This window comes from Labrenzia sp. 011, assembly GCF_003075075.1.
Classification (GTDB): Bacteria; Pseudomonadota; Alphaproteobacteria; order Rhizobiales; family Stappiaceae; genus Roseibium.
Genome location: NZ_QCYM01000025.1, coordinates 1 through 56,387, shown reverse-complemented (window position 1 = coordinate 56,387; position 56,387 = coordinate 1). Strand labels below are relative to the sequence as shown.

Sequence of the window (56,387 nt, the reverse complement as noted above, 5' to 3'; positions counted from 1 at the left end):
GTCACCAATGCAAGGGGCAACGTCCTCGGCATGATGCCGCATCCGGAAAACCTGGTCGAACCGCTCCATGGCGGCCTGGACGGCAGAACCCTGTTTGAAAGCCTGTTGAAGGCAGCCTGATCCGGCGCGAGCGAAGGACGGACGGCCATGAGCGAGCTGAAACTCGAAACGGACGCGCGGTCCCGCCTCGCCTCACAGATCCAGCGTTTTCTGGACGATGAGCTGGACGTGGAAATCGGCAATATGGATGCCGACCGGCTGATCGACTTCCTGACGACCTCACTCGGTACGCGCTTCTACAATCTCGGCCTGAAGGATGCCCAGGCACTCTTCGCCCGCAAGGCGGACGACATCAACGACGAGATCTACGCGCTGGAGCAGATGGTCGACGACCGGGGATAACGGCCGCTGGCGGACCGGTGCGTCCCCGCGTCAGGCCGCCTGGCTGCGTCTTTGCTTGGGCGGATAGCCGAAGCGGCGGGAAAAGGCCCGCGAAAACGCCGCCGGACTTGTGAAACCGCACAGCGCCGCGACGGACTTGACCTGAAGTCCGGCCTCAAGTTCGGCCCGGGCAATATCCAGCCGCCAGTTGGAAAGATACACCATGGGCGTCGTTCCCACGCGCTCCTTGAAGGTGACGGCGAATTGGGTGCGGGACATCCCGGCCGTCTCCGCCAGCTTTTCAAGCGTCCAGGTATCGCCCGGCGCCTCGTGTATTGCGACAAGCGCGGCAGCGATGCGCGGATGTGACAGGCCGCTCAAAAGCCCCGTGTCGGTCTTGCCGGACTCCATCGCGTGGCGCAGCAGCCGGATGACCACCACCTCGCACAACCGCTGAAACGCCGCCTGGCCGCCGCATCTGGGCAGGGTAACTTCCTCGATCAGGGGCATGACCACCGCGGTCAGATAGGGGTCGTCGGCCAGCGGCACCGAGATGCAATCCGGCAGCGCATTCACCAGCTGCCCGCCGACACCGGAAATCGTGATACGCGCGGCAACCAGGGCCGTTTCCTGCGCCGTTGCCGCGCTGTCCGGGTGCTCCGCAGCCTCGCCGTTCTTCAGCGGACTGTAGACCAGCCGAAGCGCCTGGCCTTCAGTCACGTAAATCCTGAAATTGGCGGCCTCCTCTTCCGGGCCGTCGGTCCGGGTATTGGAAACATGCACCCTGAGACGGTCGATGAGAGACGACAGCCGATCCAGTTTTCCGTTGAAGGATGTCCGATAAGGGACCAGCATTTCCGTACTCCAGATCATCTTTTCAGGATGTTTCATCGGCATTAGTTCGCTATCTTAAGCCTACCCACAGGGTAATGTGAAGCCCTGCTCTCAAGCAGAATGAGGAAACAGATGCTTGTTCCACGCCAGCCGGTTCCCGGCCTGACGCTCGACACCCTTTCCGGTGCTCCCTTCGACCTGTCCAAGGACGGTCCCGATTTCGCGACGCTCGTCGTCTTCTATCGCGGTCTGCACTGCCCGATCTGCGCCACCTATCTGAAGGAACTGGGTCGCCTGACCCCGGATTTCGCCGAGAAGGGCGTCAAGACGATCGCAATTTCGTCCGACGACAAGGACCGCGCCCAGCAGATGGCCGACAAGGTCGGTTATCCCGATCTGCGTTTCGGTTACGGTTTGCCGCTCACAGTTGCCAAGGACTGGGGTCTGTTCATCTCCACCAGCCGCGGCACCACATCCATCGGCATCGAGGAGCCGGCGCTCTTTTCCGAGCCCGGCGTCTTCCTGGTCAAGGCGGACGGGACCCTGTATTTCTCCGCTATCCAGACCATGCCTTTCGTACGCCCGCATTTCCAGGAAATGGTTGGCGCACTCGATTTCGTGCAGAAGAACGACTACCCGGCACGCGGCGAATACACCGGCGCGGTCTGAGTCTCTTCCTGCGAGAAACGCGACGACTTCAAGAAAAATGCCGGGCACGGGTTCCAACGTGTCCGGCATCTTGCTGCGTGTCCGGGCAAATGGCAGCCCCGGTTCCGATGCACCTCGCCCTTCGGGCGCGCGCATTCCCTATCGGCCCCCTGACCAGCGTCCACCATGACTGTCCCAGAAAGGCCTTGCGGCTTCCCGGCGCGCGGCTTCAGCGGTCAGGCCCAGATCCTCCAGCGCCGCATCGGACAGATCCCGCAGTTGCCTGCGCGTGCGGGCCGCCTGCATCCAGGACGATGTCCTCTTCCGCAAAAAAACCAGCAGTGGCCGGACGACGGGAACCCGGGAGATCCTCCGCCCTCCGATTGTGTCAATTGAACTCATTTCAGCACCTCACAAGGGTTACAATCAGAACAATAACGGGTATTGTATCGTTGCAATCTTATGAATTGACTCCTTTTAGGATGCAATATACAAAATTGTCACCATGACAAATTGGCTCCCAGAGATTCCCGAAGGCCGTGGCCCGCTGTACATCCGTCTGGCGGACCGGATCGCCGAAGACATTGCCAGCGGCGCACTGGCTGCGGGCACCAAACTCCCGCCGCAGCGCGATCTCGCCTATGACCTGGGCGTCACAGTCGGCACCATCGGCAGGGCCTACGCCATGATCCGGCAACAGGGGCTCGTCAGTGGCGAAGTCGGACGCGGCACATTCGTTCTCGGAAGCACGGATGCCGCCCCTCTTCGGGAATACGGCAAACCCGATCTCGGCCAGGACGTCCAGACGGCAGGAAACGGCCGCGCCCCGGAAAGCGAAGCGCCCTCCTGGGTGCGCGAGGCCAGAAGCATTCCGAAGGATGCCGCGTTCGCCGGCACGCGGATTTCCGTTCCCGCCCCCGGCGCCATCCGCTTCGACAGCACCTCGGCACCCGAAATCGGTCAGTCGGAGATCATCGGCCGCATTACGTCGGACATCACCCGCGACCATCCGCACGAAATCGCCAGCTACACACGCGATGTGCCGGAAAGCTGGCGCAGGGCGGGCCGCAAATGGCTGACGCGCAGCGGCTGGGAGCCGGAGGAAGGCAGCATCGTGCCGGCAACCGGCGCCCAGGCGGCGATCATGGCGATCCTCGCGGCAACCACCGCCCCCGGCGACCAGATCGCCTTCGAGGACCTCACCTACAGTTCGATCTCCCGCGGCGGCGCCCTGACGGGCCGGCGACCGGTCGAGGTCGCGCGGGATGACGAGGGGCCGATTCCCGAGGATCTGGCCCGCGTCTGCGCGCAGAAGCATCCCAAGGTGCTCTTCGTGATGCCGACCATGCACAATCCGACACTGGGGCTGATGGGCGAAGCCCGGCGCAGGGATATCGTGGCAATCGCTCGGCAGAACAATCTCTGGATCATCGAGGACGAGGTCTATGGCTCCCTGCGCCAGACAACCCTGCCCCCGCTGGCCGCTCTGGCGCCGGAGCGGACCTTTCATGTCGGCTCCCTGTCCAAATCGGTGACCGCCGGTGTGCGCGGCGGCTGGGTCTCCAGTCCCCGCTCCCATGCGCAGCGGATCTACACCGCCCACAAGATGCTGACCGGCGGCATATCCTTCCTGCTGTCGGAACTGTCCGCCCGCCTGGTCCTGTCCGGAGCCGCCGACACCTTCCGCGAAAGGATCCTGACGGAGATCGCCGCCCGCCATGCCCTCGTCCGGCAGCATCTCGGCAGCTTCGAGCTTGAGACCGCCCCCGATGCCCCCTTCCTGTGGCTGAAGGTGCCCGAACCCTGGCTCTCCGGCACCTTCAAGGCCGCCGCCGCGAGCGCCAATGTGCTGGTCGATGACGAGGACGAGTTCAAGACCGGCCGCTCGGGCAAGGTCTACCACCGGGTCCGGATCGGCATCACCAACCCGCTCACCCGCGAGGAGACTTCAGAGGGCCTGCGGATTGTCCGCAACATCATGGAAGACAGCAGCGCGTGTTACGACAGTTTCGAATGACAAGCCGCCACATCGTCCGCCGGGACATTTCGTCCGGGAAACCGGACAATCGAATGTGAATAGCCTCTCCCATTCCGCGATTCGATCTGCTAAACCGGCGGCAAACAGGCACAGGCGCCCGCGCCGCAGATTCCCGGACCGACATGATCCCGAACGATATCAAGATCACGCCCGAGCTCATCGCTTCCCACGGCCTCAAGCCGGACGAATATGAGCGCATTCTGGAACTGATCGGCCGGGAGCCGACCTTCACCGAGCTCGGCATCTTCTCAGCCATGTGGAACGAGCACTGTTCCTACAAATCCTCCAAGAAATGGCTGAAGACCCTGCCGACCGAAGGTCCGCGGGTGCTGCAGGGTCCGGGCGAGAACGCCGGCGTGGTCGACATCGGCGACGGACAGGCGGTAGTCTTCAAGATGGAGAGCCACAACCACCCCTCCTATATCGAGCCCTATCAGGGCGCCGCGACCGGCGTCGGCGGCATTCTGCGCGACGTCTTCACCATGGGCGCGCGTCCGGTTGCCGCCATGAACGCACTGCGCTTCGGCGCACCCGAGCATCCGCGCACGAAACATCTCGTCTCCGGTGTCGTCGCCGGTGTCGGCGGCTACGGCAATTGCTTCGGCGTGCCGACCGTCGGCGGCGAAGTCGAATTCCATCCCCGTTACAACGGCAACTGCCTGGTCAACGCCTTTGCCGCCGGTCTGGCCCGCTCGGATGCCATCTTCCTGGCCAAGGCGGAAGGCGTCGGCCTGCCGGTCGTCTATCTGGGCGCCAAGACCGGCCGTGACGGCGTGGGCGGTGCGACCATGGCCTCCGCCGAATTCGACGATACCATCGAGGAAAAGCGCCCCACGGTTCAGGTCGGCGATCCCTTCACCGAGAAATGCCTGCTGGAAGCCTGTCTGGAACTGATGGAATCCGGCGCGGTCATCGCCATCCAGGACATGGGCGCCGCAGGTCTCACCTGTTCGGCCGTCGAGATGGGCGCCAGCGGCGGTCTCGGCATCGAGCTCGATCTTGACAAGGTTCCCGTGCGCGAGGAGCGCATGAGCGCCTATGAAATGATGCTGTCGGAAAGCCAGGAGCGCATGCTCATGGTTCTCAGACCCGAGAAGGAAAAGGAAGCCGAGGCCATTTTCCGCAAATGGGGCCTCGACTTCGCGATTGTCGGCGTCACCACCGACACGCTGCGTTTCATTGTCCGCCACCAGGGCGATGTCGTCGCCGACCTGCCGATCAGGGAACTGGGCGACGAAGCGCCGGAATACGACCGCCCGTGGATCGAACCGAAGAAACTGCCCGTGCTTTCCGCCGCAGATGTCCCCGAGCCGGACGACTATGCGGCCGCTCTGACGGCCCTTGTCGGCAGCGCCAACGGGTCTTCCCGCCGCTGGGTCTACGAACAGTATGACACGCTGATCCAGGGCAACACCGCGGCCACACCCGGCGGCGATGCCGGTGTCATCCGCGTGGAGGGCTCGCGCAAGGGCCTGGCCTTTTCCGTCGACGTGACCCCGCGCTATTGCGAGGCCGACCCTTTCGAGGGCGGCAAGCAGGCGGTCGCCGAAGTCTGGCGCAATCTCACCGCCGTCGGCTCCGAACCGCTGGCCGCCACGGACAACCTCAATTTCGGCAACCCGGAAAAGCCGGAGATCATGGGGCAGTTCGTCTACTGCATCAAAGGCATTGGCGAAGCCTGCCGCGAACTCGATTTCCCGATCGTTTCCGGCAATGTGTCGCTCTACAACGAAACCCATGGCGAAGGCATCCTGCCGACTCCGGCCATCGGCGGCGTTGGCCTGCTGCCCGATGTCGGTGTGCGTGCCGGTGCCGCCTTCACACAGGAAGGTGACGCCATTCTCGTCATCGGCGGCTACGGAACCCATTTGGGCGCCTCGCAATATCTGTCTGAGCTGTTCGGTCGCGAGGAAGGCGCTCCTCCCCCGGTGGATCTTGCTGCAGAAAAGCGCCGCGGCACGCTGGTGCGCCAGCTGATCGGCGCCGCACGCCTGACCGGCGTTCACGACATCTCCTCCGGCGGTCTCGGCGTCGCCCTGGCGGAAATGGCCATGGCCGGCGGCATCGGCGCCACGGTCAAGGTGGAAGGCCCGGCCCATGCGGCCCTCTTCGGCGAGGACCAGGGTCGATACGTCATCACCGCCGCGCCGGACAAGGTGGAAGCGGTGCTGGAAGACATCATCGATGCCGGCATCGACGTACGGCAGATCGGCACCACAGGCGGCGCGGATTTGACTGTTGAGGGCATCCTCACCATATCCGTTGCAAACTTGAAAAAAGCACATGAAGATTGGTTCCCGAACTTCATGGCGACAGCCTGAACGGCCAGACCCTTCAGGAAATTCTTAAAAAGGACGGACGCACGATGCCGATGAACGCGAATGAGATCGAAACCCTGATCAAGACGGCCCTGCCCGATGCTCAGGTCGAGATCCGTGATCTGGCTGGAGACGGCGACCACTATGCGGCCAATGTTGTTTCCGAGGCTTTCCGGGGCAAGAGCCGCGTCCAGCAGCATCAGCTGGTCTATGAGGCCCTGCAAGGCAACATGGGTGGCGCCTTGCACGCACTCGCCCTTCAGACAAAAGCCCCCGACTGATCCACACGGGAACCGGACATGACCGGGCTCGCCGCGACACTTGCGCCCTTGTGGCCATGGAATGTCGCATAGGGGGAGCCGCCCGGATCTGCTATATTACGCCGGACGCAGGATCGTTGCGGCGGCGAAACACAAGGACATACGCTCATGAGCATTCAGGACTGGATCAAGAACGAAGTCGACAGCAACGACGTCGTGCTCTTCATGAAGGGCACCCCGAATTTTCCGCAGTGCGGATTTTCCGGTCAGGTCGTGCAGATCCTCGACTATGTCGGCAGCCCGTACAAGGGCATCAACGTGCTTGAGGACGATGCTCTGCGCCAGGGCATCAAGGAATTCTCCAACTGGCCGACCATTCCGCAGCTCTATATTAAGGGCGAATTCGTCGGCGGTTGCGACATCATCCGCGAAATGTTCCAGAATCAGGAACTCCAGGGCCTGTTCACCGAAAAGGGTGTCGAGACCAGCGAGAAGACCGCCTGAGGCGTTTTGCTTTTCGACTTCCGGCGACAAGGGACGGTATGCCGTCGCCTGCCGCCGGGTCGCTAGCAGCCCGGATCAACGGAACCGTGTTGCGAATCTGCCCAATGGCTTCCTCCGGGACGCCATTGCGGACCGATGACGCGGAACCTGAGGTGATGCGGCCCGACGATCCGTTTCTCCCTGCAACCGTGACAGGTTGACCGGGGCCTCCTCAACGTCCCCCCCGATCCGCCGGTTCCCGGCTGCTTGCGCGGCTCAGGTCTGCCCTTGATCCTGCGTAGCCGGAATCGAATCCGGCGGAATTTGGGCATTCTCTCGGCAAATTCGGCCGAATCATCTAAACTGAACGCAAGGTGAATGCGGATTTCAGGGTGAGTACAGGGGCGTTCCGCCATTCTCTGTCCATATCGCAAGGCCCTTCAGACACTAACGGGCCGGGGAATGGGACCGGGGACGATGAACAAGAAAACGATTGCAGCCACCTCCACCTTCGCACTGATCCTTGCCGGGGTCGGATTTTCCGTATCCGGAAGCTTTGAGGCCGAACGGGAGCTGCGGCGCGTCGACTGCCGCACCATCACCATGTTCACACCGGCCCATAACAAGCCTGCCGAGGACCTGTGCGCCAATTACGGCGGCGTCGCCCAGAAGGACGCCGAACCCAGCAACGAAGCCCTTGTCATCCTCGTGCGCAACCAGCCGATGGGCGGTTTCGAAGGGGACAAGGCGCTTCACTGACGTCCTGCTCACCTCACCCGGTGATTGCCTTCAGCTCCAGGAAATCCCCCAGACCGAATTCGCCGTATTCGCGGCCGTTGCCGGACTGCTTGTAGCCGCCGAAAGGAACGTCCCAGTCGGGGCTGGCACCGTTGATATAGACGCTGCCGGCGCGCAGTTTGCGTGAGACACGCTTCGCCCGCTCCGGATCGCCGGTCTGAAGATAGGCAGCCAGGCCGTAGGGCGTGTCATTGGCAATCCGGATGGCCTCCTCCTCCGTGTCGAAGGGGATCATCACCAGAACCGGCCCGAAGATCTCGTTGCGGGCAATCGCCATGTCGTTGCGCACATCGGCAAAGACCGTCGGTTTCACGTAATAACCGGTTTCGAAGCCCTCCGGCTTGCCCGGTCCTCCGGCAATCAGCCGGGCCCCTTCGGCGATGCCGATCTCGATATGACCCTGGATCTTCGAGAACTGCAGGTCGCTGATCACCGGACCGAGATGATCGCCCTCGACCGCCGGATCGCCGACCCTGACGCCTTCCGCGATCTTTGCCGCAAGATCGACCGCCTCGGCATAGACAGAGCGTTCCACGAGCAGCCGGGTCGGCGCATCGCAGGACTGGCCGCTGTTGGAAAAACAGCTCTCGAGGGAAAACCGCACCGCCGTCTCAAGATCCGCATCGGCAAACAGCAGGTTCGGCGACTTGCCGCCCAGTTCCAGTGCCACGCGCTTGACGCTCAGGGCCGCGTTCTGCGTCACCGAAATGCCTGCCTGCGTCGAACCGGTAAACGACATCATGTCGATCCCCGGATGAGCGGACATGGCCGTGCCCACGCCGGCGCCATTGCCGTTGACGAGATTGAACACCCCCGCCGGACAGCCCGCTTCCTCAAGGATTTCTGCGAACAGAAGTGCCGACAGGGGTGCGATTTCGCTCGGTTTCAGGATCATGGTGCAGCCGGCGGCCAGCGCCGGTGCAACCTTGGCGGCGATCTGGTTGATGGGCCAGTTCCATGGCGTGATCAGCCCGCAGACACCGATCGGCTCGTGCCGGAGCAGACTGCCTCCGCGCGGACTCGGCCACTCGAACCTGTGCTCCCGCAAGGCCTCGAGGGTTGCCTGCACATGACCGGTCCCGGCCGGCGTCTGCTGTTCGCGGACAAATTTTATCGGCGCGCCCATCTCGAGCCGGATCGCCTCGTCCATCTCGGCGGACCGGCGCTCGTAAATGGCGATGATCCGTTCCAGCAAGGCGGCACGCGTCTCGACGCTGGTCTCGCCCCAGGTTTCGAAGGCGGACCGGGCCGCTGCCACCGCCCGGTCGACATCCGCCGCTGTTCCCAGCGAAATGACCGCTACAGCCTGTTCCGTTGCCGGGTTGATGACCTTCAGATCGTTCGGCTCGACCGGTTCGACCCAGTCGCCGCCGATATAGAATTGCCGTTTCTCCAACATCAGCCCACCGCTTTTCCAGTTTCGCCAAACGCCCTCTCGCCGCCTTTCGGCACCACTTCATATCCGGCTTCTTCAGGCTCGTCGTCAACCATTTCCGCCGGAAATCCGGGTGCCAGCACCTCAAGACCCGTCGCCTCTTCCAGCCGCTTTATGATGTTGGGCGAGAGTTCACGCGGTCCGAAGCGCTCTATCGCGTCGGCAAAGATATTGTTGAGCAGCGGCGAAAGTTCCAGAGGTACCTCATGAGCCTCGGCAATTTTCTGAAACAGGCCGATGTCCTTGGCGACCAGATCCATGGTGAAGGAAATATCCCGTGAACCGTTGAGAATCACCTGGCTTTCCGTTTCGTGGACGAAGGAATTGCCCGAAGAGATCCGGATCGCCTCATAGGCGGTGCCCATATCCATGCCCGCCGCCTTGCAGGTCACCAGGGCTTCGGCTACGGAGACCAGATTGGCGGTCGCCAGATAGTTGGTCACCACCTTCAGCACGGAAGCCGAGCCGATCTCGCCCGTGTGCAGCACGCGGCGGCCCAGAACGGTCAGGAACGGCAGGGCCTTTTCGAAGGTTTCCCGCGTGCAGCCGGCGAAAATTGCGATATTGCCGGTAGCCGCCCGGTGGCAGCCGCCCGATACCGGGCATTCGATAGCCTCCGCGCCTGTCGCGATGACCTGCTCCGCGAGCCGCTTGATCTCGCCGGCATCCGTGGTCGACATCTCCGCCCAGATCCGGCCTGGCCCGATTCCTTCCAGAATCCCCTCAGGCCCCTCGACAACGGCGGCACAGGCAGCCGGGCTCGGCAGGCAGGTGATGATCACGTCGCAGGTTTCGGCGAGCTGCTTCGGGCTTTCCCCGCGCGCGGCGCCTCTGGCAACAAACGTTTCGACAAGTTCCGGATCGAGATCGTGAACACTGAGCTCGAAACCGTTGCGCAGGATACTCCCGGCCAGTTTTCCGCCGACATTTCCAAGACCGATAAACCCGACACGCATGGACAGCGCCTTTCCTGAATGAAGATAAGAGAGCATCAGTCTGGCCCTCGCCACAGGCAAAGAGAAACGATATAATCACGGGTGATTACGGGGTATTTTTTATGAATGGATCGCGATGAGGTCGCTTCCCAATCTTCTCTGGCTGCGGAGCTTCGAAGCGGCAAGCCGGCTGGGCAGTTTCACGGCGGCGGGCGGTGAACTCGGGCTCACCCAGGCCGCCGTCAGCACGCACATCAGCGCTCTTGAAACCCAGCTCGGTCATCAGCTTCTCGAACGCACGACCCGCAAGGTCGGACTGACGGCCGCCGGCAGTGCCTATCTGCCGTCCGTGCGCAAGGCCCTTCAGGATCTGGCGCTGTCGACGGAGGGGCTGTTCGGCAAGCGCACGGCGGGAACGGTGACGATCCGCGCGCCGATCTCCGAAGCGGCTCTGATCATCGCCCCCGCCCTGGCGGCGTTTCAGCAGGAGCACCCGGAACTGCGCATCCGCCTGCTCTCGGCCATATGGGCGGATACGATCCTGGAAAGCGGCATCGACATCGAAATCCGGCTGGGCACCGGCTCCTGGCCCGGTACCCATGCGGAACCGCTGGGCACGGAAGTCATCGTCCCGGTCTGTGCCCCGGACCTGGCGGCAACGATCCGCCACCCGCGACAGCTTCTCGATCATCCGCGCATTCACGTGCTCGGCTTCGACGATCACTGGCCGCGGTTCCTGGAAACAATCGGCCAGCCACCCGAGACCAGACAGCCCGGGGTCACGGTCGATACCTCTCTGGCCGCGGTCGAACTCGCCGCCGCTCGCGGCGGCACCACGCTCCTGCTCGGCAAGATCGCCTCAAGACTGACGGAAAACGGTCGGCTCGCCATTCCCTACGATCTCGAGATCCCCTCCCTGCAGACACATTTTCTCCTCACGCGGGACAATGCCGCCGCGCCGAAGGCGGCAACCGGAATGGTGGAGGCCTGGCTCAGGGAGCTGTTTGCGTGAGTGGCCTGCGTTGCGGAGGTCACATGAGAATTGCGTTATCGCCGTCCCGGCCTTGAACCGGGCCCCGCATGCAATCCCCAAAAAGGTCCCGGCTCAAGGCCGGGACGACGCGGCGTGTGGAAAAAGGATTACTCCGCCGCAAACAGCTTTGCGGTCATGGCAAGGCTTGCTCCGCAGGGCTCTTCCGCTTCCCCGCTGCCGGGAGCCTCTTCCCCGGCCGCCGGGCGCAGGTTGACGAAGTCGTAGAGCGACCGGTCGAGCAGATGGGACGGACGTGAGTTGCCCAGCGCACGGGCCATGATGCCGAGGCGTCCCGGCGTTTCCTTTTCCCAGGACTGCAGCAGACGTTTGACTTCCTCACGCTGCAGCCCGTCCTGGGAGCCGCACAGATTGCAGGGAATGATCGGAAACCGCATGCCGGCGGCGAAGCGGGCGATGTCACTTTCCGCCGCATAGGCAAGCGGCCGCAGCACCAGAAGGTCCCCCTCGTCATTGACCAGCTTCGGCGGCATGGAGGCAAGGCGCCCGCCATGAAAGAGATTCATGAAGAAGGTTTCCAGAATATCTTCCCGGTGATGGCCGAGCACGATGGCCTCGCAGCCCTGTTCCCGCGCCACCCTGTAGAGGATGCCCCGGCGCAGGCGCGAGCACAGCGAGCAATAGGTCCGGTTGGCCGGGATCTTGTCGGTGACGATCGAGTAGGTATCCTGACGCACGATAACGTGCCGGATGCCGTTTGCCTCGAAGAACTCCGGCAGGACATGGGCAGGGAAGCCCGGCTGCGCCTGATCCAGATTGCACGCGATCAGCTCCACCGGCAGCAGCCCGCGCCATTGCAGCTCGATCAGCACCGCCAGCAGCGTGTAGCTGTCCTTGCCGCCGGACAGGCAGACCAGCCATTTCGGCCGGGTCGCCGGAACGGCCCCCTCCGCCAGCATGCCGAAATCGCCGATCGCTTCGCGCACCTGCCGCAAAAGCCGCTTGCGCAGCTTCTTGAACTCCACGCTGGTCGGCGCGTTTTTCAGAAGTGCAGGGACTTCGACGTCCGGACTGTCGGCGGCAATATCGTTCATGGACCGGGCCTTGGGGCTTGCGGGGGACTAGGGTGTGAACTCGTAAATGAAGACGAACTGGCATAGCCGATCTCCCCGGCAAGGCCAAGGGAAAAGCCTGTGTTTCAGCCGCGCTCTGTCTCCCGGGCACGGCGGATTTCGCCATTTCTCTGCACGCTGCGCCAGCGACGTCCGGAAGTTGCTTCGGCTTGTTTCCCGCTCCGGAAAATTGCGATATTATCTCCCCACCTGGAGGGCACCAGACACATATTTTTCAGCTCGAAAGGATTTTGTTTTGACCATTACACTCGACATTCAGCAACCGCAGCCGTTCGACCTTGTCGGCTCCCGCATATTGATCGCCGGAAATGCCACCGCCTTCGAAGGCACGCTCAGCATCCGTGTTTCGGAAGGACATGACGAATATGCCGCCTTTGCCAGCGTAGGCGCGCTGGGGCTCAGGCAGTTCCAGGCCGCCATCGACATTCCGGCCTCCAACAGTTTCCAGCTCGACCGCCTGTTCCTGACCCTCGCCGACGACAGCGGCAACGAAAACGGCCCCTCCGTCGTCATCCCGATTCTGTTCGGCCCGAAAATCCTGCCCGGTTACGGCGGCTGGCAACCCTATACGGTGAAAGCCGGCGATACGCTCACCAGAATCGCGCAGGAGCAATATGGCAGCTCGAATTTTCAGCCGATCTTCCAGGCCAATCAGCACATACTCAACGACCCGAACCTGATATTCCCGGGCCAGGTGCTCCGGATCCCCAGGAACGATATCTGAGCCGGACACCTGCAAAGCCGCGCCGGATTGTGGAGAAAGCAGGAATGCCGCCGGAAAACTCAACATAGTCGCATCGGCCGAGGCTCAGATCACGCAGGTTTTCGATCCGCATTTCGTCGGCGCGGTGAACGGATCCCATGTGAACGTGGCAAAATTCGGCGATGTTTTCGACTGGCATGCCCATCAGGAGGAAGACGATTTCATGGTCGTTCACGAATTGAAACGTCTCAGGCCCGTATGAGCGAAAACAAAAAAGGCCCGCCGGTTTGGCGGGCCTTCTCGTGATCCGTATTCGGCGGCTGATTACCGCGAATAGAATTCGACCACCAGATTCGGTTCCATCTGCACCGGATACGGCACATCGGAGAAGCCCGGAATACGAGTGTAGGTCGCGGTCATCTTCGCATGGTCCACATCGATGTAGTCGGGAACATCGCGTTCGGCCGACTGGACGGCTTCCAGAACCAGAGCAAGCTGGCGGGACTTTTCGCGAACTTCGATGAGATCACCCGGACGCACCTGGTAACTCGCGATGTTGACGCGCTTGCCGTTGACCTTGATGTGGCCGTGGTTGATGAACTGACGGGCAGCAAACACGGTCGGAACGAACTTGGCGCGATAAACGATCGCATCCAGACGGCGCTCCAGCAGGCCGATCAGGTTTTCGGACGTATCGCCCTTCTGACGGGACGCTTCGGCGTAAACCTTGCGGAACTGCTTTTCGGAAATGTTGCCGTAGTAGCCCTTGAGCTTCTGCTTGGCACGAAGCTGGACACCGAAGTCGGACAGTTTGCCCTTGCGGCGCTGGCCGTGCTGACCCGGACCGTATTCACGCTTGTTGGCCGGGCTCTTCGGACGACCCCAGATGTTTTCGCCCATCCGGCGGTCGATTTTGTACTTAACGCTGTGGCGCTTTGACATCGCGGTTTCCTTTGAATTCGCGTTGTTGTTCTATCAAGGAAACGCGCCCTCCTTTATCCTGCGGCCCGTGTTGAACGGATCGGAAGGATCGACAGGGACCCGGCTAGACGGCGCCGGCCGGATACCCACGGGTGCGTAGATCCGGCAAGACAAAAGCCTGCCGGACCGCGCGGAGATACAAGCCACTCCCTCAAATGTCAATGCAGGGGGTGGCTGCCGCGCCGGAAAAACCGGCCTTTTGGATCGGATTTCCCGATATTTGCGCGCCAGATGGCCGCCGGAAGCCTGTACGGCAAAAAACAATGCATAAATTTAGATTTTTTTAATTGCGGTTTTTCACTATGCAATCGACGTTACAACTATAGCTAATTATAACAATTTAACTGCCTGCTCAAAATGCCCATTGCCCGACGGAAGTCTCAACCTGCAGACCTTCTTGATTAAGGATCGATATGTCAGCTCATCGGACTACAGCCCCGGAGACTGGTCTCTTCAGCCCGGCGTCTCCGGGTGTTTCAATGAGCACCATGCTGGAGAAGCTGGAATACGCGCTGCAGCCTGTCGCCGACATCGGAACGGGCGTGGTCTACGGATATGAAGCCCGGATCCGCAACTGCGAACAGTTCGGTGCCGCCTGTCCCGGGGAGCTCTTCGATCATGCCAATGCGGAAGGGTTCCTGCCGCAATTGGAGTTCTCGCTTCTGCGCAAGGCACTGGAACAGTTCAGCGACCTGAACATCGCTCATGATTCCAAGCTCTACTTCAAACTGGATTCGCGCAAGCTCGGCGAGGAGAACGATCCACGCATGCAACTGGCCGCCATGGTCCGTGATGCCGGCCTCGATCCGAACCACATCTGCCTGGAATTTTCAGAGCGCCACCGGCAGACCTTCAGCGATGTCACCCATCATGCCATCAGCGCCCTCAGGCAACTCGGCTTTCTGATCGTGCTTGACGATTTCGGACGCGGATCGTCCGAGCTGCGGCTCCTGCATGACCTCTCGCCCGACTTCGTCAAGATCGACCGCTTTTTCCTGAACGGCATCGACAGCGACCCGCAACGGAAACTGTTCGTCACCACCGTCACGAACCTCGCACGGGTCCTGGGAGCACGGGTGATTGCCGAAGGCGTGGAAACCGAACGCGAATTCAAGGCCTGCCGGGACGCGGGCTGCGATCTCATCCAGGGCGAGTTCGTTGCCGATCCCTTCCAGGATCCTGCCCGGGCCCGGCTCTTTTACGACCATATCCGGCCGGCCGGCGCGGACCACGAGCGGCAGGAGGATCAGGAGCGCATCCGCGCCGAACTCCTGCCCCTGCCGACCATCCGGTACGATGCCTCCATGAACGAGCTTCTCGACATGGCCGTGCACAACCAGGACGCCAGTGTCATTCCGGTGCTCGATCCCAACAGGGAGCCCCGCGGCCTTATCCACGAGCGGGATCTGAAGGCCTATCTTTATGCGGGCGCTCCCGGGGACGAGGATAGCCGCGCGGCACTGGATTTCCCGCTTCGCTCCTTTGTCCGGGCATGCCCGGTTGCCGATATCGATTCCAATGCGGACATGCTTCTGGTGACATTTGCCTCCTCGATCAATTCGGACGGCATCATCATCACCGAGAACTTTCGCTACAGCGGCTTTCTGTCCGCAACCTCCCTGCTGAAAATCATCCACGAAAAGCGCCTGCAGGAGGCCCAGGACCAGAATCCCCTCACCCGTCTGCCGGGAAACGGCGCCATCATGCGCTTCATCTCCCGGACGGCGGGAAAGGGCACCAAGGTCCGGCACCTGTGCTATCTGGATTTCGACAATTTCAAGCCTTTCAACGATACCTACGGCTACCGACAGGGCGACAGGGCCATCATCCTGTTCAGCGAGTTGCTGCAGCGTCATATTTCCGGCAGCGGCACCTTCGTGGGGCATCTTGGCGGTGACGACTTTTTCGTCGGCTTCCACAACACGGATCTGACGGATGTCGCCTCGAAGCTTCTGAGCCTCCAGCGCGCCTTCCGCGTGGACGTGGAAAGCTTCTATGAGCCGGAGCACCGGGCCCAGGGCTACATCGAGGCCCAGGACCGGTTCGGCACCACCCGGCAGTTCCCGCTGCTCCAGTGCTCCATCTCGATATTGACCCTGCCGAGAAACACGACCCTGCACCCGGACCGGCTCAACGACGAGATCTGGGAACTGAAACGGGCCGCCAAGCGGTCCGATGACGGCCTGGCGGTCAAGTCTCTTGCGGCCTGACGCCATGTTCATTGGCCAGAACCAGCCCGAAACCGGCCAGAAGCCGGCGCAGCGCCGGGTCCTGCGGGCCTGAGGTGAAGATGGCGCAGTCCGGCGTCTGCGCCGGTATCTCCGCCGCGTTGGGGCCAAGAACCCGCACCAGTTGCCGCGCGATGGCTTCCGCCGGATCCAGCCAGTCGACCGGCCAGGGCGCGATCCTGCGGAAACGGTTGGCCAGCAGCGGATAATGGGTGCAGGCCAGCACGACGATGTCGGTGCGCTGCCCGTCCCGCTCCACAAAGCAGTCCGAGATTTCCGCCAGAAGCACCTCGTCCGCAACGCCTCCGCCGCGCATGTGCCGTTCCGCCAGCTCCGCCAGCGTGTCGGATCCCACCAGACGCACATGGCACCGGCCGGCGAAACTGTCGATCAGGCCCCTCGTATAGGCCCTGCGCACCGTGCCCGGCGTCGCCAGCACCGAGATCAGACCGGAAGAGGTGCGCTCCGCCGCCGGCTTGATTGCCGGAACCGTGCCGACAAAGGGGACCCTGGGATGCGCCTCGCGCAAGGCCTCACCGGCAAGGGTGAACGCCGTGTTGCAGGCAATGACCACCGCTTTCGGGCGATGCGTGGCGATCAGCTCCGCGAAAAGCGCCAGAATTCGCGCCTTGAGATCGGCTTCTGGCCAGCGCCCGATCGGAAACGCAGCATCGTCGGCCACATAAATCAGGTGTTCATAGGGCAGCAGATAGCGTGCTTCGCGCAGCACCGTCAGCCCGCCGATTCCGGAATCGAAGAAGAGAACCGGTCCGGGCCGGGTCACGGGGAGGCCTCATTGCTCACCGCTGTTGCCGCCGCGTTTCTTGCGAGGCCGCGTTTCCCGCTTTTCCAGCGCGGCGATCACACCGCGCAACGAACGAACCTCCTGATCGGTCAGTTCCGCCTTCTGGAAGATGTTGCGCAGGGTGCGGACCATATGCGGACGGCGTTCGGGCGGCCGGAAGAATGTCGCCGCGTCCAACGCCCCTTCCAGATGTTCGAAGAAGCGCACGATATCGTCCTTCTTCGCCGGCGGGTGCACCTCTTCCGACAACAGGAAGGGCAACGCGCCGGTCGTGGCGGTGCGGCGCCATTCATAGGCACACACCAGCACCGCCTGGGCAATGTTCAGGGAGGCGAAATCCGGATCCACGGGCAAGGTGACGATTTCATCGGTCAGCGCGATTTCCTCATTGTTGAGGCCCCAGCGTTCCCGGCCGAACAGATAGCCGGTCGCGCTGCCTTTCTCGCCGAGTTCGACGGATTTGGCCGCGGCCTCGTCCGGCCCGCGAACGGGTTTGGACACCTCCCGCGAGCGGGCCGTCGTCGCGAACACGAATTGCAGGTCGGCGACAGCCGCCTCGACACTGTCGAAGACCTGCACCCTGTCGATGACATGATCCGCACCGCTGGCGGCAGCACGGGCCTTTTCGCTCGGCCAGCCGTCCCGCGGGTTGACGATTCTCAAGTCCGACAGCCCGAAATTCGCCATCGCCCGCGCCGCCGTGCCGATGTTCTCGCCAAGCTGCGGTTCGCACAAAATCACTGCCGGCGGCCTGGCCGTCACCGCACGTGCCTCTTCCCTGATATTCGCGTTCTTGCTCATGAGGCCCGGATTTAGCCGGTTCTTGAAAAAATGGGAAGCTGCTTCGACCGGATTTTCCCGTGCGTCCAACGCGCTCGCCGCCACGACCACGCCCGGACACAACAACCGAAGGACAACCCCAAATTGTTGATTCTTTTGAGAAAAATCATGACGCCGTCGCATGATGCGGGTAATAATAGGTAGAAATAACGATGGGAATCACGCATCTGCCATGCCCATGCCGCAAACCTATTTCCACGCGTCCCTGGATTTCGACGCCTTTCTTCTGGATGTCCGCGATATCTGCATGCTGCAGTCTCATCATCAGGCCTATCACACCTTGCGCGCCGTCCTTCACACCTTCCGTTCCCACCTGACCGTGCAACAGGCCCTCGAATTTTCAAACGTCCTGCCCGCCGTGACCCGCGCGATCTTCGTCGAGGACTGGGCCGAGGACTTGCAGCCAGGAGAGCTGCCCCCTCCCTTTCCGGACCGGGCCGCACTGAGCCGGCAGGTCCAATCCCTGCGGCGGGACCACAACACCGCTCCGGACACCGCAATCGAGGATGTGGCCACGGCCCTGCGGCGGTCTTCCATCGATGAACGGCAACTGGACCGGATTCTGGCAAAAATGCCGGAATCCGCGGCTGATTTCTGGAAGCCCCGCAGCTGACCAGGCGTGCTCCCTGGCCCCAGCTTGCGATTGCCTTTTCGTGAGCCTTTGCTAGGGTGTGACCTCATGATTAAAGATGAAATGGTTTGAAGCGGCCAGGCCTTCATCAGGGAGCGAAAGCGCAGGAAATGTGGTTCATTTTCAAGCCCTTCGCGACGCAGAGGAGGACCAGTTCGGTCAAATCCGAAGGACATGGAAATGGCATCACTGCGTGTCGTCAACCGTGCTTGACCGGGCGGGAAGCCCGCTCCGCGCACGCTTCCTGACGGGACTCGCCATTTCCCACGCCATTTCGTCTTCAGTTATGAGGTCACGCCCTGGAACTTTCCGGGACGGGCCGCCTCCGACTTCCGGAGGGCTGGCAATTGATTGCGTACAATTGTATACGCATCTCGAAATGCCATCCGGAGCGTCCGATAACCGCTCCACAGAACAATGCATCCAACGCGAGGAAATGGGAGAGTCATGGCCGACATCATCTACACCAGGGTCGACGAGGCACCGGAACTGGCAAGCGCCTCGTTCCTGCCGATCATCCGTTCCTTCACCAAGGCAGCCGGCCTGACCATCGGCACGAAGGATATTTCCCTTGCCGGCCGCATCCTGGCGAATTTCCCCGAGTATCTGACCCCCGAGCAGAAACAGGCGGACGATCTGGCCGAACTCGGTGCGCTGGTCAAGAAGCCCGAGGCGAATGTCATCAAGCTGCCGAACATTTCCGCATCCCAGCCGCAGCTGAACGCGGCGATCAAGGAACTGCAGGCCCAGGGCTACAAGCTGCCGGACTACCCTTCCGAGCCGCAAACGGACGAGGAAAAGACCGTCAAGGCGAAATACGACGCCATCAAGGGATCCGCCGTGAACCCGGTTCTGCGGGAAGGCAATTCCGACCGTCGCGCACCGAAAGCCGTCAAGGAATACGCCCGCAAGAACCCGCACCGCATGGGCGCGTGGCTGCCGACCTCCAAGACACATGTCGCCACCATGGAAGCGGACGATTTCCGCGCCAACGAGAAATCCGTCACCGTTCCGGCCGCTTCCGCCGGAACCGCCCGGATCGAATTTGTTGCCGCCGGCACGGATCCGGTCATCCTGAAGAAGGATTTCGAGCTTGAGGAAGGCGACGTCGTCGACGGAACCTTCATGAGCGCGAAAGCCGTTTCCGCTTTCCTGGAAAAGGAAATCCGTGACGCCAGGGATCAGGGCGTGCTGTTTTCCCTGCATCTGAAGGCCACCATGATGAAGGTGTCCGACCCGATTATCTTCGGCCTTTGCGTCAGGGTGTTCCTGAAGGACGTCTTCGACAAATATGCGGACAAATTCGCCGAACTCGGCGTCAATCCGGATCTCGGCATCGGCGATCTGGAAGCCAAGGTCGCGACCCTTCCCGACGCAGAGGCGAAGCCCATCCTGGCCGACATCAAGGCGGCTCTCGACAACGGCCCGGCCCTCTACATGGTGAACTCCGACAAGGGGCTTACCAATCTGCACGTCTCCTCCGACGTCATCATCGACGCCTCCATGCCCGCCCTGATCCGCGCCGGCGGCAAGGGCTGGGGTCCGGACGGCAAGGAAGCCGACGCGAAATGCGTCATCCCGGACAGCTCCTACGCGGGCGTTTATGCCGCCGTGATCGATTTCTGCCGCGAAAACGGCGCCCTCGACCCGGCCAAGATGGGCACCGTGCCGAATGTCGGCCTGATGGCCCAGAAGGCCGAGGAATACGGATCCCATCCGCAGACCTTCAAGGCACCGGCGGACGGCACCATCCGCATCGTCGATCAGGCCGGCAACACCCTGATCGAACACACGGTCGAGGAAGGCGATATCTGGCGCGCCTGCCGCACCAAGGACGCCCCGGTCCGCGACTGGGTCAAGCTCGGCGTCACTCGTGCGCGCCTTTCGGGCATGCCGGGTATTTTCTGGCTGGACAAGAACCGCGCCCACGACGCGGAACTGATCAAGAAGGTCGAAGCCTATCTGCCCGAACATGACACGAGCGGTCTCGACCTGAAGATCATGGCACCGGAAGACGCCGCCCGGTTCACCACCGAGCGGATCGCCCGCGGCGAGGACACGATTTCCATCACCGGTAACGTGCTGCGCGACTACCTGACGGATCTCTATCCGATCCTGGAAGTCGGCACCTCCGCAAAGATGCTCTCCATCGTTCCGCTGATGAACGGCGGCGGCCTGTTCGAAACCGGGGCCGGCGGCTCCGCTCCCAAGCACGTCCAGCAGCTCATCGAGGAAAACTATCTGCGCTGGGACTCCCTTGGCGAATTCTGCGCCCTCGGAGCCTCCCTGGAACATCTCGCCAACACCCGGGGCAACACCAAGGCGGCAATCCTGGCCGAAACCCTGGACGGGGCGGTTGAAAAGCTGCTCGACAACGACAAGTCCCCGTCCCGCAAGGTCGGAGGCCTCGACAACCGCGGCAGCCATTTCTACGTCGCTCTCTACTGGGCCGAGGCCCTGGCCGCCCAGGACAAGGACGCGGAGCTGAAAGCCTATTTCGCTCCGATCGCCGAGGCGCTTCGCAGCAACGAGCAGACCATCGTCGGCGAACTGAACAGCGTTCAGGGATCACCCGCCGATCTCGGGGGCTATTACCACGCTCCGCAGCAAAAGGTCGCCGCCGCCATGCGTCCGAGTGCGACGCTGAACGGCATCATCGGCTGATCCGTCAGAAAAGCCAAAACGGCAAAAGGGCGGCTCCGGGCCGCCCTTTTTTGTTTTCACCAGAAGGCCTCAGCCCCGGATGAAGGCCAGAACGTCTTTGTTGAACTCTTCCGCCTGAAGCTGCGCCAGGCCGTGGCTGCCATCCGGATAGATCTTCAGGGTCGCGTCGGAGACGATCTCGGCCGCCCGGTGGGCGGAGGCCTTGATAGGAACGATCTGATCGTCCCCCCCGTGGACGATCAGAGTCGGCCGGGCAATCGCCTTGAGGTCGGCCGTATAGTCCACTTCGGAGAATTCGTGGATCGAGTCGTACTGACCCTTGATCCCGCCCGCCATGCCCTGCAGCCAGAAGCTCTCGCGCAGCCCCTCGTTGGTTTCCACGCCCTCGCGGTTGAAGCCATAGAAGGGGATTGTCAGATCCTTGAAGAACTGCGAACGGTTATAGGCCGTCCCCTGGCGAATGCCATTGAAGACCTCCAGCGGCGTTCCATCCGGATTGTCCGCTGTCTTCAGCATCAGGGGAGGAACTGCCCCAACCAGAACAACCTTCGCCACCCGGTCATTGCCATGTCGCCCCACATAGTGGGCAACCTCACCGCCACCGGTCGAATGGCCGATCAGGATGACGTCGCGCAGGTCGAGACGCTCGATCAGTTCGGCCAGGTCATCGGCATAACGGTCCATGTTGTTGTTGTCCCAGGGCTGGCTGGAGCGGCCGTGTCCGCGCCGGTCATGAGCGACGACCCGGAAGCCGTTCTGTCCGAAAAACAGCATCTGCGCGTCCCAGGCGTCGGCCGAGAGCGGCCAGCCGTGCGAGAAGACGATCGGCTGTCCCTGGCCCCAGTCCTTGTAGAAGATCTCTGTGCCGTCCGAAGTCGTGAAGGTCGTCATTTTCAAGTTCTCCTGTTTTGAAAGATCCGTCGACACCCCGAAAGCCGGGGTCATCATCATTCCGAGCCCGAGAGCGCCACCACCGAGCAACGCCTGGCGGCGGCTGACATCCGGCCATTCTGTCTTGTTTCCCATCAGGCCATTCCTTTTTACCTCGCGAACGATTAACTCGTGCACGATTGATATGCGCGCATGCACCCCGGTTGTCAATGCTTGCCCCGAGAAAAAAATCTGCTTAGGAACGGAACATGTCTGATCAGCAAAACCCGCGCGAAGCCGCCGGAGCGGCAAATGCCGCCACACAACAAGGCCCGGATACGGAGCTGGACGACTTCATCTGTTTTGCGGTCTACGAGTCCAACCTGGCCTTCAACAATCTTTATCGATCATTGCTGGGGGATATCGGGCTGACCTATCCGCAATATTTGGTCATGACCCTGCTGTGGCGGCGCGACGGGCGCACCGTCAGGGAGATCGGCGACGCCCTCAGTCTGGAATACAACACGCTGACCCCGATGCTTAAACGTCTGGAGACCCTGGGCCTGGTGTCGCGCGTGCGGGACGAGCAGGATCAGCGCGTTGTCAACGTCACATTGACGGCGGAAGGAACAGCTCTCCAGAAGAAGGCCCAGGCGATACCGCAATGCATTGCCGAGGCCACCGGGCTTTCCCTAACGGAACTGAAGGACCTGAAAGCCAGACTCGACACATTGCGCGCGAATTTGCGCAATGGCGGCCAGGAATAGTTCCGCCTCAGCCGACCGCCTGCTGATATCGCCGGAGCGCCGGATCAAACAAGCAGACACAAAAAGGGCGGCCCGATGGCCGCCCCTTCCGGTTTCGAATAAAGCCGTGGAACCTAGACGGCGGCCTCGTGCAGCCGGGCGTTGAAGGCCATGTTTCTGGTGAAGGGCGCCAGGGTCTTGGCGGCAGCCAGAACGGCGAGATCCGCCAGCGGCTCACCAATGACCACAAGCATATAGGCCGCGCCGAAGGCTCCGACCGAGACCATGTTCTCCGCACCGAAGCCCTGGCCGTAGAAGGCCCAGAAAGCGACCCAGGCAACGACACCGCCCTGATAGGTGGTCGAAAGGGCCAGAGCCTGGGCATAGGACACGTCCACATAGGCTGTCTTCTGCGGGATGAGCTTCGTGGCCACGGCGCCAACGGCCCACAGCGGCACGATCAGCGTGGTGACGTTGATGCCGTATTGCGGCAGGTCGAACGGCGCGAACAGCAGGCCCTGCAACAGCAGGCCTGCGGCCAGACCGATGGCCGCCGGCCCGGCCCCGAACATCAGGAACAGCGTCGAGCCGAGGATGAAGTGGACTTCCGAAACGCCGACCGGATAATGCGGCAGCAGTTCGAAGAAGGAAAACACCAGAAGCGTGGTGATCACCGAGCGCACGGCAAGGCTCGCCACGCCGCTCTTGCGGATGGTATCGAGCGCCATTTTGCCCAGAAGGCCGAAGGACGCCACGGCCGTGCCGTAGCTGAGAAGGGTCTTGGCACCGTCAACGACACCGGGTTCGATATGCATGTCTGTCTCCTTTGCGCACCCTCCGTGCGCGAACAGGGTTTCTGATTGGCTTTTCGCGAAAAGCCTTCGGATGGCAGGTCTCCTGGCTCGCGGGTCTCCGCTCTGCCCGCCTTCCCAGCCAAAAGGCCAGTGGCTGAAGGGCATCGCTCACCGCTTACAGTTGCGGGGGCAGCCACGGTATTGGTCCCTGTTGGGTACGCCGCACCGTGTTCCCATTTGATCCGCCGTCACGCTTGTTCAGGCAGAACCATCTCACAGACTAGATTTGCAGCGATTGCCGCGGGACTGCAAGCGAATTCTCGCCAATTTCTGTCGTGAATTCGCAGCCGCCGCGCCTGCCTGCGAACGGACCTGCCCTTTCAGGGAAAAGACGCCACTTGCGACGGGGCTCGATGGAGGGTCCCGACACTCAGTCCGCCGCCTCGCCATCCCCTCGCCTTTTCGCGCAACCTCGGGTACAGATCCGGCGTTTCCCTATCAGGGTCAGGGTATCATCGACCCTGGCGCACAGCGGAAGACCGGAATGGCAAACGCGGAGACAGGAAATTGCGCACCGACAGCCGTCTGCTGCCCGTGCTTCATGTGCTTTTGCTCCTGGCGCGGGCGGAAGAACCGGTAACGTCAGAGCAGATCGGCAGGATGCTCAATACCAATCCGTCCCTGGTCCGCCGCACCATGGCGGGTCTGCGCGAGGCGGGCTTCGTCGGCTCCGCCCGGGGGCATGGCGGCGGCTGGGTTCTGGAAAAGCCGCTCACCGAAATCCCCCTCGCCGACGTCTATGCCGCCCTCGACTCAGTGGAACTTCTCTCTCTCGGCCGCTCCGAAGACACACCCGCCTGCCTGCTGGAACGCGCCGCCTACGCAACCACCGGCAGGGCCCTTGAGGCGGCGCGGGCAATGTTCCAGGCCGAACGGGAACGGGTGAAACCCCATGCTCATGAGATCGGGGACCATAGGGGAAAAAGTAGCGGCAAGGCCCCGATTGTCAGCGGACAACAGAATTCCGCCCCTTGCCTGAGAAACCTTCATTGTATACAAGCGCACACAATAATATTCTGCTAAAGCATCTCTCCAGAGAGTTGCAACTGCTGCACATCCCCATCCATTCAATCAATGAACACGAGGCCAAACTCCCATGGCAAAGATCAAAGTCGATAATCCGGTTGTCGAACTCGATGGCGACGAGATGACCCGGATCATCTGGCAGCTTATCAAGGACAAGCTGATCCATCCCTATCTCGACGTCGACCTGCTGTACTACGACCTGTCGATCGAGAAGCGCGACGAGACCGATGACCAGATCACCGTCGATGCGGCCAATGCGATCAAGGAACACGGCGTCGGCATCAAATGCGCCACCATCACGCCGGACGAGGCCCGGGTCGAGGAATTCGGCCTGAAACGCATGTACCGCTCCCCCAACGGCACGATCCGCAACATTCTCGGCGGCGTCATCTTCCGCGAACCGATCATCATGCAGAACGTGCCGCGCCTGGTGCCCGGCTGGACCCAGCCGATCATCGTCGGCCGCCATGCCTTCGGCGACCAGTACCGCGCCACGGATTTCCGCTTTCCGGGCAAGGGCAAGCTGACCATCACCTTTACCGGCGAGGATGGTGAAGTGATCGAGCGCGAGGTCTATGACGCGCCCTCCGCCGGCGTCGCGATGGCCATGTACAACCTCGACGATTCGATCCGCGACTTCGCCCGCGCGTCGCTCAACTATGCCCTGCAGCGTGCGGTGCCCTGTTACCTGTCCACGAAGAACACCATCCTGAAAGCCTATGACGGCCGCTTCAAGGATATCTTCGAGGAAATCTACGAGGCCGAGTTCAAGGACAAATACGCAGAAGCCGGCATCTGGTACGAGCACCGCCTGATCGACGACATGGTCGCCTCCTCCCTGAAATGGTCCGGCGGCTACGTCTGGGCCTGCAAGAACTATGACGGCGACGTCCAGTCCGACACAGTTGCCCAGGGCTTCGGCTCCCTTGGCCTGATGACCTCGGTTCTGATGAGCCCGGATGGCCAGACCGTCGAGGCGGAAGCCGCGCATGGTACCGTCACCCGCCACTATCGCCAGCACCAGAAGGGCGAGAGCACATCCACCAACTCCATTGCCTCGATCTTCGCCTGGACGCGGGGCCTCGCCCACCGGGCCAAACTCGACGGCAACGACAAGCTGGCCAGTTTCGCCAAGACCCTGGAAAGCGTCTGCATCAAGACCGTGGAATCCGGCTATATGACCAAGGATCTGGCCCTGCTCGTCGGCCCGGACCAGTCCTGGCTGACCACCACCGGCTTCCTCGACAAGATCGAGGAAAATCTGGCCAAGGCCATGAACGAAAAATAAGGACGGCGGATGCAGGCGCCAGGGACCATCTCCCGGTCCCGGCGTCTGCTGATCTTCAGGCGCCCTTGCGCAATACCCAGCCAAGTGCTGCGCCGAGGTTCACTCGCAGCCAGCGATGCCCACCATCACAGGCGTTTGCGGAGCAGCCCCCCGGCCCCTCCTCCGGACCTCCCCGGCCAAGCGGAGCGCAGAACCGGGGTCCACGCGTTTCCGGAGCAGGTTGATGCTCCCCTGCCCCTTCTGACGAAAGCGGTACCGCGAGTAGCCCCAGGGCGAGGACGCGCTTCCGGAGCATGACCGGAACCGGCGGAGCTTCCCCGGAGACGAGCGGCTGGTTCGCGGGGATGCCGGACTTGCATGTTTGCGCAATCATGGCCTTTCCGCATGGAAATGATTCCAACCGCAAGCAAGTTGCTCTACGCTCCCGGTTGTCCGGGAACCGAGCAGAAGCCGGGTGCCGACAATCGGAAAGCTGAGGACGCCGCGGGCCGGACCGGTCGATCTTCCCCCCGGGAAGGGCTGGCGCCTCACCGAGGCAAACCACAGGCTTCGTCTCTTCAGGCTGGACGCACGATGATTGATCTTTATGGAGCGGATTATTCGGTTTACGTGCGCGCCGTCCGGCTGGCACTTGCGCAAAAGGGTGTCCCCTGCCGGCTGCACCCGATTGACGTCTTCGCGCCGCAAGGACCACCCGACGACTATCTCGACCTGCACCCGTTCGGCAGGATTCCGGCTTTGAGGCACGGCGACTTTGCCCTCCATGAAACCACCGCCATCCTGCGCTATGTGGACGAGGCCTTTGACGGCCCATCCCTGCAGCCCGACACGCCCCGGGACCGCGCCCGCATGACGCAGATCCAGTCGATCCTCGATTCCTACGCCTATCGTACCCTTGTCTGGGACATCTATGTGGAACGGGTGGTCAAACCCCGCGATGGCGGGGTGTCCGACGAGGTCGGGATCTCCTGCGCCCTTGGCCCGGCGCGAAAGGTCGTCGCAGCGCTCGAAACCCTGGCCGGGCCGGGGCCGTTCCTGTCCGGCGCCCAGCCGACCCTCGCCGATTGCCATGCCGCGCCGATGCTCGCGCTGTTTCACAAGGCGGAGGAAGGCGCGCTGCTGCTCAGGGCCGCCCCCCGGCTCACCGCCTGGCTGGACGTCGTCAAGTCATGGGCGGCATTTCAGGCAACGGAACCGGCGACGCGGACCTAACCCTGGCTGGCCTGCGCACCAAGCGCGAAATCAAGCGCCGCCTTCGCATGCAGCTCTGTGGTATCAAAGGCCGGTATCGCGAAATCCTCGGCCGAGGCCAGCAGACCGATTTCCGTGCAGCCGAAAATGACCCCGTCCGCGCCCGCAGCTGCTTCCTTCGCGACCACCTCCAGAAAAGTCGCCTTGGAATCGGCCCAGATTTCGCCGCGACAGAGTTCCTCATAGATGATCCGGTGGATCTCCTCCCGGTCGTCCGGCCCCGGCACCCGGACCTCGACACCATGCGCCGCCTTCAGGTGTCCCTTGTAGAAATCCTGCTCCATCGTGTAGGCGGTTGCGAGCAGAAGCGGTGCCTTGCAGCCTGCCTCCAGGATAGCCGGCGCGGTGGCATCGGCAATATGAATCAGCGGAATGGAAACCGCCGCCTGCACCTCCCCGGCCATCTTGTGCATCGTATTGGTGCAGATCACCAGGCACTGCGCGCCGCCGCGCTCCAGGTTGCGGGCCGCTTCGACCATCATGTCCGTTGCCTTGCCCCAGTCCCCTGCTGCCTGGGCAGCCTCGATCTCGGCAAAATCGAACGACCACAGCAGACATTTGACCGAATGCAGCCCGCCGAGCCGTTCACGCGCCATGCGGTTGAGCATCTGGTAGTAGACGGCGGTGCTCTCCCAGCTCATGCCGCCCAGCAGTCCGATGATTTTCATGTTACGTTTTCCTGACCATGGTCGAACACGCTTCGCTTCAACGGACCGACAGCCGGAATCGATTGAAGGCCGTGAAGCCGGTCGACTATAAGGAACCGGACATCCAGGCTGCGTTCAATCGGACGCGGAAAACACCAACGGGCCGACAATGATTGAATCATTTTCTCAAGAGAGACGCTTTTTTCTTTATTCGCAATACCTTGCAGCATTTTTCTTGAGCGCGCTCCTGCTGGTCGCCGCCCCTGTGGTCGCACGCGCCCAGGGCGTGCACGAACCGGCGCGCGGCACCGCTGAACGCAGCGAACTGCTCAATGCGGTGCGCCCCATGGTGGAGGCCCGCCTCGGTCCGCCGGTCGAATTCGTTGTCAACTGGATGCGTTCCGGCCATGGCTGGGCCTTTGTCCAGCTCAGCCCCCAGCGGCCGGGCGGCGGCGCCATAGACATCGCGCGCACCACATTTGCCAATGACGCTGAATATATGGGCGGGCTGGTGACCTACGCGCTGCTCCGGCATCAGTACGGCCGCTGGAATCTGGTGGATTTCGTCATCGGGCCGACGGATGTCTTCTGGCAGGGGGATCCGCTCTACGCCCAGTTGCCCCCCGGTCTCACCCCCCATTAGGAGCCGGCATCACCGGACGGATCCTTGTCCGGTTTCCCGGTCTCCTTCTCTTCATTGTCGGTGAAGAGTTCCGGCTCCTCGCGCGCCTTGTCCATCGACGCATACACACCGGCCTGCTGCAGTTCTTCCTCGGCAAGCTCGCCAAGAATCTTCTTGCCTGCGCGGGCCCGGGTCTTTGCCTCGTCCATGATCTTCTTGGCAAGCCCCTCGTCCAGATCCATGAGGCGTTGCAGGGCGCCTGCCTCCAGCACCAGCAGCTGGCTGTCCTGGCAGGCGACAATGGTCGCGGTTCGCCGGGTCTGGTTGATCAGCGCCAGCTCGCCGAAGAAGCTTCCCTCGCCGAGATAGACCGTTTCATGCGGCAGCCTGATCTCCACCTCGCCGTCGAAAATGAAGAACATCCGGTCGGCAACCGCCCCTTTCTCGGCAATCGTTTCGCCCTTGCGCACATTGTGCGCCTGCAGGAGCTTGGAGACCTCGGCGATTTCCGTCGCCTTCAGGTCCTCGAACAGGGGAACCCGAGCGACCATCGACCAGGTGACGACGAAATCCCGGCTGTGAATTTCCCGGGCAAAGGCTGAGGCAATGATGCCCACCGGCAGCGCGATGAGGCCATATCCCAGCATCATGACCAGACTGGCGACCATCTTTCCCAGGTTGCTCACAGGCACGACGTCGCCATAACCGACAGTGGTGACGGTGGTGATCGCCCAATACATTCCATGCAGGATGCTGCGGAATTTTTCCGGCTGATGTTCGTGTTCGATCAGATACATGACCGTCGCCGAGAGCAGAACCACCCCTAAGATGATCATGGTCGAACCGAGCAACGCCTTCCTCTCCCCGACCACGGCCGAAATGAGCGAGCGCAGGGCCGGCGAATAGCGCGCGAGTTTCAGAAAACGCAGCAGTCGCAGGATGACGACGACGGTGATTGCCTGGTTCGGCAGAAACAGCACGAAGAGCAGCGGCAGCGCACCCAGCAGGTCGACGATCGCATCCGGATGCAGGGCATATCGCACGCGGGACCAGAGGGGACCGAACCGGCGCAACGGCGGATGCAGGTCGGCGACATAGATGCGCAGGATATATTCGATCAGGAATATGACGCCGCAACCGAGCTGTATGAACCTGAGACGCGAGGCAAGGGGTTCGCGGACCTCCGGCACCGTTTCCAGAACGGCCAGCACGATATTGCCGATGATCAGGGCGACAAGGGTCTTGCGCAGAATACGCGCGGCCACCTTCCGCGAGCCCGTATCCTCCAGCACTTCGAAAAGCACCTGCTTGACGTCCTGGACCTGCACTGCGCGTCTCCGCCCTTCATGAGTCATTGCATGAATAGCCGAAGAAAGGCAAAGGACAAAATCGCCAGCCGGGCGGCAGCCCGGTGTCACGACCTCGATCCATCCGCTTTCCCGGGCCTTCATGCGGATACGGGCAGGCCGGCCGACTTGAAGGAGCCGGGGCCACGCGACCGCGATGCTGTCCTACAGACCGGCCAGATGCGCCTCGATGGCGGAAATCGCGACATCGGCCCTGGCGCCATCGGGACCGCCGGCCTGGGCCATGTCAGGCCGACCGCCGCCGCCGCGTCCACCAAGAGCTTCAGATCCGATGCGCACGAGATCCACCGCGCTGACCGCTTCGGTCAGATCCTTGGTAACGGCGGTCACGATTGCCGCCTTGCCATCATCGGCCACACTGATCAGCACGACCACACCGGAACCGAGCTGGGTCTTGGCCTCGTCGGCCATGCCCTTCAGATCCTTGGGGTTGATGCCCTCGACTGTGCGGGCCATCAGCTTGAACCGGCCAGCGTCCTTTACCGGCGCGCCCTCGCCGCTGCCACCGCCCATGGCCAGTTTCTTTCTGGCATCCGCCAGTTCCTTTTCCAACCGCCGGCGCTCTTCCACCAGTTGCGCGACACGGGCGGGAGCCTCGTGCGCACTGCTCTTCAGGATGCCCGCGATTTCACGCACGCGCTTGTCTTGCGCATCGAGATAGGCGCGGGCCTCGGCTCCGGTGAGAGCCTCGATCCGGCGGACACCGGCAGCGACAGCGCTTTCCGATACCAAGGTCACGAGACCGATATCCCCGGTGCGCTTCACATGTGTGCCACCGCACAGTTCCAGCGAATAGGGCTTGCCGGCCTTGTCGCCATGAAGTGCCGTGCCCATGGAGACAACACGGACCTCGTCACCGTATTTCTCGCCGAAAAGCGCCATGGCCCCGGCCTCGATGGCATCGTCCACCGCCATCAGGCGGGTTTCCACCGGCGCGTTCTGCAGGACGATCTCGTTGGCGATGGTCTCGACCCTGGCCAGTTCCTCGTCGCTCACCGGCTTGGGATGGGAGAAATCGAAGCGCAGCCGCTCCGGCGAAACCAGGGAGCCTTTCTGCGCCACATGGGTGCCAAGCACCTCGCGCAGGGCCTCATGCACCAGGTGGGTGGCGGAATGGTTGGAGCGCACGGCGCCGCGCCGGGCGTGATCCACCTTCAACTCCAGTGCAAGGCCGGGAACCAGTTCACCCTCTTCCACGGTAACGCAATGCACGAACAGGCCGTCGGCCTTCTTCTGGGTGTTGGTGACGCTGACCGTCACGCCGGCGCCCAGCATCTGCCCGGTGTCGCCCACCTGACCGCCGCTTTCGCCATAAAAGGGTGTCTGGTTGAGAATGACGAAACCGCTCTCGCCCGCCGACAATTTGTCGATTTCCCTGTCGTCGGCGGCAAGCGCCGCGACAACGCCCTCGGCGGTTTCGGTCTCATAACCGAGAAAATCCGTCGCCCCGTGCTTTTCCTTCAGCGCGAACCACACCGCTTCCGTCGCCGCACTGCCCGAACCGGACCAGGCCGCACGGGCCTCGGCCTTCTGCCGCTCCATGGCCGCGTCGAAGCCTTCCGTGTCGACGGTGATGTCGCGGGCACGCAAAGCGTCCTGGGTCAGATCGAGCGGAAAGCCGAAGGTGTCGTAAAGTTTGAAGGCGGTTTCCCCGTCGAGCCGGCCACCGGCGGACAGGTCCTCGGTCGCACTGTCGAGCAGGCCCAGTCCGCGCTCCAGGGTCTTGCGGAAACGGGTTTCCTCCAGCTTCAGCGTCTCGGTGATCAGCGCCTCTGCGCGGACCAGCTCCGGATAGGCGCGGCCCATTTCCCGCACCAGCGCCGGCACCAGCCGGTGCATCAGCGGTTCGGCGGCCCCCAGCAGGTGAGCATGGCGCATGCCGCGGCGCATGATCCGGCGCAGCACGTAACCGCGCCCTTCATTGGAGGGCAGCACGCCGTCGGCGATCAGGAAACTGGTGGAGCGCAGGTGATCGGCAATCACCCTGTGGCTGGCCAGCGCGCTGCCGCTGGCGTCCACGCCGGTCTCGTGTTCGGAGGCGGAAATCAGTGCCCTGAACAGATCGATATCATAATTGTTGTGCACGCCCTGCAGCACGGTCGCCAGCCGCTCTATGCCCATGCCGGTGTCGATGGACGGCCGTGGCAGATCGAGGCGCGCTTCCGGCGTCTGCTCGTATTGCATGAAGACCAGGTTCCAGATCTCGATGAACCGGTCACCGTCTTCGTCCGCCGATCCCGGAGGGCCGCCCCAGATGTGCTCGCCATGGTCATAGAAGATCTCCGAACACGGACCGCAGGGCCCCGTGTCGCCCATCGACCAGAAATTGTCCGATGTCGGAATGCGGATGATCCGGTCGTCGCTCAGACCGGCGATCTTCTTCCAGTAGTCCGCCGCCTCGGTGTCTTCCGAATAGACCGTGACCAGCAGCCGGTCGGCCGGCAGGCCGAATTCCCGGGTAATCAGGTTCCAGGCCAGCTCGATAGCCCGGTCCTTGAAATAGTCGCCGAAGGAGAAGTTGCCGAGCATTTCGAAGAACGTATGGTGGCGGGCGGTGTACCCAACATTGTCCAGATCATTGTGCTTGCCGCCTGCGCGGACCACCTTCTGCGCGGTGGTCGCCCGGGAATAGGGCCGTTTTTCCAGACCGGTGAAAACATTCTTGAACTGGTTCATGCCCGCGTTCGCGAACATCAGCGTCGGGTCGTTGCGCGGGACCAGCGGTCCGGACTCGACCACCTCGTGATCGTTTTTCTTGAAATAGTCCAGAAAGGTCGATCGGATTTCATTTACGCCGGTCATTCGGGTCTCGCATCGGTCCGGCACCGCTCCGCGGGCCTGTTAACAGTCTTGTGCGGCTGGATAACCTGAACTGGATCCGCGCCGGAACAGCCTTTTAACTTTGACCTCCAACCCTGTCCAGCGGTTGCGCGCCCCTATGCGTGCCGAAACCGCTGGCAAGACCGGTACATCGTCATCCATCCGCGATGGAGCCTGAAAAGCAAAAGCCCCCTTCCGGCAGACGGAAGAGGGCCCTTGAAGGCGCTGTCATGGTGATGCTAAGCGCGGCGCGGAACATGTGCTGCCATCTGCCCGGCCTGAACAGGACGGACCCGCACCATCGAAAGACCGTCTGAAACCGGGGATCTCCCCTTATTCAGCGATACCCTCCGCATCATTTTCCGCGACAGCATCGGGATCGATGATCGCTTCTGCGATCAGCCCGGCATTCTGCCGAACGGCAAGTTCGATCTCATCGGCGATCTCGGGGTTGTCCTTCAGGAACTGTTTGGCATTTTCACGCCCCTGCCCCAGTCGCTGGCTGTTGTAGGAGAACCAGGCTCCGGATTTTTCAACGATATTGCCCTTGACGCCCAGGTCGATCAGCTCGCCGGTCTTGGAAATGCCCTCGCCGTAGATGATGTCGAATTCCACCTGACGGAAAGGCGGCGCCAGCTTGTTCTTGACCACCTTCACGCGGGTCTGGTTGCCGACCACCTCGTCCTTGTCCTTGATCGCGCCGATGCGGCGGATGTCGAGACGGACGGAGGCATAGAACTTCAGCGCATTGCCGCCGGTCGTGGTTTCCGGCGAGCCGAACATCACGCCGATCTTCATGCGGATCTGGTTGATGAAGATCACCATGCATTTCGACTTGGAAATCGACGCGGTGAGCTTGCGCAGCGCCTGGCTCATCAGCCGTGCCTGCATGCCCGGCAGGCTGTCGCCCATTTCCCCTTCCAGCTCCGCCTTGGGGGTCAGGGCCGCAACGGAGTCGACGACCAGAACGTCGATCGCGCCCGACCGCACGAGCGTGTCGGCGATCTCGAGCGCCTGCTCTCCGGTGTCGGGCTGCGAAATCAGGAGGTTGTCGATATCAACACCGAGCTTGCGTGCATAGATCGGATCCAGCGCATGTTCGGCATCGATGAACGCGCAGATGCCACCGGGCTTCTGGGCCTCGGCGACCACATGCAGCGACAGCGTGGTTTTACCGGAAGATTCCGGACCATAAATCTCCACGACACGACCGCGCGGCAACCCGCCGATCCCCAGCGCGATATCCAGGCCCAGCGACCCGGTCGACACCGACTGGACCTCAACGACCTGCCCCTGGCCCATCTTCATGATGGACCCCTTGCCGAAGGCTCTGTCAATCTGGCTGAGCGCTGCTTCGAGCGCCTTGTTCTTATCCATCTGGCTGCTTTCTACGAGACGAAGTGTACTTTGCGACATGGCTCACGCTCCTTATTCCACGATGGACGCGGCGTTTCAATGAAAGCCTTTGTACACTTTTTGTTCTCATTTGACAATACGATCAAACCGATTGGTATCAAAATAGAAATGATCTTTTGTTTCCAATATGTTCTCATTTCTCAACCCAAAATTGACGCTACGTAAGAAGAGAAGGGGAACATCCGCCTGTTCCTCCCCCGCAGGAGAATCACCTTCTCGCCACGCGAGCGGTTGCCGCCTGCCCATCGATCTGCTAGCTCGCTTCGCAGACCACGGAGCAGGTGCCAAGCGGTGCCCCCCGTCAATGCCCCGGGCTTCCGTGGTGCGAAACGCCAGCCGCGGAACGCTTCCGCCAGGAAATGCCAGACGATGTCTTCCTCTTCAGCCCGGCCGGTGATCTCGATCGGCGCGATCCATCTCGACACGATCGCCCATGCCACCCGCACCGTTCGCCGCGAAACCTCGACGCCGGCGGCATTCAGCTCAAACCCCGGGGGCGTGGCCGCCAATATTGCCCGCGCCCTGTGCCGGCTCGGCATCGACACCAGCCTCGTGGGTGCCCTGGGCGACGACAGCGCCGCCCGGATGCTCACCGGCCGGCTGACCGGCGAAGGACTCACGCTGGCCTGCGTCACGCGGCCCGCAATGGCGACCGGCCAGTATCTGGCGCTGCACGATCCCGACGGGTCCCTGGCTGCCGCCTGTGTCGACGACCGGATACTCTCCGAAGCGCCCGCGGACCTTTTCGACCAGATCCTCGAGGAGCTGATGGCCCGCGCGCCGCGCGAGACACTGTGGTTTCTGGATGCCAACCTGCCGGAACGGATGCTGGTAAGGGTGGCCGCAATGCTGGACGGGCGGCGGATGATCGCCAACGCGGTGTCCGAGGCCAAGGCCTCCCGGCTGACACCCGTTCTCGCAAGCCTTGATTGCCTTCTTCTCAACCGCGGCGAAGCGGCGGCCCTCACCGGTCTTTCCGGGGACGCGCCGCAGGAAACGCTTGCCGATGCCCTTTCCGGCACCGGACTTCACAGCTGGGTCCTGACGGGCGGAAGGGACGACATTCTGGTCGCCCGGGCCGGGAGCCTGACCCGCTTTACCCCGCCCGCGGTCGATATCGTCGATGTGACCGGCGCCGGCGATGCCCTCGCCGCCGGAACCCTTGCGGCTCTGGCGCGCGGATACGCCCTTGCCGAAGCCGTCCCCTTCGGCCTTGCGGCCGCATCGCTGACCTTGCGCGCGACGGGAGCCCTTGCCGCGAATCTTTCCTGGGATGCCCTCAACGATATTTGACCTAATGGACAAATCCACCGCTTGGCGCCGCCTCCCGGGGCGCCTATAAGACCGGCACCCTGCTGAAACGCTGCCGTGTCCCGACAGAAAGGCCCGTTCCCGTGACCCATTCCGACACCGCCACCCTCGAGGACCTGATTGTCTGCAACGGCGAGGTGCGATCCGCCCTGGCGGCCGGCAAACCGGTCGTCGCCCTGGAATCGACCATCATCACCCATGGCATGCCCTTTCCCAGAAATGTGGAAACCGCCAGGCTCGTGGAAGCCGACATCCGGGCCGAAGGCGCCGTTCCGGCCACCATCGCCGTGATGGACGGCAGGATCATGGTCGGTCTGGACGACGCGGATCTCGATCGCCTTGCCCGGGCGGAAGACGTGATGAAATGTTCGCGGGCGGACCTGACCTTCGCCCTTGCCACGGGGATCTACGGCGCCACCACGGTCGCGGCAACCATGATGGCCGCCCATGCGGCCGGGCTGAAGGTCTTCGCCACCGGCGGCATCGGCGGCGTGCACAGGGGAGCGGAGGAGAGCTTCGATATTTCCGCCGACCTCGACGAACTTGCCCGCACCCCCGTCTGTGTCGTCTCCGCCGGTGCCAAGGCACTGCTGGACATCCCCAAGACCCTGGAAGTGCTCGAAACCAGGGGGGTGCCGGTGGTTGCCTATGGCACAGAGGAACTGCCCGCCTTCTGGTCCCGCGCCAGCGGCCTTGCGGCCCCCTACTCCCTGAATTCGGCCGAAGAGATCGCCACCCTCCTGAAGACCCGCGCGCTCTTTCCCGGTCACGGTGGCGTTCTGATCGCCAATCCCGTGCCGGAAGCCGATGAAATCCCGCAGGACGAGATGAGCGGCTACATCGATGCTGCGATCCGCAAGGCAACGGCGCAGAACATCCGGGGCAAGGACGTCACGCCCTTCGTGCTCGGCGCCATTCTCGAACTGACCGATGGCCGCAGCCTGGAGACCAACATCGCGCTGGTGCGCAACAATGCCCGGCTTGCCGCCCGCATCGCGGCGGCACTGGTGTAGACGCGCCGCTGCGGAGAGCGTTCAGGTCGAACGCTCTCCATCGCCGCGCCGTTCAATGGCCTCGACGAGACGGTCGATGTCCCTCAGGTGAAGGTCGCGCTGCGGAAACGGTATTTCGATGCCGGCCTTGCCGAGCTCGTTGTAAATGGTGAAATACAGATCCGAGCGGACCGTGAGAATGTTCTCGACATCCTTCAGGTAGCATCTGAGTTCGAAATCGAGCGAACTGTCGCCAAGCCCGGAGAACAGCACGGACGGCATCGGGTAAAGCGCGATGCTGGAGTGCGCCCTGGCGGCCCCCAGCAGGATGGACTTCACCTTTTCCAGATCGCTGCCATAGGCCACTCCGACCGGCAATATCAGACGCCCGGTCTTGCTCGACAGCGTCATGTTCTTCACCGTGCCGGCGATCAGGTCCGAATTCGGGATGATGACATCATGCCGGTCGAAGGTCTCGATCCGGGTGGATCGGACGGAAATCTTGCGCACATATCCGGACTGGCCGGACACCTCGATCCAGTCCCCTTCCTTGATCGGACGCTCGATGAGAAGAATGATCCCGGAAACGAAGTTTGACACGATGGTCTGCAGACCGAAGCCGATGCCGACCGAAAGCGCACCGGCCACCACCGCCAGACTGGAAAGGTTCAGGCCCGCCGTCGAGACGCTGATCAGCATGGCCAGCGTCAGCCCGGCATATCCGACCCCCGTCAACACCGCGTTTCTGGCACCCGAATCCATCCGGGTTTGCGGCAGTACGGATGTCTTGAGAATATTCTGGAGCCATCTGGTGACGACCACACCCAGCCCGAACACCACGAAGAGAATGATCAGGGAGTCCAGGGACAGCCGGATATCGCCGAACTCGACGCCATTGTAGAGGATCCGCCCGACTTCGATGATATCCGTGGCCCGCGCTCCCCAGGTCAGGGCAATCAGCGGTGCGAAGACGAGAGTGAGCAGACAGACGAGGCCGATCGACAGAAAGACCGGGACCCGCTCCGTGTCTTCCTTGTTCGTGACGGCGAAGTAGACCTGCCGCGCGAGATGATAGAGCAGATACCCGAAGCCCAGCTCCGCCACTGTGACGATCATCGGAATGCTGGCCACCCGGGCAAGCTGGATATATCCGGCAAGGACGACGACCACCGCCAGGACGGCGGCGCCCCGCATAAGCAGCGCCAGAAACAGCAGGAACCCCGAATCCTTGGTCTGATCCGCGGTCTCGTCGGTCACATCTTCCCCGGACGTTCCGGGCAGGATCGATACAGCTTCGTTTCTCTTGAGCATTCCCGCCAGAAGCCACAGCAGGGCCGCCGCCAGGAAAATCAGCGGCGCCGACAGGATGGAAATCGCGGCCGGGCCGAACGCCTGATCGATCTCCAGCGCCTCCAGCAGCAGCTCGAGCACCAGGAACACCCCCAATGCCTGACACAGCCGCAAGCCGTGCCGCGCCTCCGCGTCCGACAGATCCAGCAACCGCCAGCGATGCTGCCCGGGCGCAAAGAGCGTATGGCCCAGCCAATGGGCGATGATCATCACGACCGCCATGGCCGGCAGGGCGATCACTGCGGTACGGACCGCATTCGGGCGGATGTCCAGGATCGGAAGAATCGCGACAAGGGCGGCCGCCCCGATCGCCGGCAGCAGCAGGAAGGTGAAATTGCTCGCGATGGCGAGCAACAGCCCCTTGCCCCCACCGCGCCGACGCTCTGCGTAACCCACCACGAACCGCGAAATGGGGATCTGCAAAAAGACCAGAAAACCGACGCCGAAAAGCGCAAGCCCCAGCGCGATGGGACCCGTGCGGTTCAACTGCTTGGAAACACTCGGCCGATCCAGCTCGCGTTCTATGTCCCGCCACAGACGCTGCCGGAACAGCCCGATCTCCTCAATGCCGTCTTGCCATGTGGAAATCGCCAGGGGGGACGGGTATCGCTCGAGAACGTCCTGCAGTTTCCGCAGACGCAGCTGCTTGTCCAGCTCGCGAATGAGAACTTCCACATGACGCAAGCTCTCCCGCGCCTCGCGGATCGGCGCTTCCGCTTCCGCAAGCGCGTTCCGGAGCTCGGCGCGGCGTCTGGCGACGCCTTCGGGCTCTTCCTCTCCCTCCGGTGGCGGCGACCCCAGGCTGTCGAGCTGTGCGGAGAGCAGGTCCGAGGCCAGGTTTCCGTCCTTGATGATAGCCGCATTTTCTTCGCGCACATCCACAAGCTGCTCACGCAGCAGTTCAAGGGTCTGCACCCGAACGGTCTGCTCCTCGATGGCGGTTACCGCGCGCTCGAAAAGCGACTGTGCGGCCGTTTGCGGTTCAGGCACTGTATCGGCCCGGCTGTCCTGACCGTATGCCGTACCGGCAGCCAGCCCCAGGAGGAACAGGGCCGAAATCAGAACCGGCCGAAGGGCGCTCTTGATCTGCGTGAAAATGCTCAAACCCTGCCGGTATTGATCAGCCTGTGCTGTCACGATCGTTCTCTCTTCCAACGAAAGCCATGTCTGACCCGTGTTTCCCGAAGGGCGTGTCCTCCCGAAGGCATGAGCCTGTCGATAGCGGAAGGATAATCGCTTCCGCAGGCAATTCCAAAGACCAGCCCACGCATGCGGCCAAAGGTCTTTTGCCGAGTGGCCCGCCGACATTGACAGGCTTCTCCCCGACCGCATTTTCAGCCCGGTCCCGCAGTTGCATATACATATGTCGCATAATTCGTCCATGGATGATCGCAACGGCGCGTTTCCCGTCCCCGGGGCAGCCGGCTTTTGTGGTCCAAACCGTTGACACGGCGGCGTAAGCCTGCCCTTACTTGCGGCATGAATTCGTTAACAGGACGGTCCGGCACAGGCGCGCGCAAGCCCCGGAAATTCGCCGCCGTCCGTTCAGGAGGTCGGATATGACAGACGCGGCAGCATCGCAAACCCCGGAGACGACAGCAGCGCCCGCCGGCGGCTTTTCTCCCCTCCAGTATCTTGATCGCGCGCTCACCACGCTGCGCGACGTCGGCATCACGCCGCAGACGGAGACGGACGCGCCGATCAACGCGCTTCTGGAGCAGATTTCCGATCTTTCCCCGGACAAGGTGCTCGTCATCACCCGCACCCTGGGACAGGCGTCCAACTTCAACGAAGTGGTCCGCTCCCAGGTGCAGCAGATGGATATCGGCGAGCGCTACGAGGAAATCACCAAGGCATTCGATTCCATACGGGACGACGCCAAGGCCCTGGTCGACCAGCTTGCCGACGGCAAGATCTCCTTTACGGAAAACCTGTCCAACAAATGGCGCGACATGCGCCGGGGCACGATTTCCGACCGGTTCACGGACATTCGCGACACCTACAAGGAAGTCGCCCGCGCCACCAAGGACCAGATCGAACGCGAACAGACCATCCTGAATGCCTATCGCGACTTCCGCGGCGCCCTGAAACAGGCCGAAGTCACGGCTCTGGAACTGCTCAACATGGCCGCGCAAAAGCTTGAGGCCGCCAAACAGGCGCTCGAAGCCGCCTCGGCAGACGTCGCCGGCTATTCGGGCGGAGATGCCGCCCAGAAAGCCCGGCTCGAACTTGCCCGCGACGAAAGGTTGCGCGAGATGCAGGACGAGGAAAAGCGCTACCAGATCGCCAAGGACCTCTCCGACAATCTGACCATCGGCTACAACACCTCCGAAGTGATCATGGCGCGGCTGGTGCAGACCACCAATGCCAAGGAACGGGTCTATGCGCAGTCGGTGAGTTTCTTCTCCACCAACGAATCCGTCCTGACCGCTCTCAATGCGTCCTTCACCGGCCTGCAGGGCCTGCACGAGTCCACCGAAACGCTGAACGCCATGAAGGAAGGCATCAACAAGAGCCTGGAAACCCTGGCGGATATCGGCGACGCGGTCCAGATGGAGGCGCTGAAGGCCGGCTACGGCCCGACGGTCGCCGCCGCCTCCGTCAAGAAGCTGGTCGATTCCGTCGTCAATTTCCAGGTCCAGTCCCGGGAAATCATTTCCGAGATGCGCGAGATGTCGACGAAGAATTCCGAAGAGATTCGCACCGCGGTCGAGGACGGCAAGCGGCGGCTCGCCAAATTGACCGCGGAAGGCAAGGCTCTCTAGGGTGTGGACATCCCTTGATGCAGGGATGTTAACTGTTGGAATAGTACGCCTTTAACGAGACTCTGGACTGCCGGGAATTACGGGCCGGATCTCCTCCGGCCCGCCCGATTTGAGAAGACCGCATTTATGGCTAGCAAAACCGACGCCCCACTCGACGATCTGATGATGGCGATGGACGTGGTGGACACGCTGCGCCACGAAGAGGGGCAGGTCGCCCGGGAACTGAAGGCGGACGACCGCGACGCGGCTATGATCGAGCGGCTGCGGCAGGTCTATGCCGCCCAGGGGATCGAGGTTCCTGATCACATTCTCAAGGCGGGCGTGGAGGATCTCAAACGCGACCGTTTCGTCTACACCCCGCCATCCACCGGCTTCCAGCGCACGCTTGCGATGATCTATATCTCGCGCGCGATCTGGTCGAAATGGCTTGCCGCCGCCGCTGCCGTCCTCGTTGTCGCCATTGCCGCCTGGTATTTCCTGGTAACCCTTCCCGCGCAGCGGGCGGAAGCCGATTTCCTGGCGCGGCTGCAGGCCCTGCCGGACACCTATAGCGAACTCGTTGGCCGGATCGACACGCTGACAGACAATACGGAGGTCGAGGGCGAAGCCATGCGCCTTGCCGACGACGGGCGCCTGGCGCTTGCCGACGGCCGGACGGACGCCGCCTTCAAGGCGGAAGCCGATCTGCGCCAGCTCGCGGCGCGGCTTCAGGAAGCCTTCGAGGTCCGTATCATCTCGCGCGAAGGCGTCCCGACCGGCATCACCCGAATTCCGGAAGCCAATCCGGACACCGAAAATTACTATATCGTGGTGGAAGCCGTCGATCCGGACGGCAACATACTCGAACGCAGTATCACCTCGGAGGAAAGCAGCGCCGCGGAAACGGTCGACAAATGGGGCCAGCGGGTATCCGAGCCCATCTACAACGCGGTCCGCCGTGACAAGATGGAAGACGGCATCGTGCAAAAGGGCGTTCTTGGCCAGAAACGGCGCGGAGAAATGGATATCAAGTGGCGCAGCGGTGTCCAGGACGGAGCCATCACGAAATGGTAACGGCGCGCGCCCCACGCTTCGCTTGCAGGAAAGATAACCCATGCTGACCGGACGCGAGACCCTTGGCACCATCGAACAGTCCCTCCAGGACCTGCGCCGCGAGGAGGCCGAACTCAGCAAGCGCATCGAACGTTCGACGCGGGCGCTGACCGACCTGCAGGAACGCCAGAGCGAAGCCTATCGGGACCTTGCCCGTTTCCGGCTGGATTCCGACGCCGCCGGTGCACTGAACACCCGCCTGGACAGTGCCGCGCGCGAAGCCCGGCGCCTTCTGGACAAGCGCAACGCCGACTACAAGGTGCTGACCGAGCAGCTCCGCCAGTGCGAAAGCGAGCGCAATCAGCTGCAGAAGACACGATCCGAACTGGACAGCGCACGCGACGCGGCCGAAACCCAGATGGACGAGCTGATGGAGGCGGTCGACAGCCGCCTTGAAAACGACAGCGCCTATCAGGCCCAGAACCGCGCCACCGAAGCGGCGCTTGCAACAGCCGAAGCCGCCGCCGCCAAGGCCAGGACATCCGAACGGGACCGCGCGGAAAAAGGCAAGGCCTACGAAGCCGATCCCCTGTTCATCTATCTCTGGCAACGCGGTTTCGGCACACCGGACTACCGTCACCGGGGCCTCGTTCGCTCCCTCGACGGTTGGGTCGCCGGCCTGATCCGATTTCACGACGCACGGGCGAACTACGCCATGCTCACCAGCATTCCCGAGCGCATGGCCCGGCATGCGGAACGCTGCGCGCAGATAGCCCACCACGAACAGGAAAAGCTCGCAGAATTCAGCCGCAACGCCATGACCGACGCGGCCGGGACCGATCTTGTCGGCGCGATTGAAAATCACAGCGAAAAAATCGACAGCATCGACGAAGACCTGGACAAGCTGGACCGCCGCATCGAAACCCTCTCCACCGCTCTGGCGGAATTTTCCGGTGGTGAAGACGCGGATTTCCTCAAGGCGGAGGAACATCTGTCCGTCTCGCTGCAGGCCGACGACCTCAACGACCTGTGGCGCACGGCTCTGGAAACCCCCTCTCCCGAAGACGAAAAGATCGTACAGAGGATCGAGGATCTGAAGGAACGCATCGAGCAGGTTGCCCGGGAAATTCGCCAGGACAGGGAACTGCAGCGCGATATCGGCCGCCGCCGCGCGGAACTCGCAGACGTCATCAAGCGGTTCCGCTCCAGCGGGTACGGAAGCTGGGAATCCACCTTTTCCGACAACAGGCTCACCACCGTCCTTCTGGGCGAACTTGTAAAAGGGGCGATCACCGGTGCGGATTACTGGGCCCGGGCCGAGCGCGCCCACAAAAGACGCAAGCCGCGCGGACGTCAGGTCGCCTTTCCCGAAGGCACCGGCCTGCCGAAATCCATGGGCGGCATCGGCGGCTTCGGCGGACCCGGCGGCAAATTTCCGGGGGGCGGCGACAGTTTTGGCGGCGGCGGCTTCAAGAGTGGCACCGGCTTTGGCGGTGGCGGGTTCAAGACAGGCGATCACTTCTAGCCCGTTTTACAGAAACACACCCGCGCATGAGTCCCGCCGCTCTGCCGCCACAAGGCTTCGTTAGGAGAGTTGTGGCAGGCTGCATTCTGACATGCCGGAAGAAGCAGTTTTCAAAATCCGGCGCCGGATCGGATGCAGTCTTATGGAACCATCCGATTGCAGAACGGTTGATAGACTTTAAAGTGACAGAGCATCTTGTCCGCCTTGACCTGAGTGCGGATAATTTGCTCCAGAATGCGGAAAGCGGTTTATGGCCTTTTTAAATTCGGGAAAGCAGATGCGGCACATTCTCATGATCAGCCTTTGCGCCCTCTCTCTTGCCGCCTGTCAGGGCGGTTCGGGCCGACGGGCCTCCCTCCCCGATCAGCCCCGGCTCGATGTTCCGGCAGGTGCCCAGAGCATCAATATCGCCGCCGCGCCGACGGATGTGCGCGCCGCTCTCGTCTCCAGCGCGCAGGAACGCGGTACAGTGGTCCTGCAGGACCAGGCCAACATGGTTGTCCTTGAAAGACCGATGCTTGGTGCGAACCCGGCACTCGACAGCGAATTCGGTCCCTCGGACAACGGTCAGCGGGTCATCCGCATCCGCGTCCGCTTTACCGGATCGCCCTGCCAGACGCTGGCGGTCCAGGATCTCGCGGTGGTCAACAATGTGCGCACCGCCCTGGAACAGAGCTTCGTGCTGCCGGGCAATCAGAACACCATGCAGAGCCTTCAGGGCCTGAAATCGCGCGCCGAACAAAGCAGCAGCTGCCCGCCACTATCTTCCTGACGGCAAAACAGCTCCGCCGGCCGCCGCAGCGGCCGGCCGGCCGGCTCAAGCCTCTGTCAGCGTCAGCAGGATATCCGCATACCAGGCGCAATTCAGGCCCAGCGCCTCGTCGAGCACCATGTCGCGCGTGCCCACGTCAAGCCGTGCGGAATGAACGCCGAGCAGTTTCCATGGCAGATCGCCTTCCATGCCTTCAAGTTCGGGCGCCCGCATCACCACCGGGGCGCCGCTGATGCCGCGATGGGTCCGGCCATCGGTCAGGAAATAGCCCATTCCCCCGAAGCGGAATCCGAAGGACGAGGCAATGACCGCCTGCCGCACCACGGGCATGTGATGCAGTGTGTCGTGGAAACCCAGCGGAAAGCCGACAACCAGGATCGACGATCCGACCTCGACCTGCTCGTCCGGATCGACCAGATGCTCGGGTCCGAAGACCCGATAGAGCTGGTCTGCCGGCAGGGCGCTCCTGTCGAGCTCGATCACCGCCACGTCGATCTCGCCGGCTGTATCCGTTCCCTGACGCCACAGGCTGCTCCCGTCCCGGAACAGGGGAATCGACAGCCCGATCGACTCGGCGAGATTGTCAGGATTGTTATGAAGCTCGATCTCGATCCGCGACGGATGGTGATCGCTGTCCTCGTCGATCATCACGTGGCGGCTGGTCACCAGGAAAAGCCGGTCGTCCCGCCGGAAGAAAAAGCCGCTCGCATTGGTCAGATGCCGGTCTCCGTCGAATGTGGAGACACGCGGGGTTGTGAGCAGGATGGGATCGATCATCGGAAAAGCCGCTCCGCGAACCAGAATATCTTGAATGTATCAGTTACCTGATAGAATACCGTCACTTTTGTCTCCTGTCGAAAGGCCGCACGCCCGGTCAGATGCCATATTCACCGGGACATTTCGGAAATTATGCATGTCGCAATAGCGGGGAAACCCCGCAGCGGCGCATTCGTTCCCTCACGATAGCATGCGCACGGGCGCTGCGGACCAACGACAGAGCAATTGAAGCCCGCTCCCCGGAAAGCGCACGCTATTTCCGCTCCAGCGCCAGGCAGTGATTGAACTTGTAAAACCCGGCCAGGTGCCAATTCAGCGGTTTGTTCTTGGGACCCTCGTTGATCATCTTCAGCGTATAGGTCTTCGTGTTGAGCCCGCCAAGACTGAAAGAGGACTGGGTGATGGAGACCTGGGCGGACGTTGCTTCCGGAGAGATCACACCGGACACGGAATTGACCATGGCCACGTGACGCGTTCCGCCGCCGCCTTCCCGGCTGAGGATATCGCCCGGCTTGATTTCGGCGATAGTCGCTCGCTTCTTCAGCTTGCCGTCCAGATAGTTGATATGATCGCCTCCGTTTATGCCGAGCGAGGGATACTGGCTTTCCAGGAAGGCTCCCGTGAACCCGTTGCAGTCGAGGCCGAGATAGTATTTGGCGTATTCCTCCAGACTCATCACATAATTCCAGTGAACTCTGCTCAGATCAATTTCGGCGGTCTTGAGGTAGAAATCGATCACCTGCAGGATCCGCCGCATGCGTTCGGGCGTGCCCTTGCCGTAAAAGCCGAGCTGCAGTTCCTTCCAGGTGATATTGACCCAGAGCCAGGGCTTGAAATAGCCCGGTCCGACCAGACCGAAGGCGGTCAGGCCGGACTTGTCGTCCCAGCTGTGCCTGTCCGCCCCGTTCTGGCCGTCCTTGTACCTGTCTTTTTTGCTCAGGAACCGGCGCAGATCCGCCAGGGCGGCAGCGTTGAACTGCTTCTTGCGCGGTTCGCCGGAGAGATAGGACTGAACGTTGACGAATGCGGTCCCGTCCAGCGTATGGACGGTGATCGGTCTGTATTGTTTTTCGAATATCGACGGCTGCATGACCATTGTAAAATGCCTTTTCGGAAATAAAGCCCCCCAACGCCGGTCGCAATGTACCCTGGCGGTTTGACGACCAGATAGCCGCGACATCACATTCATGACGTTTCGGGCAGCGTCCCACGGCATTGCCCGACCGGTATGGGTCACAATCAACGCTTTATGCTATGACGCACACAGCCATTTTCACGATAGTGTTTTGCAACTTTTCCGGATTCCCAGATGCCAACCATCTACCAGCTCAAATCCCGCTTCCAGGATCTGCTCCGCCCGATCTGCCGCAAACTGGCTGCCGGTGGCGTCACCGCAAACCAGGTCACGCTCGCGGCTCTGACGCTTTCCATTCTGGAAGGATTTGCCCTCTGGCTGTTTCCCGGGGCCTTTCTACCGCTGCTGCTGCTGCCGCTCGTCCTTTTCATCCGCATGGGCCTGAACGCCATCGACGGCATGCTGGCGCGCGAACATGACCAGAAGTCGGATCTCGGCGCGGTCCTGAACGAACTCGGTGATGTTGTCTCGGACGCCGCGCTCTACCTGCCCTTCGCACTCCTGCCCTTCGTTTCCGGCACGCTGATCGTCGGGCTTGTGGTTCTGGCGCTCATCGGCGAGATGACCGGCGTCATCGGCGTCCAGATCGGCGCCAACCGCCGCTATGACGGCCCCTTCGGCAAGAGCGACCGGGCAGCGCTGTTCGGCCTGTGCGGCCTGCTGATCGCCTTCGGACTGACAGCCCCCCTCACCTACCATATCCTCTTCGGCGCCGGTCTCGTGCTCTCCGCGCTCACCATCTTGAACCGTGCCCGTGCAGCCATCAGGGAGAAACGAACCGCATGACCTTCCAGCTCCAGACACTCCACTGGGCCCTGATCGGCATCTGGGGCCTCCTGGCCGTGGCGAGCATGATCGTCTACGCGATCTCCAGACGCTCGCCGGAAACCATGAGCGAACTCGTCGCGCGCACCCGCAGCTGGTGGGTCATGGTGGCGATCTTCACCATCTCGTTCCTGGTCAGCAACACGCTTTCCATCGTCGTCTTCGCCCTCGTCAGCTTCCTGGCGCTGAAGGAATATTTTTCCATGATCCCCACCCGCCGTGCCGACAGGCGGGTGCTGTTCTGGGCCTATCTGGCCATCCCGGTCCAGTACTTCTGGGTCTATGACGGCTATTACGGCATGTTCGCCGTGTTCATCCCGGTCTACATGTTCCTGTTCCTGCCCTTCGCCAGCCTGCTGACCCAGCAGACGGAAGGGTTTCTGAAGGCCGTCGGCACGCTCAACTGGGGCCTGATGCTCTGCGTCTTTTCCGTCAGCCACGCAGCCTTCCTGCTGATCCTGCCGCCAACCGACGCCAACAGCGCGGGCGGCGCCGGTCTGCTGCTCTTCCTGATTTTCCTGACCCAGTTCAACGATGTCGCCCAATACACCTGGGGCAAGCTGCTCGGCCGCCACAAGATCGTCCCCGGAGTCAGTCCGAACAAGACCTGGGAAGGTTTTCTCGGCGGCGTTGCCACCACCTTCGTTCTTGCCCTGGTGACCGCACCGCTGGTGACGCCCTTCGACATGGCCCATGCAGCAATGGCCGGCCTGCTCATTCCCGTTGCCGGTTTCATCGGCGACGTCACCGTCTCCGCCCTGAAACGCGACCTCGGAGTCAAGGACACCGGCAGCCTGATCCCGGGTCACGGCGGCATTCTTGACCGCATCGACAGCCTGACCTATACCGCCCCGCTGTTCTTCCACTTCACCCGGTATTTCTATTACTAGGGGCGATTGAGATGAGAATGAACACCTCAGGAGCCGCATCGACTGTAAGCCCACAGTGCGGTCCCGCACGTGATCCGGGACCTGAGGCGACGGATCCGGGACAATGGCACCAGCTCACCTCCGGAGCAGCGGCTGAGACCGCGGCAGCGGGATGGTTGGTCGGAATTATCCATCAGTTCCGTGCCACGATGAAGGGGGCCGCCTGATGCTCCAGAAGGCCTTCTACGTCCTGGTCAGGATCGTGGTCCTGTTCCTCCTCGGCCTGAATGTCCGCCGCAAGGAGCTGCTGCCGACGCGGGGCCCGGCGATCATCGTCGCCAATCACAACAGCCATCTCGACACCATGGTGCTGATGGCACTGATGCCCCTGTCGCGGCTGAAGGACATCAAGCCGGTCGCGGCGGCCGACTATTTCTTCTCTTCACCCGTCAAGGCCTGGGTGTCGGAGCATGTGCTCGGCATCATCCCGGTGGAACGCGGCGGCACCAGGGGGGCGAAGGATCCGCTGCAGGGCTGTTATGACGCCCTGGACGAGGGCAAGGTCCTGATCCTCTTCCCCGAGGGCTCCCGCGGCGAGCCCGAGCAGATGACCGATCTGAAGAAGGGCGTCTCCTATCTGGCCGAACGCTGTCCGCAGGCTCCGGCGGTTCCTGTCTTCACCCACGGACTGGGCAAGGCCCTGCCAAGGGGATCCTTCCTGCTGGTGCCGTTCTTCTGCGATATTTTCGTCGGAAAACCAATAACCTGGGAGGGCAACCGGACTCAGTTCATGAACACGCTCAGGGACCGCTTCGCCGCCCTTTCCACGGAAAAGACCTTTGCGCCCTGGGAGTAGGACGCTTGCGGCGCTGTGGGGATTTTCCGAGGCGACGCTGTTTTTCATCGTCCCCGATGTACTGCTGACCGGCCTGGCGCTGACGTCCCTCAAGCGGGCGCTCCGGGCGGCCCTGACCGCCGCGCTCGCGGCGACCCTCGGCGGTGCCCTCGTCTGGATCTGCGCAAACCACGATCCGCAGGCCACCCGTGCCGTGCTGCTCCATGTACCGGGCATCTCGGCCAGCAGCTTCGTGAATGCGCAACGGCTTTTACAAGACGGTCTCTTCGAAGGCATGCTGCGCGGCGCCTTTACCGGCCTGCCCTACAAGGTCTTCGCGGCCGAAGCCGGAACGAACGGCACCAGCCCCTGGCTCTTCGCCCTCGCCTCCCCCATCGTCCGGCTGCCGAGATTTGTGGTGATGGTTCTGGCGGCCCGGGGCCTGTCATGCCTGGTGGGCACACGCCTGTCCGACGGCGCCAAACGGGCGCTCGCCCTGGGGATCTGGGCAGGATTTTACGTCTTCTATTTCAGCGTGGCGGGCCGGTGAGAACCGGCCGCCCCGGTGTCGCCCGGGCCGAAGAAGGCTCCTATCCGTTCAGCACGTCCTTCACGGTCGTCGCCAGCTGTCTCAGCGTGAAGGGCTTGGCCAGGAAGAAGAACTTTTCACCCGGCGGCAGATTTTCCTCGAAGGCATCCTCCGCATAGCCGGAGACGAAGATGATCTTCAGGTCAGGCTGGGTCTTGCGCAGCTCGACGAGCAGGGTCGGACCGTCCATTTCCGGCATCACCACGTCGGAGACGACCAGGTCGATCTTACCGCCCGTTTCCTCCATCACTTCCAGCGCCTCGTTTCCGGATGCGGCCTCGTAGACGGTATAGCCGCGCGAGGCGAGCGCACGGGCGCCGAAGGCGCGCACGGCTTCCTCGTCCTCCACCAGAAGGATGGAAGCGGACCCGGTGAGGTCGGCGACCTTTTCCGGCTCCTTTTCCTTCGGTTCCGGCTTCTCTTCCTCCACGAACTCCGGAATGTGACGCGGCAGGAACAGGCGGAAGGTGGTTCCCACATCCACATCCGAGGTGCAGAAGACGAAACCGCCGGTCTGTTTGACGATGCCGTAGACGGTCGACAGGCCCAGACCCGTGCCCTTGCCGACTTCCTTGGTGGAGAAGAACGGGTCGAAGATCTTCTCCATGACGTCCGGCGGCATGCCGTGGCCGGTGTCCTCGACCTCCACCAGCGTATATTCGCCCGGAGGCATGCCGCGAATGTTCTCGAACTGGGTGCTCTCGGCTTCCGACACATTGCGGGTGCGGATGGTCAGCCGGCCTCCATCGGCCATGGCGTCCCCCGCATTCACCGCCAGATTGACGATCACCTGTTCCAGCTGGTTGAGATCCGCCATGACCGGCCACAGATCCCGGCCGTGGATCACCTTCAACTCCACCTTCTCGCCCAGAAGACGGTCGAGCAGGATGGACAGATCCGCCAGCACGTCATTGAGTTCGAGCTGCTGCGGCCGCAGGGTCTGACGGCGGGAGAAGGCCAGCAGCTGCCGGACGAGACCGGCGGCGCGGTTGGCATTCTGCTTGATGTTCATGATGTCCTGGAAGGACGGGTCGGTCGGCCGGTGGCTGGCCAGCAGCAGGTCGGAAAAGCCGATGATGGCAGTCAGGACGTTGTTGAAGTCATGGGCGACACCGCCGGCGAGCTGGCCGATGGCCTGCATCTTCTGGCTTTGGGCAAACTGGGCTTCGAGCGCGCGCTGCTGGGTGGTTTCAAGCGCGTAGACGATTGCCGCTTCCCCGTCGCCCTCGCCTTCCTGCACCGCTGAAACATAGAAAGTGGCCGAACGCGGATCGTTGCCTTCGACCAGCGGAATATCGATCGGTGCGATCTCTCCAATTCCGTTGGCGGCCGCCGACAGCGCCTTCGCGAGGTTTTCCCGACCGCTCTCGGCCACATAGGCTTCCAGCTTGGGCGCTTCGTCCCCCGTATCGACCGCGCCGAACAGCTTCAGGAACGGCGCATTGGTCCTGAGCACCCGGCCTTCCTTGTCCAGCGAGGCAATCGCGATCGGCGTATTGTTGAAGAAGCGCGCGAAACGGACTTCCGCTGCCCGGAGGGCTTCTGAAACCTCCTCCCCGCGCGAACGGTTGAGCACCAGCGTGCGGCTGTCGCCCGGCTGGCCGTTTTCCCCGAAAGGCACCCGGTGCAGCAGGCGCACGGGCAGTCCGCGCCCGTTGCGGGTGACGAAATCGAGATCGAAGGTCTCGCTCTTGACCTCTCCGGCCTGTCCCTTGAGCGACCGGATGAGTTCCGTCCCGTCACCGCGCACGATACTGGACAGGTCCAGGTCGCCGGCGTCGAACTGCGCAAGGTCATAGCCGAGCCAGTCGGCAAGCGTCGCGTTCAGATAGACCAGGCGGCCTTCTCCGTCGCAGGAAAAGAAGCCGGCGGGCGCGTGGTCGAGGAAGTTGATGACACGCTGCAGTTCCTGAAAGGAGTTTTCCTGCTCGGCCCGGTCGCGGGTGATATCCGACAGCTGCCAGACGGCCATCGGCTTGCCGCCGCCGCGCTCCTTGGGCACCTGCAGCGGACGCACCGACACCCGGTACCAGCGGGCCGCGCCTTCCGCGCGCCCGAGCGGCACCGGCATGCGGATCTCCTCCTGCGCCCTGCGGCTGTCGCGCATGGCCTGGGACAGACGGAAGATCGCGTCCGCCGCATCGGGGTCGGAGGAAAAGACACGCTCGACAACGCGGATATCGGCAGCCGACTCCGCGCCGGTCAGATCCGCATAGGCCTTGTTGGCATAGACAAGCCGGCCGTCGAGGTCGGTGATCAGGGCACCGTCCTCCAGCGTATCGACAAAGGCGGAGGCAAGCGGATTGGCTTCACCCGGACGGGCGGACAGGCGCAGGAAACCGATCGCGCCGGCAAAAAGGCAAAACACGCCGACCACGGCCAGGATGCCGAGCAGCGCAAGGATAAACGGTTGCGCAACCTCCCGGTCCATCACCGCGAAGGCGGCTGCCGCACCGACAAGCAATAGCGCCAGACCTATCAGGAGGCCTATGTTTCCGGAACGCTCCGGCCGGCTGATCATCGGCCCGCTCGGCGTTCCGTCCATGTCACTCATCCGTCCTGTCTCCCCGGCCCGATTCGGTTTTCGAACGGGCCGTTTCCAAGCATTCTGTGCTTGGGTGCCAATTTCAACTTATATGAAGGCAAGACCTGTTGAAATTCACCCGTTTGATCCGGAAATCAGACCGGTAATCTTCCCCCGGGAACTATTTCCCCCGCCAGGCTGCCCGCCGGCGCATGCGGAAGACGAAGCCGATGACTTCCGCAACCGCCTTGTAGTGTTCCTCCGGCACGTCCTGATCGATGTCAACAGTCGCGTAAAGAGCTCGTGCCAGCGGCGGATTTTCGATCACCGGAACCTCGTTCTCCTTCGCCACCGCCCGGATTCTGAGCGCCACCTCGTCCGTTCCCTTGGCAAGGCACATCGGTGCGCCCATGCCGTCTTCATATTTCAGCGCCACAGCATAGTGGGTCGGGTTGGTGACGACCACGGTCGCCTGCGGAACCGCCGCCATCATGCGCTTGCGCGAGCGCTCCATGCGCAGCTGCCGGATCTTGCCCTTGACCTGCGGATCGCCTTCCGCCTGCTTGTATTCGTCCTTGACCTCACGCAGCGACATCTTCTGCTTGTTGAACCATTTGTTGCGCTGGTAAACGAAATCGGCGCCCGCGACAACGGTCATCACGGCGAGAATGGCGGCCAGAAGCTGCAGGATCAGCGTCCGGGCTTCCGGCAGGATCACCGACGGATCGGCGAATATCATCACATCCGCCTCGTCGCGATGCGGCCACACGACCGCGACCATGACCGTGCCGACAATCGAGATTTTCGCCATGCCCTTGGCAAAATTCACCAGACTGTCGGCCGAAAACAGCCGTTTGAAGCCGGAAGCTGGTGAAATCTTCGACAGTTTGGGCTTGATCGTTTCCGCGGTGAACAACGGCTGGTGCTGAATGAGGTTCCCGGCAACCGCCATCAGCACGAGGATGATCAGCGGCACGCCGACGATCGCGGCAACCGATTCCCCGGTGTCGCGCCATAGCGCCCTCAGAGCATAGCCGTCGACGGACATCTGGTAGGAATGCTCGATGTATCCCTTCATCAGGTCGCCGAGCGAGGCTGCCGCCGACGGTGCGAATATGGCAATCATCAGGGTCGCCCCGGCCAGGGTGAACCAGGTGCTGACCTCCTGCGATTTCGGTACGTCCCCCTTGTCATGCGCCTCTTTCAGGCGCTTTTGTGAGGGGTCCTCTGTTTTTTCCGAGTCGTCGCTACCGTCCGCCATTGCGCAGCGCTATCCCAATATGAACTTGCCGATCGACTGCTGAAAATGCTCCAGATAGAACATCATCATCGAGGTGAGCAGCACCATGAACATCAACAGCCCGATCGCGATATTCACGGGCATGGCGATAAAGAAGATCTGCATCTGCGGCATCAGCTTGTTGAGCAGACCAAGGCCGAAATAGAAGACGAGACCGACAACCAGAAACGGCGCACTCACGCGCGCCGCGATCGAGAACACATGCGCGACCATCTCGGTCGCATTCCTGGAGAAATCGCCGACCGGCGGCACAAGTCCCGGCGGAAAGATCTCGAAGCTGTCGTAAAGCGCGGCGATCACCAGATAGTGGCTGTCCGTAACGAAGACCAGCGTAACGCCGAGGATCGACAGGAAGTTGCCGTACAGCGCACCCTGCTGACCTTCATTGGCGATATCCGCTCCAAGCGCGAAGGCCATGCCGGACTGGTTCGCCACGATGACGCCCGCAATCTGCAGGACGGATGTGATCAACTTGGCGCACAGACCGATTCCGAAACCGATGGCCAGCTCTCCCCCGAGCAGCAGCAGCAGGCGCATGGGCTCTTCGGTAAGTCCGGCCGGATACTGCGGCCCGGCAACGGGATAGAGCACCAGGGTCAGCGCAAGAGCGATGGTCAGGCGGAACCGCATCGGAATGGCGCTCTCCCCGAGCGCCGGCAGCAGCATGACCATCGTGCCGAGGCGGGCGAACATCAGCATGAAGGCCGCGACAACATCCGGCAGGAAATCGAGCTGAACCGTCATAGTCTCTCCGGAATCCCCTTTCCTGCCGTCCTGCCCATCAGGTGCCTCTAGCTGGTAATGAGGATCATCTCGGTCACCCGCGCCATGAAGGCCTGCAGCAGCTGGCTCATGAACGGCAGGGTGATGAGAAGCGTGACGAAAATCGCAAGGATCTTGGGAACGAAGACGAGTGTCATCTCCTGGATCTGCGTCAGCGCCTGGAACAGGGCGATGACGACGCCGACAAGCAGACCAACGGCCATGATCGGCCCCGCCACCAGGATCATCGTCCAGACCGCTTCGCGGGCAAGATCGAGAACTTCACCGCCTGTCATCGTTTGCCCCTTTGAAACATCCTGCATTCACCCGAACGCGGACAAGATGCTCCCACACTCCAATTGCGCTCCAGTTCCCGCTCCCGACCGTGACCGGTCAGGCGGCTGAAAGCTGATACGGGCCGGATCAGATCGGCATCCGCATGATTTCCTCATAGGCGGAAATGACACGGTCCCTGACCGCCACCATCGTTTCCAGCGCGATTTCGGTCTCGGCAATCGCCGTGACCACATCGACGACATCCGCCTTGCCTTCGATCATCCCGACGGCCTTGTCGTCAGCCTGCTGCCCCTTGTCGACAATCGTCTCGACCGCCTGGCTCACCATCTTGCCGAAATCGGCCGTTTCCGCCTTGGGGGCGGCGTCTTCCACGCCAGGCATCTGCTGCTGCAGGCGGGCGGCCATCTGATAGGCATTGTTTGCAATTGACGCGGTGGACATGTTTTCCACTCCCTTTGCGGATCAGGTTCGCGGGATTACGCCCGCAGGATGTCGATGGTTCGCTGCAGCATCCGCCGCGTCGACTCGATGACGTTCAGATTCGCCTCGTAGGACCGCTGCGCCTCCCGCATGTCGGTGGTCTCGATCAGCGTGTTGACGTTGGGCTGCAGCACATATCCGTTCTCGTCAGCCGCCGGGTGGCCGGGCATGTGCACCGATTCGAATTCGCTCTTGTCCTCGGCAATCGGGCCCAGCTCCACCTTCTCCGCCCCCAGCTCCCTGTCGAACTGGGTCTTGAAGGTGGGGATCTTTCGCCGGTAGGGCTCTTCTTCCGGCGTCTTGGCGGTCGAACTCGCGTTGGCGATATTCTCCGCGATGATCCGCATGCGGCCGTTCTGCGCCTTCAGACCACTTGCCGAAATGAACAGCGATTTGATCAGGTCCATGTTGTCGGTCCTTTTGTCTCGTTCTCAGGCAGGGTGCCCACCGGCACGCCGCATTCGGTTCAATGCGAAACCGCCGGCCTATGCGCTTTTCGACAACGCCGTCCGGATCAGGCCAAGGCCCTTGGTGTAAAGGGTCGACGCGGCCTGGAAATCCATCTGGTTCTCCGTGACCTTCATCATCTGCTCTTCAAGATTGACGCTGTTGCCGCTTGGGGTGATCTCGAAGGTATCCACCTCCTCGATCTTCGCGTCGCTGGTGCCCGACATCTGTCCGGCGATATGACCGGACCGGGTCGTGTCCGTCGTCAACGCCAGCGATTCCCGTCCCAGATAGTCCTTGAAACTGTAGGCCTTGACTTCACGGGCCCCGTATCCCGGCGTATCCGCGTTGGCGATATTCTCCGCAAGCACGCCCTGGCGGGTCTGGTGCCATCGCATCTTCGATTTCAGCGCCTGGAACAGCGGCAGGTCCGTCACGGTCATTCAGTTCACCATTTGTTAACCAACCAGGCAATGATTGCCGGGCAAATGGTTAATGAAAGGTTAACGCAAACTTTGCACCTATGGGCATTCCCCTTCAAAAACCCGTGGAAGAGGGCAACATTCCTTTGCATTTCGCAATTTGAACCCTGCCCCCGGCGGGCAAATCTTGCCTGCTTCTGTTAACGTCAAGACCTAGTGAGATTCGAAGCGGATCAGCAAGCGGGACAAACAGCCTTCCAGACGGCGCCAATGCATGTGCGGCTATGAAAAGCGAAAAAACAAAGAGGTTTGAGGCATTGGGACGATGCCGGTGAAAATTCCGGATTTACTGGGGATAAGCGGGACTCTCCCCAATTGAGGCAAGAAATCGGGATAACCGGCATTCGCGACAGTTCCGCAAGCAGGGGCGGCATGAGGATAAGATGAGTAATTGGATTCAAACCACCTTCAATGTGAGCGGAAGCGTAACCCAGGCGATCGCGGTGATACTGGCGCTTGCCGTCGTGCTGCTGCTGTTCGGTCTGTTCATTCTGATTCTGAAGCGACTCACGGGAGCCGGCATCCCCCAGAACAGGAACAGGCAGCCCCGCATCGCCGTCATGGACAGTGCCCCGGTCGATACGAAACGCCGTCTCGTTCTGATCCGGCGGGACAATATCGAGCACCTGATCCTTGTCGGCGGCCCGAGCGACGTGGTTGTCGAACAGAACATCATCCGCAACGCCCCCCTGACCTCCCCGCGGCAGAGCCCGGGCCCGAGCTCCTATACAGGCGCAGGCCTTGCCGGCTCCGGTCCGATCAAGTCACCGATGGCGCCGGGTCCCGATATTCCCGTCAAGCCGGACGACCATATGCTGGACAGCGAACCGGAAACCCTGGCGGCGCTCGCCGCTCCGGTCAGGACTCCGGTCATCGCCACCGAGCCCGAGCCTGAGCCCGAGGTCAGCCCTGTCCCGCCTGCCGCACCCGGAACTCCCGCCGCCGCAACGGCCCCTGTCGTCCCCGAAAGACCGCGGACGCCCCCGGCTCCGCCCCGGCCGTCGGTCCAGACCAGACCCGCGCCTGCCACTCCCCCGCGCGCCGTCAGGACAGAGCGGAAAAGTGACACCATCGACACAGGAAACGAAACAGGCCGCGCCGCCGACCTTCTGCGCGCCGCCACCCAGAACGGCTTCAACAGGGCATTCGCGCGCACGCCGGCTCCGGCTCCCGCCCCCGATACCAGTGCCGGGGCACACAGAGCGCCTGAAGTGAAGTCCGGGCAGGCAACCTCCGCTGACCACGCGGCGGCATCCACCGACAAACCGTCTTCCGAAGCTCCCTCTTATCCTCCTCCCACTCCCA

55 protein-coding genes, 1 tRNA gene and 1 riboswitch (1 of these 57 running past the window's edge) are annotated in these 56,387 nt (G+C 62.2%); of the genes, 30 read left to right on the top strand and 26 right to left on the bottom strand.

Annotated elements, in window-relative coordinates:
- Positions 1-120: the end of a phosphoribosylformylglycinamidine synthase subunit PurQ gene (purQ, locus tag DCO57_RS19875; protein WP_116700658.1), read on the top strand. The gene continues 546 nt to the left of window position 1, outside the view; the window shows 120 of its 666 coding nt (coding positions 547-666); its start codon lies beyond the left edge, outside the window; its stop codon occupies positions 118-120.
- A gap of 27 nt (positions 121-147) precedes the next feature.
- A complete protein-coding gene (locus DCO57_RS19870) occupies positions 148-402 on the top strand; it encodes a DUF2164 domain-containing protein (protein WP_116700657.1) in 255 nt (84 codons plus the stop codon).
- Positions 403-432: 30 nt separating this feature from the next.
- On the opposite strand, the gene DCO57_RS19865 is transcribed toward DCO57_RS19870, so the two are convergent.
- Positions 433-1,236: an AraC family transcriptional regulator gene (locus tag DCO57_RS19865; RefSeq protein WP_116700674.1), complete on the bottom strand. Its 804-nt coding sequence runs from the start codon at positions 1,234-1,236 to the stop codon at positions 433-435.
- A gap of 111 nt (positions 1,237-1,347) precedes the next feature.
- On the opposite strand from DCO57_RS19865, the gene DCO57_RS19860 reads away from it, so the two are divergent.
- On the top strand, positions 1,348-1,884 hold the full coding sequence (locus DCO57_RS19860; protein ID WP_116700656.1) for a peroxiredoxin-like family protein: 537 nt from the start codon (positions 1,348-1,350) through the stop codon (positions 1,882-1,884).
- A 138-nt stretch (positions 1,885-2,022) separates the two neighbouring features.
- On the opposite strand, the gene DCO57_RS24090 is transcribed toward DCO57_RS19860, so the two are convergent.
- Positions 2,023-2,265, bottom strand: a complete 243-nt coding sequence (locus tag DCO57_RS24090) for a DUF1127 domain-containing protein (RefSeq protein ID WP_116700655.1) — start codon at positions 2,263-2,265, stop codon at positions 2,023-2,025.
- Between the two features lie 103 nt (positions 2,266-2,368).
- Here DCO57_RS24090 and DCO57_RS19850 point away from each other — a divergent pair, with 103 nt between their 5' ends.
- The 5 genes from DCO57_RS19850 to DCO57_RS19830 all read left to right on the top strand — a co-directional run bounded on the left by DCO57_RS19850 (position 2,369) and on the right by DCO57_RS19830 (position 7,721).
- Positions 2,369-3,880, top strand: a complete 1,512-nt coding sequence (locus DCO57_RS19850) for a PLP-dependent aminotransferase family protein (protein ID WP_116700654.1) — start codon at positions 2,369-2,371, stop codon at positions 3,878-3,880.
- 143 nt (positions 3,881-4,023) lie between these two features.
- Complete coding sequence (gene purL, locus DCO57_RS19845; RefSeq protein WP_116700653.1) at positions 4,024-6,222, top strand: phosphoribosylformylglycinamidine synthase subunit PurL; 2,199 nt, start codon at positions 4,024-4,026, stop codon at positions 6,220-6,222.
- 44 nt (positions 6,223-6,266) lie between these two features.
- Positions 6,267-6,500 carry a BolA family transcriptional regulator gene (locus DCO57_RS19840; RefSeq protein ID WP_116700673.1) on the top strand — a complete coding sequence of 78 codons (234 nt, stop codon included), beginning with the start codon at positions 6,267-6,269 and terminating at the stop codon, positions 6,498-6,500.
- 147 nt (positions 6,501-6,647) lie between these two features.
- Complete coding sequence (grxD, locus tag DCO57_RS19835) at positions 6,648-6,983, top strand: Grx4 family monothiol glutaredoxin (RefSeq protein WP_116700652.1); 336 nt, start codon at positions 6,648-6,650, stop codon at positions 6,981-6,983.
- Between the two features lie 456 nt (positions 6,984-7,439).
- Complete coding sequence (locus tag DCO57_RS19830; RefSeq protein ID WP_116700651.1) at positions 7,440-7,721, top strand: antitermination protein; 282 nt, start codon at positions 7,440-7,442, stop codon at positions 7,719-7,721.
- A gap of 13 nt (positions 7,722-7,734) precedes the next feature.
- On the opposite strand, the gene DCO57_RS19825 is transcribed toward DCO57_RS19830, so the two are convergent.
- Positions 7,735-9,159, bottom strand: a complete 1,425-nt coding sequence (locus DCO57_RS19825) for an aldehyde dehydrogenase family protein (RefSeq protein ID WP_116700650.1) — start codon at positions 9,157-9,159, stop codon at positions 7,735-7,737.
- A complete protein-coding gene (locus DCO57_RS19820; protein ID WP_116700649.1) occupies positions 9,159-10,151 on the bottom strand; it encodes an NAD(P)-dependent oxidoreductase in 993 nt (330 codons plus the stop codon). The genes DCO57_RS19825 and DCO57_RS19820 overlap by 1 nt, the downstream gene beginning before the upstream one ends.
- A 115-nt stretch (positions 10,152-10,266) precedes the next feature.
- Between DCO57_RS19820 and DCO57_RS19815 the strand changes: the two genes are divergently transcribed.
- Positions 10,267-11,142 carry a LysR substrate-binding domain-containing protein gene (locus DCO57_RS19815; protein WP_116700648.1) on the top strand — a complete coding sequence of 292 codons (876 nt, stop codon included), beginning with the start codon at positions 10,267-10,269 and terminating at the stop codon, positions 11,140-11,142.
- Between the two features lie 128 nt (positions 11,143-11,270).
- Here DCO57_RS19815 and ttcA read toward each other — a convergent pair whose 3' ends face one another.
- Positions 11,271-12,215: a tRNA 2-thiocytidine(32) synthetase TtcA gene (gene ttcA, locus DCO57_RS19810; protein ID WP_116700647.1), complete on the bottom strand. Its 945-nt coding sequence runs from the start codon at positions 12,213-12,215 to the stop codon at positions 11,271-11,273.
- A 274-nt stretch (positions 12,216-12,489) separates the two neighbouring features.
- Between ttcA and DCO57_RS19805 the strand changes: the two genes are divergently transcribed.
- Positions 12,490-12,978 (top strand): LysM peptidoglycan-binding domain-containing protein, encoded by a 489-nt coding sequence (locus DCO57_RS19805; protein ID WP_116700646.1) that lies wholly within the window; start codon positions 12,490-12,492, stop codon positions 12,976-12,978.
- Between the two features lie 303 nt (positions 12,979-13,281).
- Here the strand turns inward: DCO57_RS19805 and rpsD are convergent, their stop codons facing one another.
- A complete protein-coding gene (gene rpsD / locus DCO57_RS19800; protein WP_116700645.1) occupies positions 13,282-13,899 on the bottom strand; it encodes a 30S ribosomal protein S4 in 618 nt (205 codons plus the stop codon).
- A gap of 518 nt (positions 13,900-14,417) precedes the next feature.
- On the opposite strand from rpsD, the gene DCO57_RS19795 reads away from it, so the two are divergent.
- Entirely contained in the window at positions 14,418-16,148 is a 1,731-nt protein-coding gene (locus DCO57_RS19795; RefSeq protein ID WP_208978055.1) for an EAL domain-containing protein, read from the top strand.
- Here DCO57_RS19795 and murI read toward each other — a convergent pair.
- Positions 16,129-16,950 (bottom strand): glutamate racemase, encoded by an 822-nt coding sequence (gene murI, locus DCO57_RS19790; RefSeq protein WP_116700643.1) that lies wholly within the window; start codon positions 16,948-16,950, stop codon positions 16,129-16,131. The genes DCO57_RS19795 and murI overlap by 20 nt on opposite strands.
- 9 nt (positions 16,951-16,959) lie before the next feature.
- Positions 16,960-17,772, bottom strand: a complete 813-nt coding sequence (locus tag DCO57_RS19785) for an RNA methyltransferase (protein WP_116700672.1) — start codon at positions 17,770-17,772, stop codon at positions 16,960-16,962.
- 211 nt (positions 17,773-17,983) lie between these two features.
- Here DCO57_RS19785 and DCO57_RS19780 point away from each other — a divergent pair, with 211 nt between their 5' ends.
- Together DCO57_RS19780 and DCO57_RS19775 are read left to right on the top strand one after the other, a co-directional pair.
- Positions 17,984-18,424, top strand: a complete 441-nt coding sequence (locus DCO57_RS19780; protein WP_116700642.1) for a DUF2267 domain-containing protein — start codon at positions 17,984-17,986, stop codon at positions 18,422-18,424.
- Positions 18,425-18,889: 465 nt separating this feature from the next.
- Positions 18,890-21,106, top strand: a complete 2,217-nt coding sequence (locus DCO57_RS19775) for an NADP-dependent isocitrate dehydrogenase (protein ID WP_116700641.1) — start codon at positions 18,890-18,892, stop codon at positions 21,104-21,106.
- 69 nt (positions 21,107-21,175) lie between these two features.
- Here the strand turns inward: DCO57_RS19775 and DCO57_RS19770 are convergent, their stop codons facing one another.
- Positions 21,176-21,997: an alpha/beta hydrolase gene (locus DCO57_RS19770; RefSeq protein WP_116700671.1), complete on the bottom strand. Its 822-nt coding sequence runs from the start codon at positions 21,995-21,997 to the stop codon at positions 21,176-21,178.
- Positions 21,998-22,245: 248 nt separating this feature from the next.
- Here DCO57_RS19770 and DCO57_RS19765 point away from each other — a divergent pair, with 248 nt between their 5' ends.
- On the top strand, positions 22,246-22,743 hold the full coding sequence (locus tag DCO57_RS19765; RefSeq protein ID WP_116700640.1) for a MarR family transcriptional regulator: 498 nt from the start codon (positions 22,246-22,248) through the stop codon (positions 22,741-22,743).
- Positions 22,744-22,856: 113 nt separating this feature from the next.
- Here the strand turns inward: DCO57_RS19765 and DCO57_RS19760 are convergent, their stop codons facing one another.
- Complete coding sequence (locus DCO57_RS19760) at positions 22,857-23,537, bottom strand: energy-coupling factor ABC transporter permease (RefSeq protein WP_116700639.1); 681 nt, start codon at positions 23,535-23,537, stop codon at positions 22,857-22,859.
- A gap of 54 nt (positions 23,538-23,591) precedes the next feature.
- Positions 23,592-23,804, bottom strand: a riboswitch (cobalamin riboswitch).
- Between the two features lie 279 nt (positions 23,805-24,083).
- Here DCO57_RS19760 and DCO57_RS19755 point away from each other — a divergent pair.
- The 3 genes from DCO57_RS19755 (at position 24,084) to DCO57_RS19745 (ending at position 27,102) form a co-directional block, all read left to right on the top strand.
- The gene (locus DCO57_RS19755) at positions 24,084-24,599 is read left to right on the top strand and encodes an Rrf2 family transcriptional regulator (RefSeq protein WP_208978054.1); all 516 of its coding nucleotides are present in this window, start codon (positions 24,084-24,086) and stop codon (positions 24,597-24,599) included.
- Positions 24,600-24,672: 73 nt separating this feature from the next.
- Complete coding sequence (locus DCO57_RS19750; RefSeq protein ID WP_116700638.1) at positions 24,673-25,890, top strand: NADP-dependent isocitrate dehydrogenase; 1,218 nt, start codon at positions 24,673-24,675, stop codon at positions 25,888-25,890.
- Between the two features lie 573 nt (positions 25,891-26,463).
- Complete coding sequence (locus DCO57_RS19745) at positions 26,464-27,102, top strand: glutathione S-transferase family protein (protein WP_116700637.1); 639 nt, start codon at positions 26,464-26,466, stop codon at positions 27,100-27,102.
- Here the strand turns inward: DCO57_RS19745 and DCO57_RS19740 are convergent.
- Positions 27,099-27,809 (bottom strand): aspartate/glutamate racemase family protein, encoded by a 711-nt coding sequence (locus DCO57_RS19740; protein ID WP_116700636.1) that lies wholly within the window; start codon positions 27,807-27,809, stop codon positions 27,099-27,101. The genes DCO57_RS19745 and DCO57_RS19740 overlap by 4 nt on opposite strands.
- Complete coding sequence (locus DCO57_RS23610; protein ID WP_165814792.1) at positions 27,806-28,018, bottom strand: hypothetical protein; 213 nt, start codon at positions 28,016-28,018, stop codon at positions 27,806-27,808. Before DCO57_RS23610 ends, DCO57_RS19740 begins: the two co-directional genes overlap by 4 nt.
- A 5-nt stretch (positions 28,019-28,023) precedes the next feature.
- On the opposite strand from DCO57_RS23610, the gene DCO57_RS19735 reads away from it, so the two are divergent.
- Positions 28,024-28,431 carry a hypothetical protein gene (locus DCO57_RS19735; protein ID WP_208978053.1) on the top strand — a complete coding sequence of 136 codons (408 nt, stop codon included), beginning with the start codon at positions 28,024-28,026 and terminating at the stop codon, positions 28,429-28,431.
- On the opposite strand, the gene DCO57_RS19730 is transcribed toward DCO57_RS19735, so the two are convergent.
- From DCO57_RS19730 to DCO57_RS23600, 3 genes are all read right to left on the bottom strand, one after another.
- Positions 28,428-29,738, bottom strand: coding sequence for a cyclic nucleotide-gated ion channel (locus tag DCO57_RS19730; protein ID WP_208978052.1), 1,311 nt, complete (start codon positions 29,736-29,738; stop codon positions 28,428-28,430). The genes DCO57_RS19735 and DCO57_RS19730 overlap by 4 nt on opposite strands.
- A gap of 183 nt (positions 29,739-29,921) precedes the next feature.
- A complete protein-coding gene (locus DCO57_RS23605) occupies positions 29,922-30,329 on the bottom strand; it encodes a DHHA1 domain-containing protein (protein ID WP_244287983.1) in 408 nt (135 codons plus the stop codon).
- A tRNA-OTHER gene (locus DCO57_RS23600) sits at positions 30,284-30,365 on the bottom strand. Before DCO57_RS23600 ends, DCO57_RS23605 begins: the two co-directional genes overlap by 46 nt.
- 9 nt (positions 30,366-30,374) lie before the next feature.
- On the opposite strand from DCO57_RS23600, the gene DCO57_RS23965 reads away from it, so the two are divergent.
- The gene (locus DCO57_RS23965; protein ID WP_244287981.1) at positions 30,375-32,648 is read left to right on the top strand and encodes a hypothetical protein; all 2,274 of its coding nucleotides are present in this window, start codon (positions 30,375-30,377) and stop codon (positions 32,646-32,648) included.
- 282 nt (positions 32,649-32,930) lie between these two features.
- Here DCO57_RS23965 and recA read toward each other — a convergent pair whose 3' ends face one another.
- Positions 32,931-34,013, bottom strand: coding sequence for a recombinase RecA (gene recA, locus DCO57_RS19720; RefSeq protein ID WP_116700634.1), 1,083 nt, complete (start codon positions 34,011-34,013; stop codon positions 32,931-32,933).
- A gap of 369 nt (positions 34,014-34,382) precedes the next feature.
- Between recA and DCO57_RS19715 the strand changes: the two genes are divergently transcribed.
- Positions 34,383-35,306, top strand: a complete 924-nt coding sequence (locus tag DCO57_RS19715) for a PfkB family carbohydrate kinase (RefSeq protein ID WP_116700633.1) — start codon at positions 34,383-34,385, stop codon at positions 35,304-35,306.
- 101 nt (positions 35,307-35,407) lie between these two features.
- Positions 35,408-36,337 (top strand): pseudouridine-5'-phosphate glycosidase, encoded by a 930-nt coding sequence (locus DCO57_RS19710; RefSeq protein ID WP_205756226.1) that lies wholly within the window; start codon positions 35,408-35,410, stop codon positions 36,335-36,337.
- Between the two features lie 21 nt (positions 36,338-36,358).
- Here the strand turns inward: DCO57_RS19710 and DCO57_RS19705 are convergent, their stop codons facing one another.
- A complete protein-coding gene (locus tag DCO57_RS19705; RefSeq protein WP_208978051.1) occupies positions 36,359-38,803 on the bottom strand; it encodes a mechanosensitive ion channel domain-containing protein in 2,445 nt (814 codons plus the stop codon).
- Positions 38,804-39,225: 422 nt separating this feature from the next.
- Here DCO57_RS19705 and DCO57_RS19700 point away from each other — a divergent pair, with 422 nt between their 5' ends.
- The 4 genes from DCO57_RS19700 (at position 39,226) to DCO57_RS19685 (ending at position 43,760) form a co-directional block, all read left to right on the top strand.
- The gene (locus DCO57_RS19700; protein ID WP_116700631.1) at positions 39,226-40,431 is read left to right on the top strand and encodes a cell surface protein; all 1,206 of its coding nucleotides are present in this window, start codon (positions 39,226-39,228) and stop codon (positions 40,429-40,431) included.
- A 126-nt stretch (positions 40,432-40,557) separates the two neighbouring features.
- On the top strand, positions 40,558-41,484 hold the full coding sequence (locus DCO57_RS19695; RefSeq protein WP_116700630.1) for a DUF6384 family protein: 927 nt from the start codon (positions 40,558-40,560) through the stop codon (positions 41,482-41,484).
- 40 nt (positions 41,485-41,524) lie between these two features.
- Positions 41,525-42,988 (top strand): hypothetical protein, encoded by a 1,464-nt coding sequence (locus DCO57_RS19690; RefSeq protein WP_116700629.1) that lies wholly within the window; start codon positions 41,525-41,527, stop codon positions 42,986-42,988.
- 277 nt (positions 42,989-43,265) lie between these two features.
- Complete coding sequence (locus DCO57_RS19685; protein WP_116700666.1) at positions 43,266-43,760, top strand: hypothetical protein; 495 nt, start codon at positions 43,266-43,268, stop codon at positions 43,758-43,760.
- A gap of 45 nt (positions 43,761-43,805) precedes the next feature.
- On the opposite strand, the gene DCO57_RS19680 is transcribed toward DCO57_RS19685, so the two are convergent.
- Both DCO57_RS19680 and DCO57_RS19675 read right to left on the bottom strand, forming a co-directional pair.
- Complete coding sequence (locus tag DCO57_RS19680; RefSeq protein WP_116700628.1) at positions 43,806-44,537, bottom strand: serine protease; 732 nt, start codon at positions 44,535-44,537, stop codon at positions 43,806-43,808.
- Between the two features lie 253 nt (positions 44,538-44,790).
- Positions 44,791-45,633, bottom strand: coding sequence for a hypothetical protein (locus DCO57_RS19675; RefSeq protein ID WP_116700627.1), 843 nt, complete (start codon positions 45,631-45,633; stop codon positions 44,791-44,793).
- 213 nt (positions 45,634-45,846) lie between these two features.
- Between DCO57_RS19675 and DCO57_RS19670 the strand changes: the two genes are divergently transcribed.
- The 4 genes from DCO57_RS19670 (at position 45,847) to DCO57_RS19655 (ending at position 48,751) form a co-directional block, all read left to right on the top strand.
- Complete coding sequence (locus tag DCO57_RS19670) at positions 45,847-46,458, top strand: CDP-alcohol phosphatidyltransferase family protein (RefSeq protein ID WP_116700626.1); 612 nt, start codon at positions 45,847-45,849, stop codon at positions 46,456-46,458.
- Positions 46,455-47,387, top strand: a complete 933-nt coding sequence (locus DCO57_RS19665; RefSeq protein ID WP_116700625.1) for a phosphatidate cytidylyltransferase — start codon at positions 46,455-46,457, stop codon at positions 47,385-47,387. Before DCO57_RS19670 ends, DCO57_RS19665 begins: the two co-directional genes overlap by 4 nt.
- Positions 47,388-47,592: 205 nt before the next feature.
- Positions 47,593-48,222, top strand: a complete 630-nt coding sequence (locus DCO57_RS19660) for a lysophospholipid acyltransferase family protein (RefSeq protein ID WP_116700624.1) — start codon at positions 47,593-47,595, stop codon at positions 48,220-48,222.
- A complete protein-coding gene (locus tag DCO57_RS19655) occupies positions 48,206-48,751 on the top strand; it encodes a hypothetical protein (RefSeq protein WP_116700623.1) in 546 nt (181 codons plus the stop codon). The genes DCO57_RS19660 and DCO57_RS19655 overlap by 17 nt, the downstream gene beginning before the upstream one ends.
- Before the next feature lie 40 nt (positions 48,752-48,791).
- On the opposite strand, the gene DCO57_RS19650 is transcribed toward DCO57_RS19655, so the two are convergent.
- From DCO57_RS19650 to flgB, 7 genes are all read right to left on the bottom strand, one after another.
- Positions 48,792-51,344, bottom strand: coding sequence for a response regulator (locus DCO57_RS19650; RefSeq protein WP_116700622.1), 2,553 nt, complete (start codon positions 51,342-51,344; stop codon positions 48,792-48,794).
- Between the two features lie 151 nt (positions 51,345-51,495).
- Positions 51,496-52,575: a flagellar biosynthesis protein FlhB gene (gene flhB, locus DCO57_RS19645; RefSeq protein ID WP_116700621.1), complete on the bottom strand. Its 1,080-nt coding sequence runs from the start codon at positions 52,573-52,575 to the stop codon at positions 51,496-51,498.
- A 9-nt stretch (positions 52,576-52,584) separates the two neighbouring features.
- Positions 52,585-53,358 carry a flagellar biosynthetic protein FliR gene (gene fliR, locus DCO57_RS19640; RefSeq protein ID WP_116700620.1) on the bottom strand — a complete coding sequence of 258 codons (774 nt, stop codon included), beginning with the start codon at positions 53,356-53,358 and terminating at the stop codon, positions 52,585-52,587.
- A 47-nt stretch (positions 53,359-53,405) separates the two neighbouring features.
- The gene (fliQ, locus tag DCO57_RS19635) at positions 53,406-53,672 is read right to left on the bottom strand and encodes a flagellar biosynthesis protein FliQ (protein ID WP_116700665.1); all 267 of its coding nucleotides are present in this window, start codon (positions 53,670-53,672) and stop codon (positions 53,406-53,408) included.
- A 127-nt stretch (positions 53,673-53,799) separates the two neighbouring features.
- Complete coding sequence (fliE, locus tag DCO57_RS19630; protein ID WP_116700619.1) at positions 53,800-54,114, bottom strand: flagellar hook-basal body complex protein FliE; 315 nt, start codon at positions 54,112-54,114, stop codon at positions 53,800-53,802.
- A 35-nt stretch (positions 54,115-54,149) separates the two neighbouring features.
- Positions 54,150-54,560 carry a flagellar basal body rod protein FlgC gene (flgC, locus tag DCO57_RS19625; RefSeq protein WP_116700618.1) on the bottom strand — a complete coding sequence of 137 codons (411 nt, stop codon included), beginning with the start codon at positions 54,558-54,560 and terminating at the stop codon, positions 54,150-54,152.
- Positions 54,561-54,638: 78 nt separating this feature from the next.
- Positions 54,639-55,043, bottom strand: coding sequence for a flagellar basal body rod protein FlgB (gene flgB / locus DCO57_RS19620; RefSeq protein ID WP_116700617.1), 405 nt, complete (start codon positions 55,041-55,043; stop codon positions 54,639-54,641).
- A gap of 422 nt (positions 55,044-55,465) precedes the next feature.
- Here flgB and DCO57_RS19615 point away from each other — a divergent pair.
- A partial coding sequence (locus tag DCO57_RS19615) for a flagellar biosynthetic protein FliO (protein ID WP_116700616.1) occupies positions 55,466-56,387 on the top strand: 922 nt, incomplete at its 3' end.

Bases quoted from the DNA above. Each gene is read 5' to 3' on its own strand.
- DCO57_RS24090 (WP_116700655.1), bottom strand. From the start codon at position 2,265: ATGAGTTCAATTGACACAATCGGAGGGCGGAGGATCTCCCGGGTTCCC.
- DCO57_RS19765 (WP_116700640.1), top strand. From the start codon at position 22,246: ATGTCTGATCAGCAAAACCCGCGCGAAGCCGCCGGAGCGGCAAATGCC.
- DCO57_RS19745 (WP_116700637.1), top strand. From the start codon at position 26,464: ATGATTGATCTTTATGGAGCGGATTATTCGGTTTACGTGCGCGCCGTC.
- DCO57_RS19675 (WP_116700627.1), bottom strand. From the start codon at position 45,633: ATGGTCATGCAGCCGTCGATATTCGAAAAACAATACAGACCGATCACC.
- flhB (WP_116700621.1), bottom strand. From the start codon at position 52,575: ATGGCGGACGGTAGCGACGACTCGGAAAAAACAGAGGACCCCTCACAA.
- ttcA (WP_116700647.1), bottom strand. From the start codon at position 12,215: ATGAACGATATTGCCGCCGACAGTCCGGACGTCGAAGTCCCTGCACTT.
- DCO57_RS19870 (WP_116700657.1), top strand. From the start codon at position 148: ATGAGCGAGCTGAAACTCGAAACGGACGCGCGGTCCCGCCTCGCCTCA.
- DCO57_RS19825 (WP_116700650.1), bottom strand. From the start codon at position 9,159: ATGTTGGAGAAACGGCAATTCTATATCGGCGGCGACTGGGTCGAACCG.
- rpsD (WP_116700645.1), bottom strand. From the start codon at position 13,899: ATGTCAAAGCGCCACAGCGTTAAGTACAAAATCGACCGCCGGATGGGC.
- DCO57_RS19785 (WP_116700672.1), bottom strand. From the start codon at position 17,772: ATGAGCAAGAACGCGAATATCAGGGAAGAGGCACGTGCGGTGACGGCC.
- DCO57_RS19660 (WP_116700624.1), top strand. From the start codon at position 47,593: ATGCTCCAGAAGGCCTTCTACGTCCTGGTCAGGATCGTGGTCCTGTTC.
- DCO57_RS23610 (WP_165814792.1), bottom strand. From the start codon at position 28,018: ATGCTGCAAGGTATTGCGAATAAAGAAAAAAGCGTCTCTCTTGAGAAA.
- DCO57_RS19780 (WP_116700642.1), top strand. From the start codon at position 17,984: ATGCCCATGCCGCAAACCTATTTCCACGCGTCCCTGGATTTCGACGCC.
- DCO57_RS19865 (WP_116700674.1), bottom strand. From the start codon at position 1,236: ATGCTGGTCCCTTATCGGACATCCTTCAACGGAAAACTGGATCGGCTG.
- DCO57_RS19690 (WP_116700629.1), top strand. From the start codon at position 41,525: ATGCTGACCGGACGCGAGACCCTTGGCACCATCGAACAGTCCCTCCAG.
- flgC (WP_116700618.1), bottom strand. From the start codon at position 54,560: ATGGACCTGATCAAATCGCTGTTCATTTCGGCAAGTGGTCTGAAGGCG.
- DCO57_RS19820 (WP_116700649.1), bottom strand. From the start codon at position 10,151: ATGCGTGTCGGGTTTATCGGTCTTGGAAATGTCGGCGGAAAACTGGCC.
- DCO57_RS19830 (WP_116700651.1), top strand. From the start codon at position 7,440: ATGAACAAGAAAACGATTGCAGCCACCTCCACCTTCGCACTGATCCTT.
- DCO57_RS19750 (WP_116700638.1), top strand. From the start codon at position 24,673: ATGGCAAAGATCAAAGTCGATAATCCGGTTGTCGAACTCGATGGCGAC.
- fliE (WP_116700619.1), bottom strand. From the start codon at position 54,114: ATGTCCACCGCGTCAATTGCAAACAATGCCTATCAGATGGCCGCCCGC.
- DCO57_RS19795 (WP_208978055.1), top strand. From the start codon at position 14,418: ATGAGCACCATGCTGGAGAAGCTGGAATACGCGCTGCAGCCTGTCGCC.
- DCO57_RS19760 (WP_116700639.1), bottom strand. From the start codon at position 23,537: ATGCATATCGAACCCGGTGTCGTTGACGGTGCCAAGACCCTTCTCAGC.
- fliQ (WP_116700665.1), bottom strand. From the start codon at position 53,672: ATGACAGGCGGTGAAGTTCTCGATCTTGCCCGCGAAGCGGTCTGGACG.
- DCO57_RS19840 (WP_116700673.1), top strand. From the start codon at position 6,267: ATGCCGATGAACGCGAATGAGATCGAAACCCTGATCAAGACGGCCCTG.
- DCO57_RS19685 (WP_116700666.1), top strand. From the start codon at position 43,266: ATGCGGCACATTCTCATGATCAGCCTTTGCGCCCTCTCTCTTGCCGCC.
- DCO57_RS19680 (WP_116700628.1), bottom strand. From the start codon at position 44,537: ATGATCGATCCCATCCTGCTCACAACCCCGCGTGTCTCCACATTCGAC.
- recA (WP_116700634.1), bottom strand. From the start codon at position 34,013: ATGTCGCAAAGTACACTTCGTCTCGTAGAAAGCAGCCAGATGGATAAG.
- fliR (WP_116700620.1), bottom strand. From the start codon at position 53,358: ATGACGGTTCAGCTCGATTTCCTGCCGGATGTTGTCGCGGCCTTCATG.
- DCO57_RS19650 (WP_116700622.1), bottom strand. From the start codon at position 51,344: ATGAGTGACATGGACGGAACGCCGAGCGGGCCGATGATCAGCCGGCCG.
- DCO57_RS19740 (WP_116700636.1), bottom strand. From the start codon at position 27,809: ATGAAAATCATCGGACTGCTGGGCGGCATGAGCTGGGAGAGCACCGCC.
- DCO57_RS19815 (WP_116700648.1), top strand. From the start codon at position 10,267: ATGAGGTCGCTTCCCAATCTTCTCTGGCTGCGGAGCTTCGAAGCGGCA.
- DCO57_RS19665 (WP_116700625.1), top strand. From the start codon at position 46,455: ATGACCTTCCAGCTCCAGACACTCCACTGGGCCCTGATCGGCATCTGG.
- grxD (WP_116700652.1), top strand. From the start codon at position 6,648: ATGAGCATTCAGGACTGGATCAAGAACGAAGTCGACAGCAACGACGTC.
- DCO57_RS19670 (WP_116700626.1), top strand. From the start codon at position 45,847: ATGCCAACCATCTACCAGCTCAAATCCCGCTTCCAGGATCTGCTCCGC.
- DCO57_RS19770 (WP_116700671.1), bottom strand. From the start codon at position 21,997: ATGACGACCTTCACGACTTCGGACGGCACAGAGATCTTCTACAAGGAC.
- DCO57_RS19715 (WP_116700633.1), top strand. From the start codon at position 34,383: ATGTCTTCCTCTTCAGCCCGGCCGGTGATCTCGATCGGCGCGATCCAT.
- DCO57_RS19695 (WP_116700630.1), top strand. From the start codon at position 40,558: ATGGCTAGCAAAACCGACGCCCCACTCGACGATCTGATGATGGCGATG.
- DCO57_RS19775 (WP_116700641.1), top strand. From the start codon at position 18,890: ATGGCCGACATCATCTACACCAGGGTCGACGAGGCACCGGAACTGGCA.
- DCO57_RS19850 (WP_116700654.1), top strand. From the start codon at position 2,369: ATGACAAATTGGCTCCCAGAGATTCCCGAAGGCCGTGGCCCGCTGTAC.
- DCO57_RS19700 (WP_116700631.1), top strand. From the start codon at position 39,226: ATGACAGACGCGGCAGCATCGCAAACCCCGGAGACGACAGCAGCGCCC.
- flgB (WP_116700617.1), bottom strand. From the start codon at position 55,043: ATGACCGTGACGGACCTGCCGCTGTTCCAGGCGCTGAAATCGAAGATG.
- purL (WP_116700653.1), top strand. From the start codon at position 4,024: ATGATCCCGAACGATATCAAGATCACGCCCGAGCTCATCGCTTCCCAC.
- DCO57_RS19860 (WP_116700656.1), top strand. From the start codon at position 1,348: ATGCTTGTTCCACGCCAGCCGGTTCCCGGCCTGACGCTCGACACCCTT.